The sequence below is a fragment of the Nitrosomonas sp. genome (assembly GCA_031316255.1).
Classification (GTDB): Bacteria; Pseudomonadota; Gammaproteobacteria; order Burkholderiales; family Nitrosomonadaceae; genus Nitrosomonas.
Genome location: JALDQW010000001.1, coordinates 1,038,089 through 1,095,759, shown reverse-complemented (window position 1 = coordinate 1,095,759; position 57,671 = coordinate 1,038,089). Strand labels below are relative to the sequence as shown.

At 44.7% G+C, this 57,671-nt stretch carries 55 protein-coding genes (2 of these 55 running past the window's edge); 44 read left to right on the top strand and 11 right to left on the bottom strand.

All coding sequences use genetic code 11. The annotated features are described in order from the left end of the window. The 11 genes from MRK00_05010 to MRK00_04960 all read left to right on the top strand — a co-directional run. A protein-coding gene (locus tag MRK00_05010; GenBank protein ID MDR4516732.1) for an ABC transporter permease crosses the window boundary here: on the top strand, window positions 1-579 show its 3' portion. Its footprint begins 1,983 nt before the window's first position; 579 of the gene's 2,562 nt are visible here — the last part of the coding sequence; its start codon lies beyond the left edge, outside the window; the stop codon is at window positions 577-579. Further along, window positions 579-1,676, top strand: coding sequence for a carotenoid 1,2-hydratase (locus MRK00_05005; protein ID MDR4516731.1), 1,098 nt, complete (start codon window positions 579-581; stop codon window positions 1,674-1,676). The genes MRK00_05010 and MRK00_05005 overlap by 1 nt, the downstream gene beginning before the upstream one ends. Window positions 1,677-1,979: 303 nt before the next feature. Next, window positions 1,980-3,242, top strand: a complete 1,263-nt coding sequence (locus MRK00_05000; GenBank protein ID MDR4516730.1) for a D-alanyl-D-alanine carboxypeptidase — start codon at window positions 1,980-1,982, stop codon at window positions 3,240-3,242. A 668-nt stretch (window positions 3,243-3,910) separates the two neighbouring features. Then, window positions 3,911-4,798: an alpha/beta hydrolase gene (locus tag MRK00_04995; protein ID MDR4516729.1), complete on the top strand. Its 888-nt coding sequence runs from the start codon at window positions 3,911-3,913 to the stop codon at window positions 4,796-4,798. 218 nt (window positions 4,799-5,016) lie between these two features. Further along, window positions 5,017-5,310, top strand: a complete 294-nt coding sequence (locus tag MRK00_04990; GenBank protein ID MDR4516728.1) for a ComEA family DNA-binding protein — start codon at window positions 5,017-5,019, stop codon at window positions 5,308-5,310. A 130-nt stretch (window positions 5,311-5,440) separates the two neighbouring features. Beyond that, window positions 5,441-6,328: a cysteine synthase CysM gene (cysM, locus tag MRK00_04985; protein ID MDR4516727.1), complete on the top strand. Its 888-nt coding sequence runs from the start codon at window positions 5,441-5,443 to the stop codon at window positions 6,326-6,328. Window positions 6,329-6,357: 29 nt separating this feature from the next. Further along, a complete protein-coding gene (locus MRK00_04980) occupies window positions 6,358-8,382 on the top strand; it encodes a hypothetical protein (GenBank protein MDR4516726.1) in 2,025 nt (674 codons plus the stop codon). Between the two features lie 23 nt (window positions 8,383-8,405). Further along, complete coding sequence (locus MRK00_04975; protein MDR4516725.1) at window positions 8,406-8,576, top strand: hypothetical protein; 171 nt, start codon at window positions 8,406-8,408, stop codon at window positions 8,574-8,576. Window positions 8,577-8,637: 61 nt separating this feature from the next. Further along, window positions 8,638-9,069 carry a YdbL family protein gene (locus MRK00_04970; protein MDR4516724.1) on the top strand — a complete coding sequence of 144 codons (432 nt, stop codon included), beginning with the start codon at window positions 8,638-8,640 and terminating at the stop codon, window positions 9,067-9,069. Window positions 9,070-9,281: 212 nt separating this feature from the next. Continuing rightward, a complete protein-coding gene (locus tag MRK00_04965; GenBank protein ID MDR4516723.1) occupies window positions 9,282-9,959 on the top strand; it encodes a Bax inhibitor-1/YccA family protein in 678 nt (225 codons plus the stop codon). 94 nt (window positions 9,960-10,053) lie between these two features. Continuing rightward, a complete protein-coding gene (locus MRK00_04960; GenBank protein ID MDR4516722.1) occupies window positions 10,054-10,233 on the top strand; it encodes a hypothetical protein in 180 nt (59 codons plus the stop codon). 11 nt (window positions 10,234-10,244) lie between these two features. On the opposite strand, the gene MRK00_04955 is transcribed toward MRK00_04960, so the two are convergent. Beyond that, window positions 10,245-11,963 carry a glutamine--tRNA ligase/YqeY domain fusion protein gene (locus tag MRK00_04955; GenBank protein ID MDR4516721.1) on the bottom strand — a complete coding sequence of 573 codons (1,719 nt, stop codon included), beginning with the start codon at window positions 11,961-11,963 and terminating at the stop codon, window positions 10,245-10,247. A 193-nt stretch (window positions 11,964-12,156) separates the two neighbouring features. Here MRK00_04955 and rplM point away from each other — a divergent pair, with 193 nt between their 5' ends. The 6 genes from rplM (at window position 12,157) to erpA (ending at window position 15,821) form a co-directional block, all read left to right on the top strand. After that, window positions 12,157-12,591, top strand: coding sequence for a 50S ribosomal protein L13 (gene rplM / locus MRK00_04950; GenBank protein ID MDR4516720.1), 435 nt, complete (start codon window positions 12,157-12,159; stop codon window positions 12,589-12,591). A gap of 3 nt (window positions 12,592-12,594) precedes the next feature. Beyond that, window positions 12,595-12,987, top strand: coding sequence for a 30S ribosomal protein S9 (gene rpsI / locus MRK00_04945; protein MDR4516719.1), 393 nt, complete (start codon window positions 12,595-12,597; stop codon window positions 12,985-12,987). 106 nt (window positions 12,988-13,093) lie between these two features. Further along, window positions 13,094-14,128 (top strand): N-acetyl-gamma-glutamyl-phosphate reductase, encoded by a 1,035-nt coding sequence (gene argC, locus MRK00_04940; GenBank protein MDR4516718.1) that lies wholly within the window; start codon window positions 13,094-13,096, stop codon window positions 14,126-14,128. 63 nt (window positions 14,129-14,191) lie between these two features. Further along, a complete protein-coding gene (locus tag MRK00_04935) occupies window positions 14,192-14,932 on the top strand; it encodes a hypothetical protein (protein ID MDR4516717.1) in 741 nt (246 codons plus the stop codon). Between the two features lie 12 nt (window positions 14,933-14,944). Next, the gene (locus MRK00_04930) at window positions 14,945-15,355 is read left to right on the top strand and encodes a polymer-forming cytoskeletal protein (GenBank protein ID MDR4516716.1); all 411 of its coding nucleotides are present in this window, start codon (window positions 14,945-14,947) and stop codon (window positions 15,353-15,355) included. A gap of 103 nt (window positions 15,356-15,458) precedes the next feature. Further along, window positions 15,459-15,821, top strand: a complete 363-nt coding sequence (gene erpA / locus MRK00_04925; GenBank protein MDR4516715.1) for an iron-sulfur cluster insertion protein ErpA — start codon at window positions 15,459-15,461, stop codon at window positions 15,819-15,821. A gap of 75 nt (window positions 15,822-15,896) precedes the next feature. On the opposite strand, the gene MRK00_04920 is transcribed toward erpA, so the two are convergent. Then, on the bottom strand, window positions 15,897-16,970 hold the full coding sequence (locus tag MRK00_04920; protein MDR4516714.1) for an anhydro-N-acetylmuramic acid kinase: 1,074 nt from the start codon (window positions 16,968-16,970) through the stop codon (window positions 15,897-15,899). 59 nt (window positions 16,971-17,029) lie between these two features. Further along, the gene (locus MRK00_04915; GenBank protein ID MDR4516713.1) at window positions 17,030-18,370 is read right to left on the bottom strand and encodes a M23 family metallopeptidase; all 1,341 of its coding nucleotides are present in this window, start codon (window positions 18,368-18,370) and stop codon (window positions 17,030-17,032) included. Window positions 18,371-18,544: 174 nt separating this feature from the next. On the opposite strand from MRK00_04915, the gene tyrS reads away from it, so the two are divergent. From tyrS to MRK00_04900, 3 genes are all read left to right on the top strand, one after another. After that, complete coding sequence (tyrS, locus tag MRK00_04910) at window positions 18,545-19,747, top strand: tyrosine--tRNA ligase (GenBank protein ID MDR4516712.1); 1,203 nt, start codon at window positions 18,545-18,547, stop codon at window positions 19,745-19,747. Between the two features lie 83 nt (window positions 19,748-19,830). After that, window positions 19,831-20,331 carry a hypothetical protein gene (locus MRK00_04905; GenBank protein ID MDR4516711.1) on the top strand — a complete coding sequence of 167 codons (501 nt, stop codon included), beginning with the start codon at window positions 19,831-19,833 and terminating at the stop codon, window positions 20,329-20,331. Between the two features lie 133 nt (window positions 20,332-20,464). Further along, the gene (locus tag MRK00_04900) at window positions 20,465-20,914 is read left to right on the top strand and encodes a hypothetical protein (GenBank protein MDR4516710.1); all 450 of its coding nucleotides are present in this window, start codon (window positions 20,465-20,467) and stop codon (window positions 20,912-20,914) included. Between the two features lie 113 nt (window positions 20,915-21,027). Here MRK00_04900 and MRK00_04895 read toward each other — a convergent pair whose 3' ends face one another. The 6 genes from MRK00_04895 to MRK00_04870 all read right to left on the bottom strand — a co-directional run bounded on the left by MRK00_04895 (window position 21,028) and on the right by MRK00_04870 (window position 29,476). Then, complete coding sequence (locus MRK00_04895; protein MDR4516709.1) at window positions 21,028-23,802, bottom strand: multicopper oxidase domain-containing protein; 2,775 nt, start codon at window positions 23,800-23,802, stop codon at window positions 21,028-21,030. 28 nt (window positions 23,803-23,830) lie between these two features. After that, window positions 23,831-24,880 carry a multicopper oxidase domain-containing protein gene (locus tag MRK00_04890; protein MDR4516708.1) on the bottom strand — a complete coding sequence of 350 codons (1,050 nt, stop codon included), beginning with the start codon at window positions 24,878-24,880 and terminating at the stop codon, window positions 23,831-23,833. A gap of 641 nt (window positions 24,881-25,521) precedes the next feature. After that, on the bottom strand, window positions 25,522-26,181 hold the full coding sequence (locus MRK00_04885; GenBank protein MDR4516707.1) for an exopolysaccharide biosynthesis protein: 660 nt from the start codon (window positions 26,179-26,181) through the stop codon (window positions 25,522-25,524). Between the two features lie 81 nt (window positions 26,182-26,262). Continuing rightward, on the bottom strand, window positions 26,263-27,486 hold the full coding sequence (locus tag MRK00_04880; GenBank protein ID MDR4516706.1) for an ABC transporter permease: 1,224 nt from the start codon (window positions 27,484-27,486) through the stop codon (window positions 26,263-26,265). An 86-nt stretch (window positions 27,487-27,572) separates the two neighbouring features. Then, the gene (locus MRK00_04875) at window positions 27,573-28,331 is read right to left on the bottom strand and encodes an ABC transporter ATP-binding protein (protein MDR4516705.1); all 759 of its coding nucleotides are present in this window, start codon (window positions 28,329-28,331) and stop codon (window positions 27,573-27,575) included. Beyond that, entirely contained in the window at window positions 28,331-29,476 is a 1,146-nt protein-coding gene (locus MRK00_04870; GenBank protein MDR4516704.1) for an efflux RND transporter periplasmic adaptor subunit, read from the bottom strand. The genes MRK00_04875 and MRK00_04870 overlap by 1 nt, the downstream gene beginning before the upstream one ends. 334 nt (window positions 29,477-29,810) lie before the next feature. On the opposite strand from MRK00_04870, the gene MRK00_04865 reads away from it, so the two are divergent. The 3 genes from MRK00_04865 (at window position 29,811) to MRK00_04855 (ending at window position 34,037) form a co-directional block, all read left to right on the top strand. Next, window positions 29,811-31,028: an alanine--glyoxylate aminotransferase family protein gene (locus MRK00_04865; GenBank protein ID MDR4516703.1), complete on the top strand. Its 1,218-nt coding sequence runs from the start codon at window positions 29,811-29,813 to the stop codon at window positions 31,026-31,028. A gap of 146 nt (window positions 31,029-31,174) precedes the next feature. After that, window positions 31,175-32,167, top strand: a complete 993-nt coding sequence (locus tag MRK00_04860; protein MDR4516702.1) for a glycosyltransferase family 4 protein — start codon at window positions 31,175-31,177, stop codon at window positions 32,165-32,167. Window position 32,168: 1 nt separating this feature from the next. Continuing rightward, a complete protein-coding gene (locus tag MRK00_04855) occupies window positions 32,169-34,037 on the top strand; it encodes a polysaccharide biosynthesis protein (GenBank protein MDR4516701.1) in 1,869 nt (622 codons plus the stop codon). Here the strand turns inward: MRK00_04855 and MRK00_04850 are convergent, their stop codons facing one another. Continuing rightward, window positions 34,038-35,696 (bottom strand): ABC transporter ATP-binding protein/permease, encoded by a 1,659-nt coding sequence (locus MRK00_04850; protein MDR4516700.1) that lies wholly within the window; start codon window positions 35,694-35,696, stop codon window positions 34,038-34,040. A gap of 322 nt (window positions 35,697-36,018) precedes the next feature. On the opposite strand from MRK00_04850, the gene rfbA reads away from it, so the two are divergent. The 5 genes from rfbA to MRK00_04825 all read left to right on the top strand — a co-directional run bounded on the left by rfbA (window position 36,019) and on the right by MRK00_04825 (window position 40,020). Beyond that, window positions 36,019-36,900: a glucose-1-phosphate thymidylyltransferase RfbA gene (gene rfbA, locus MRK00_04845; protein ID MDR4516699.1), complete on the top strand. Its 882-nt coding sequence runs from the start codon at window positions 36,019-36,021 to the stop codon at window positions 36,898-36,900. A 10-nt stretch (window positions 36,901-36,910) separates the two neighbouring features. Further along, window positions 36,911-37,462 (top strand): dTDP-4-dehydrorhamnose 3,5-epimerase, encoded by a 552-nt coding sequence (gene rfbC / locus MRK00_04840; GenBank protein MDR4516698.1) that lies wholly within the window; start codon window positions 36,911-36,913, stop codon window positions 37,460-37,462. An 18-nt stretch (window positions 37,463-37,480) separates the two neighbouring features. Further along, window positions 37,481-38,833, top strand: a complete 1,353-nt coding sequence (radA, locus tag MRK00_04835) for a DNA repair protein RadA (GenBank protein ID MDR4516697.1) — start codon at window positions 37,481-37,483, stop codon at window positions 38,831-38,833. A 14-nt stretch (window positions 38,834-38,847) separates the two neighbouring features. Beyond that, window positions 38,848-39,678, top strand: a complete 831-nt coding sequence (locus MRK00_04830) for an alkaline phytoceramidase (protein MDR4516696.1) — start codon at window positions 38,848-38,850, stop codon at window positions 39,676-39,678. A 159-nt stretch (window positions 39,679-39,837) separates the two neighbouring features. Beyond that, the gene (locus tag MRK00_04825) at window positions 39,838-40,020 is read left to right on the top strand and encodes a hypothetical protein (GenBank protein MDR4516695.1); all 183 of its coding nucleotides are present in this window, start codon (window positions 39,838-39,840) and stop codon (window positions 40,018-40,020) included. A 90-nt stretch (window positions 40,021-40,110) separates the two neighbouring features. On the opposite strand, the gene MRK00_04820 is transcribed toward MRK00_04825, so the two are convergent. Continuing rightward, on the bottom strand, window positions 40,111-40,515 hold the full coding sequence (locus tag MRK00_04820) for a VOC family protein (protein ID MDR4516694.1): 405 nt from the start codon (window positions 40,513-40,515) through the stop codon (window positions 40,111-40,113). A 174-nt stretch (window positions 40,516-40,689) separates the two neighbouring features. Here MRK00_04820 and MRK00_04815 point away from each other — a divergent pair, with 174 nt between their 5' ends. The 16 genes from MRK00_04815 to MRK00_04740 all read left to right on the top strand — a co-directional run. After that, window positions 40,690-41,502, top strand: a complete 813-nt coding sequence (locus MRK00_04815; protein MDR4516693.1) for a hypothetical protein — start codon at window positions 40,690-40,692, stop codon at window positions 41,500-41,502. Window positions 41,503-41,862: 360 nt separating this feature from the next. Beyond that, the gene (locus MRK00_04810; protein MDR4516692.1) at window positions 41,863-42,027 is read left to right on the top strand and encodes a hypothetical protein; all 165 of its coding nucleotides are present in this window, start codon (window positions 41,863-41,865) and stop codon (window positions 42,025-42,027) included. Between the two features lie 415 nt (window positions 42,028-42,442). Then, on the top strand, window positions 42,443-42,616 hold the full coding sequence (locus MRK00_04805; GenBank protein ID MDR4516691.1) for a hypothetical protein: 174 nt from the start codon (window positions 42,443-42,445) through the stop codon (window positions 42,614-42,616). A gap of 622 nt (window positions 42,617-43,238) precedes the next feature. Continuing rightward, the gene (locus MRK00_04800) at window positions 43,239-44,960 is read left to right on the top strand and encodes a flagellinolysin (GenBank protein ID MDR4516690.1); all 1,722 of its coding nucleotides are present in this window, start codon (window positions 43,239-43,241) and stop codon (window positions 44,958-44,960) included. A gap of 682 nt (window positions 44,961-45,642) precedes the next feature. Further along, a complete protein-coding gene (locus tag MRK00_04795; GenBank protein MDR4516689.1) occupies window positions 45,643-46,347 on the top strand; it encodes a hypothetical protein in 705 nt (234 codons plus the stop codon). 684 nt (window positions 46,348-47,031) lie between these two features. Then, complete coding sequence (locus MRK00_04790; protein ID MDR4516688.1) at window positions 47,032-48,132, top strand: glycosyltransferase family 4 protein; 1,101 nt, start codon at window positions 47,032-47,034, stop codon at window positions 48,130-48,132. Window positions 48,133-48,141: 9 nt separating this feature from the next. Then, on the top strand, window positions 48,142-49,545 hold the full coding sequence (locus MRK00_04785) for an AMP-binding protein (GenBank protein ID MDR4516687.1): 1,404 nt from the start codon (window positions 48,142-48,144) through the stop codon (window positions 49,543-49,545). A gap of 60 nt (window positions 49,546-49,605) precedes the next feature. Next, complete coding sequence (locus tag MRK00_04780) at window positions 49,606-50,385, top strand: DUF5995 family protein (protein MDR4516686.1); 780 nt, start codon at window positions 49,606-49,608, stop codon at window positions 50,383-50,385. 49 nt (window positions 50,386-50,434) lie between these two features. Next, complete coding sequence (locus tag MRK00_04775) at window positions 50,435-50,731, top strand: DUF3144 domain-containing protein (protein MDR4516685.1); 297 nt, start codon at window positions 50,435-50,437, stop codon at window positions 50,729-50,731. Between the two features lie 255 nt (window positions 50,732-50,986). Continuing rightward, window positions 50,987-51,169, top strand: a complete 183-nt coding sequence (locus tag MRK00_04770) for a hypothetical protein (GenBank protein MDR4516684.1) — start codon at window positions 50,987-50,989, stop codon at window positions 51,167-51,169. 299 nt (window positions 51,170-51,468) lie between these two features. Beyond that, entirely contained in the window at window positions 51,469-52,929 is a 1,461-nt protein-coding gene (locus MRK00_04765) for a YdiU family protein (protein ID MDR4516683.1), read from the top strand. A 254-nt stretch (window positions 52,930-53,183) separates the two neighbouring features. Beyond that, a complete protein-coding gene (locus MRK00_04760; GenBank protein ID MDR4516682.1) occupies window positions 53,184-54,251 on the top strand; it encodes an aminopeptidase in 1,068 nt (355 codons plus the stop codon). A gap of 171 nt (window positions 54,252-54,422) precedes the next feature. After that, the gene (locus tag MRK00_04755) at window positions 54,423-55,160 is read left to right on the top strand and encodes an ABC transporter permease (protein MDR4516681.1); all 738 of its coding nucleotides are present in this window, start codon (window positions 54,423-54,425) and stop codon (window positions 55,158-55,160) included. Beyond that, window positions 55,150-56,379 (top strand): ABC transporter ATP-binding protein, encoded by a 1,230-nt coding sequence (locus MRK00_04750; protein ID MDR4516680.1) that lies wholly within the window; start codon window positions 55,150-55,152, stop codon window positions 56,377-56,379. The genes MRK00_04755 and MRK00_04750 overlap by 11 nt, the downstream gene beginning before the upstream one ends. Further along, entirely contained in the window at window positions 56,379-57,428 is a 1,050-nt protein-coding gene (locus MRK00_04745) for a glycosyltransferase family 4 protein (protein MDR4516679.1), read from the top strand. The genes MRK00_04750 and MRK00_04745 overlap by 1 nt, the downstream gene beginning before the upstream one ends. After that, window positions 57,404-57,671 carry the start of a lysophospholipid acyltransferase family protein gene (locus tag MRK00_04740; GenBank protein MDR4516678.1) on the top strand. Its footprint extends 659 nt past the window's final position, so the window shows 268 of its 927 coding nt (coding positions 1-268); its start codon is at window positions 57,404-57,406; the stop codon falls past the right edge of the window. The genes MRK00_04745 and MRK00_04740 overlap by 25 nt, the downstream gene beginning before the upstream one ends.

The following is a 57,671-nucleotide window of genomic DNA, read 5'->3' as shown; positions in this document are numbered from 1 at the left end:
TACCAGGGTTTATCCGCTGATTTGAGCATCAATACAGCCGCCTTGTGGTTGCAGGAACATACGAGCATGGCAGATGCGCATGCCGCATTGCAACAATTACCGTTTGGGGATGTACTGGAAATAACGCAATCGCAATCGATACGAGATAAAAGCCTGGAGATTTTCGATCGCAGTTTTGCGATTACATATCTCTTGGAAGTTGTTGCAGTGATTATCGGACTGTTGGGCGTGGCTGCCAGTTTTTCGGCACAAATGCTTGCGCGGGTGAACGAGTTTGGTATGTTGCGGCATATTGGTGTTACCCGTCGCCAAATATTGCGCATACTGGCCGCTGAAGGCAGTTTTCTAACCACGCTGGGTGTTATGTTGGGATTTGTTCTGGGTTGGGGGATCAGTCTGATATTGATTTTCATTGTTAACCCGCAATCCTTTCACTGGACCATGCAACTTAATATGCCATGGATCTGGTTAATATTGCTTGCTGGCATTATGCTGGTTTCGGCATCGATTACCGCTTTGATTGCAGGGCGCGGTGCTGTTTCGGGTAGAGCCATACGCGCGGTTAGGGAGGACTGGTAATGCAAATTAATAGATACAGGACCCATGCTTTTATAGCCGTATTGATGGCTTGGCTGGCGATTTCTCATTCATTATTATTCGCGGATGATCAACGTTTTACACCGGTTGTTCCTGATTATGAGATTGTATTTCCGCAAGATTATGGTGCTCATCCTGATTTTCGTATCGAGTGGTGGTATGTTACGGGTTGGTTAGAAACACCTGACAACAAGACACTTGGTTTTCAGGTGACTTTTTTTCGTTCCGCAACTGATCATAATCCTGATAACCCCAGTCGTTTTGCGCCTAAGCAATTGATTATTGCGCACGCGGCTTTATCAGATCCAGCTAGGGAGCAGCTCATTTATGATGAAAAAGCAGCGCGCGAAGGATTTGATTTGGCTTATGCTCGAGAGGGAGAAACAGATGTAAAACTGGATGATTGGTACTTTGCGAGAGACAAGAAAGGGCGTTATGTAACAGAAATACATGCAGATAAGTTTGGTTTTCAATTATCGCTTATTCCGACACAGAAAATCATGCTTCAGGGGGAACGAGGTTTTTCCCGTAAGGGGCCAAATTTAGCGCAAGCCAGTTATTACTATAGCGAGCCGCATTTGAGTGTATCCGGCAGGGTTGCGTATCAGGGGGAGTCTCTTGCAGTGAGCGGTCATGCCTGGCTTGATCACGAATGGTCATCTGAGATTCTGGATCCCCGCGCAGACGGATGGGACTGGTTAAGTGTGAATCTGGACGATGGATCCGCGTTAATGGCTTTTCAAATACGTGGGAAGAATGGTGAAAAGCTTTGGGCTTACGGTACATTTCGTGATGCAACAGCATCTGTCATACAGTTTAATCCGGATCAAGTCGAATTTATACCGGAACGTACTTGGGAATCTCCGCATACAAAAGCCACTTACCCCGTAGAAATGCATGTGCGTACGGGTGATTTTGAATGGCAATTGAAACCATTATTTGATGATCAGGAGCTGGATTCGCGCAGCTCTACAGGTGCCGTGTACTGGGAGGGTGCCGTAACCGTTTTCCGGGGTGAGCAAAAAGCTGGACAGGGCTATCTTGAGTTGACAGGTTATTTGCAATCTTTAGATTTGTAAAAATATTTGTTTAGTTTATAATCATTGTTTTATAGTGCAAACTTAAAAAAAATTTTAATATTGTATTCTGTTTTTAAATCAGAAAAAGCATTATTTATTATGGTTTTTCTGGCAAATGCGGAGTAATCCGGAAAATTAAAATATTAAATGGGTTGATAAAAGTGTTTAACAGGTTGTTAGGAACATTTATTTGACTGATATACATTCGTGTAAGCGGAGTGTGATGGCTGTTTTGCACAAATGTACACTATAAACGCTGCGAGTAATATGTAGTATTGCTGCATTTAAGAGAGGATTAAGCCCATGTTTGAGTTTAAACTTAAAGGTCATACAGAAAAAAAGGGATTGCTTTTTGTTTTGATTGTCGTGTCTTTAATTGTTTCGGCAAGTCAGGCCCTTGCAAATCCTCGCTATGCTTCGATTGTAATTAATGCGGATACAGGTAAGGTGCTACATGAATCAAGTGCAGATGCTAGTCGCTATCCTGCTTCTCTAACCAAAATGATGACACTTTACATGTTGTTTGAGGCAATCGAGCAAGGCAGATTGTCGATGGATTCTTTGCTGCCGGTATCAGCGCATGCGGCATCCATGCCGCAGACTAATATCGGGTTGCGAGCGGGTGACAGGGTTAGTGTCCGAGATGCGATTCCTGCATTAATCGTACGTTCAGCGAATGATGTGGCTGCAGTGGTCGCTGAAGCCCTGGGCCAAACTGAAACCAATTTTGGCCGAATAATGACTGATAAGGCGCGCTCACTGGGTATGCGTTCAACGTCATTTCGCAATGCTTCAGGGTTGCCAAATAGAGAGCAAAAAACCACAGCGCGGGATATGGTGATACTGTCCACTCGACTCATGGAAGATTTTCCCAAATATTATCATTATTTCTCAACACAATCGTTCCGTTATAAGGGTGTTACATACAACAGCCACAATCGCATGATTCGTAACACTATTGGGGTGGACGGATTAAAAACCGGCTTTATTCGTGCTTCAGGGTTTAATGTGGCAACTTCTGCAAAACGGGGCGATCAAAGAGTGATCGCAGTAGTGATGGGTGGAAATACCGCCGCTTCACGTGATCAGCATATGGTGCAGTTATTGGATCAAAGTTTTAGAAAAGCCGCGACAACTCAGTTGGTTGAATCGAGAAAAAATAAAAGAGCGATTGAAAATGCAAGCAAGCGAATGTTAGTGATGAAAGCACCCATTCCGGTCGTAAAACCGGCCCTGTTTGAAGAAAACAAACCGGACCCGGCAGCCATACTCCGGGGTGAGTTAGCGGTTGGCGGTCATGCTGCGCAGACGAAACCGGTATTGACGGGAAATGAAAATTGGGCAGTGCAAATAGGTTCATATTACGAACATGATCGCGCGCAGGCGCAAGCGAAAGCGGCTACGCGCTGGGTATCGGGTGAGGTTGCCGTTGTTGAAGTGGAAATCAGCAATCGCACATTGTATCGAGCCCGGTTGGTTGGCTTGCAAAAAAATCAAGCTCATACTGCGTGTCAAAGCTTATCGCGCCAAGGAATGGATTGTATGGTTATTCGGTCGCATGGCTAAAATCCCTGATTGGAATTGCTATTTTCCAGCACAATATTTCCCTGCATACGCATAAACAGTATTATCATTCGAGCATATGTGGTTTCTTGAAAATATTAATCACTATTTAAGATCAGCAGGTTATGCTGGTCTGCTGTCTGTGTTAAATGGATGGCATTCTCGTTTCTGACAAAGAAAGTTAAAGCGTTTTTGAATGAAATTGACGTATCACAAATCAAAATTTGATTTGCGTTCCCGAGAAAACATACTTTGCAAAAGCGCTTTCATCAATAATCAAAACAGTGACAACAACGGATCTGTTTTACGAGCGACCTAATCTTCAAATCCATTCTGATCAATTTCCGAGATGTTGGCTTATGTTGCATCGCAAGATGATCCACTCGGTTGGTCTCTCCCTTGTGTAGTGTCTTTGCACGTTTTGGCTGAATCAATCTAAGCAATAGTCATCGAAAGTCGTTGCCGAATTGCGTGTCGGGGATAAAAAAATGATCAATATGAAGATAAATGTACGCCGACAGTTTTGCATGCTTTAAAGAGCCGATATGGAGCGCTCGGGGTATTTTCACAGCATAGTTGTGATTTGTGATTATAAAACAGGGTATTGTTTCATGTTTAATCAAGGCCTTGGTGGAGTCATTTTAATCTGACAGAATAGAATTAGATCGACTATGAAAGAATTTTTTAAAAAACTACTCGTGCCAACAGTTTCTTCTGATGGTGAGTTTAAAAAACCACATCATATTGCATACACGGATTGGGGCGATCCAGGTAATCCACATGTGGTTATTTGTGTGCATGGGTTGACACGTAATTGCCGGGATTTTGATTATTTGGCGGAAGTTTTATCATCGCAGTGTCGCGTCATTTGCCCGGATGTTGTTGGGCGTGGACAAAGTGATTGGCTGGAGAATGAGCGCGATTATGATTACTATCCTGTTTACCTTTCAGATGCGACTCAGTTAATCAAACATATCCGGGATCAATATAGTGTTCCAGTAAAAATTGATTGGGTTGGTATTTCGTTGGGTGGGTTGATCGGCATGATGATTGCCATAAATCCGGAAAATAAGATTCATAAGTTGGTAATCAGCGATATAGGACCATTAATTCCGGTGGCTGCGTTAAAAAGAATGTCTGAATATGTCGGTAAAGATGTTCGTTTCAACAATATCGCAGCGTTTGAAGCATATATCAGACAGATCTCAGTGCCTTTCGGTCGGTTGACCGACGATCAATGGCGACATCTTACGATTCATAGTGCACGTTTACTGAATGACGGTACATACTGCTTTTATTACGATCCCAAAATTTCTGCTAGCTTTAAAGCGCATGCGTTGATGGATGATATTAATTTATGGGAATACTGGGACAGACTGGAAACGCCAACTTTAGTCATCAGAGGTGCTGAATCAGATGTGTTGCTTGATAAGACTGCGGTTGAAATGCAGCAACGGGGTCCTCGTGCAAAAATAGTTGAATTGTCTGGCATAGGGCATGCACCAATTTTGGTTGATGATCAGCAGATTTTGATTGTAGAAAAATTTTTGATGGGTTGATGCAATCTTTTGTTTGTTATTGATAAAAAAATTTCTTAATTAATTTCTGTACGAAATGTTACAAAATTATCTCAATAAGTACACTGTAGCATCCGATTAATATGGTGTCTAAATGCAAGAAGGGATGACATTTTGCATGAGGGCATATTTTTGATCATTAACTAAACTGGGTTGGTAGAAGATGCCTAATTCAGTTTATGTATTTAAGGAGATGTATCATGAAGAAAATAATTATGTTGGTAGTTCTTTTGTTTGCATTTACTGGATCTGCATTTGCTGTAGTTAATGTAAACACAGCAACACAGGCCGAACTTGAAGTGCTACAGGGTATTGGACCAGCCAAGGCTAAGGCGATTATCGAATATCGGGAAAAGCATGGATTATTTACTTCTATAGAGGGTTTGATCGAAGTTGATGGTATTGGTCCAGGCACGATGAAACAACTTCGAGAGAGTATTACGGTAGGAAATGCACTGAATTCTGAAACAACTGCGGCTATGGCGACCCAGTAGGCTAAAACCAGAAGTTTTTCGAGTAGACCTTCCGGGTTCTTGCCGGAGGGTTTTTTTATTTTTGGCGTCGGGGTTTCTAATTGAATGGTTGTGAGATAATCTATGAATGTAATTCAAGATTGCTTACTTTATGTTCAAAACAATAGAAAATTTTATCGGTAATACGCCACTTGTAAGATTGGAGCATTTGCCCGGGAAAACCAGTAATACCATTCTTGCCAAACTTGAAGGCAACAACCCGGCGGGCTCTGTTAAGGATCGCCCGGCATTATCAATGATTAAACAAGCGCAGCAACGTGGTGATATCAAGCCGGGCGATACCTTGATTGAAGCTACTAGCGGAAATACAGGAATTGCACTGGCGATGGCTGCCGCAATCATGGGCTATCGCATGATTCTGATTATGCCCGAGAATCTGAGCATAGAACGGCGCCAGTCAATGCGCGCCTATGGCGCTGAAATCATTTTGACTTCGAAAGAAGGCAGTATGGAACAGGCAAGAGATTTAGCAGAGAAAATGTGTAATGAGGGTAAGGGCATTATTCTTGATCAATTTGCTAACCCGGACAATCCACTTGCGCATTATCAAGGTACGGCACCTGAAATATGGCGCGATACAGAGGGGAAAATTACGCACTTTGTTAGTAGCATGGGGACTACCGGTACGATCATGGGGTGTTCCCGTTTTTTTAGAGAGCAGCAACCGGCAGTAAAAATAATTGGGGTTCAACCGGAAGCGGGTGCACAGATACCAGGTATTCGAAAATGGCCGGAAGCTTATCTTCCAAAGATCTACGATGCGCGTCGAGTCGATGACATGATTTATGTTTCTCAACCGGAAGCGGAAGAAATGACACGGCGATTGGCTCAGGAAGAAGGTATCTTTGCCGGTATATCATCCGGGGGTGCATTGGCGGCAACGCTAAGGCTTTCAGCGCAGGTCGAGCATGCTGTGATTGTGTTTATCGTTTGCGATCGCGGGGATCGCTACTTGTCTACAGGCGTCTTCCCTGCTTAAAGTAAAGCGTTTGTAAAAACTGTATCGCTATGTGCAATCGGTGGATCGCGATTTTATTGCTTGTTTCAATGGTTTGCCTGCTGATATTTTCAGCATCTGCTGCCTATTCCCGATTTACGCTGGTGCTGGATGATATTAAAAATCCTGTTTTTGAAGCGAAATCCATTCGGATTCAATTCAATAATGGTTTTTTAGGAGTCGGACGGTTAGAAATCGATATTGCAGAAATTAATGTACAGAATTATGTATTGAAAAATATAAGTCTGTTATGTAATACATTTCAATACAATCAAAAAGAAATTTTATGTAAGGGCGGAAGAGTCAATATTCCCGGGCTGTTTTCATCCCCGGTTTCATTGCAATTCCTTTTTGATTCCTCGTTTCTGAGAATTGGTTTAAGTCCAGCAAAGAATGAAAGCTGGCAATTCACATTGCAACAGGACAAAACGGCGTGGAAGGGATTGTTGACCATAAATAATGGAAAATTGAAAGCGATTGCCGGCTTGTTGTCAGATAATGAGCAATTGCCCAAACCCAATGGTGGAGAAATCAACGGAACAATTCAATTTGAGGGTGTTGAGTCGAATTTAAAAGCTGCGTCGATTGATTTGTCAATTGCTGCTTTTGCATTTGCCGATCATGCGGGCCTCCACGCGGGTGAAGGCATTGAATTAATGCTGAAGTCTGATTTAGAGTATTCGTCACTGCATGATCATTGGCGATGGCAGAGTGATTTGTACTGGTCTGCGGGTGAGGTTTTTTGGCAACCTGTCTATTTAACCGGTAATGGCCATCATTTACGTGTGCATGGGATTGTCGATAATGAGACTGTACGTCTGTTGGATAGTAGTTTGATGTTAACCGGTGTGGGAGGCTTTGATTTCTCAGGTATTCTGAATAAGTCCGATAATCAATTAAGCACATTTCAACTTAAATCGGAACACATTGAACTATCAGCGTTATTTGATCATATTCTAAAACCTTTTTTGAGAAACACCTCCTTTGCAGAAATGGAAGTTGACGGGTCTGCTGATTTTACTTTCAAGCTGAAGAAAGGTGTATTCAGTTCGTTACAGATTGATCTGAATGATGTAAGCATAATCGATTCACGTGACCGGTTTGCGTTTCATCGCATTGATGCCCATATCCCGTGGCGGTTCGACAGAACTACAGTCGCCGATATCAATATGATGAATGGCCATTTGTTACATATCCCTTTGGGTGCTGTCCGTGTGCCTCTTGAGATTAACAAGTTTAATTTGTTTTTGCCGCAATTGGCTTTGCCAGTGTTGGACGGCGTTTTAAGTTTGGAGGACTTCAGTGCCGCTTATACCGATAAAGGATGGCAATGGAAATTTAATAGTAAGCTTGCGCCAGTTACTATGGCTGCTTTAACTGAAGCACTACAAATACCACAAATGCATGGCACATTGTCTGCGTTTATACCGGAAGTGCGCTATGACGGCAGCAATGTTCTGGTTAATGGGGTTTTGCAACTCAATGTTTTTGGTGGTAGTGTTGTTATTCACAATCTTAAACTCATTGAACCAATGGGATTGGCGCCACATCTAAAAGCTGATATTGCCATGCGTGATTTGGAACTTGAATTGCTAACTAGGACCTTCTCATTCGGGAAAATGGAGGGACGGGTAGATGTCGATGTGGGTCAACTTGAGTTGACCAATTGGAAGCCCATTCATTTTAATGCGCGCTTGTTTAGTAGTCCGGGTGACTATTCCCGGCGCATCAGTCAGGCGGCAATAGAAAATATATCTGCCTTGGGTGGAGAAGGCGCAGTTGTGGCCATACAACGCAGTTTTTTACGTTTTTTTGAGGAATTCCGTTATTCGGAAATTGGTTGGCAGTGTGCATTGCGTTTTAACATATGTTATATGGGAGGTATAGAATCCGAACCGCAATCTCGTTATACCTTGGTCAAGGGTGGAGGAATACCAGCAATTACGGTGAGAGGCTATAATCGAGAAGTTGGATGGCAGGAATTAATCGACCGTTTGCGCCGGATTACCCAGGAAAATGATCCAGTTATTCAATAGTAAAATGGAGAAAGTAGGTAAAAATGAAAAAATGCTCATCTTATGCAAGTCTTATACTGATCTTGGCGATGTTTTTATCTGCATGTGTCACGATCAATATCTACTTTCCAGCGGCTGCGGCGGAAAAAGCGGCAGATAAAATTATTGAAGAAGTGTGGCAACTGGATCAAGAGAAAAATGAAGAAGAACAGTGAGATCGAATAGTTAATTCAAACCAGCTAAATGAGTCAATTAACCTTTGAATATGAGGCAATCATGATCAATCGCCCAAAATATTATTTTTTGTTATTGTTTTTTCTGATATTTGTTTTGATTCCATTAACAGGCTTGGCGCAGGCTAATCTTGAGGTCAATACACCAGCCATAACGAGCATAAAACAGAGTATGCAAAATAGACATGGCCAACTTGCTGAATACTATAATAGTGGCGCAGTGGGTTTAACCAAAGATGGCCTGATTACGATTCGAGATGCGAATGCTGTGCCACTGGCAAAACGGCAGTTAGTCAATACGCTTGTATCCGCTGAGAATCAGGATAGGAACGCGCTTTATCGTGAGATAGCGCGTGCAAACAATCATCCTGAATGGGAACCCAAGATACGATCAACGTTTGGGCAGCGCTGGACTAATATGGCCAGACCGGGTTGGTGGTATCAAAAGAATGGCAATGCATGGGCGCAAAAATAACACTGCATGACAACCTTTGGCCTAATGGTTAAGGTGGAATAGGATATTTTATTTGGTTAAAATTTGGTTTTCTTATTTCGCTAAATGGATATAATAAACATACTGTCGCAATGGTTTTTCATGATATGCTTGAACTAAAGAAGATGGTAATTAGTCTCATTTAATTGATAGAATAGTTTGGCATTTAATTATAAATAGGAGGTTGTTTAATAATGAATCAGAACTATCAAACAATTGGCAGAAGATCACGGGCACGAACAGGCATTGAAATCAACAAAGTATTACGTAACACGTATTTGCTGCTTTCAATGACATTACTCTTCAGTGGTTTTACTGCTGCAATTTCAATGGCGATGAATATGCCACCGATGACTTATTTGATTTCAGTTATCGGCGGTATGGTAATTGCGATGTTTGTTTTGCCGCGTTTCGCGCACTCTACAGCAGGTATTGGCATTGTTTTCCTGGTTACAGGCCTATTAGGGTTTGGGCTTGGGCCGATATTAAGTATGTATGCGTCTCTCCCTAATGGCGGTAACATCATCATGTTGTCGCTTGGCGGTACGGGTGTCATTTTTATGGGGCTGTCAGCATATGTACTGGCAACACGTAAGGATTTCAGTTTTCTCGGTGGTTTTTTAATGGTCGGCTTCTTGCTGGTATTGGTCGCTGCGGTTGCTAATATCTTTTTGGCAATTCCGGCTATGTCACTGATGATTTCTGCTGTCGTAATCATGTTGATGAGTGGCTTTATTCTGCATGATACCAGTCGCATTATTCATGGCGGCGAGACCAATTATATTCTGGCAACAATCGGCTTGTATATGACAATTTTTAATATCTTCATCAGTCTGTTACAAATTCTGGGTATTATGGGTGGTGATGATTGAATTTTGTATGATTTGATTAGCGAACAAAGCCCCGGCGAGTCCGGGGTTTTGTTTATGACAATCAATTCAAATGAATGCTATAAAGGTATAAGCTATGGATTGGATGAAAATAGTCGCCGCATTGGCGTTAATCATGTTCATCATCTATCTCTTTCCAAGAGCGCGTTATATGATGGAAAATAGCCCAAAGGGGTCTTCGTCTGACTGGGTGGGCTTTGTGGTTCCTATTCTGGTAATTGTTTTATTCATTATGTTTTTGATCTCGTTGGTTTAGCTGTGAACGCTTCAAGTATTGGCAATCTTTCCCCAGGAATCGCGTAACGTGACTGCCCGGTTAAATACAGGCTTTCCCGGTTTGCTGTCAATACTGTCCGCGATAAAGTATCCATTTCGTTCAAATTGAAAAGACTGCTCTGGGGCGACATCGCATAGCGCCGGTTCGATATAGGCATTAATGATTGTTTTTGAATTCGAGTTGAGCAATTTTTTGTAATCCTTGTCGCCACTGTCCGGATTGGGATCGGTAAACAGGCGGTCGAATAGACGGGTTTCAGCTTGCTGCGCGTGTCTGGCCGATAACCAATGAATATTTCCTTTTACTTTGCGTAAGGTTGCGCCATCTGTCCCGCTTTTGGTATCAGGGTCATACACGCAGTGTATGGTTTCAATTTCACCTTGTTTGTTTTTGTCGATTTGCACACATTTCACAATATATGCATAGCGCAGACGCACCTCCGTTCCGGGGGAGAGGCGATAGAATCCCTTGACAGGCTCTTCCATAAAGTCGTCCCGTTCGATATACACGGTTTTTGAGAACGGTATGGTGCGTTTTCCCCAATCCGGTTTATTGGGATGATTGGGTGCAAAACATTCTTCTTCCCGATCATCAGGATAATTATCGATAATCAGCTTTAATGGTTTCAATATGGCGATGCGGCGCGGTGCGCATTCGTTAAGATCTTCTCGCAGACAATCTTCCAGTACGCCCATATCAATCCAGGAATCAGCTTTGCTGACACCGATACGTTCGGAAAACAGGTGTATTGAACGGGGCGTGTATCCGCGTCTGCGTATCCCAGACAAGGTGCTAAGGCGCGGATCATCCCAGCCATCCACAAGTTTGTTTTCTACCAATTCGATGAGTTTGCGCTTGCTCATGACAGTATAGGTCAGATTCAAACGGGCAAATTCTATCTGTTGCGGGTGACAGGGCACTTTGCCCTCCAGTTGATTCAATACCCAGTCGTAAAGCGGACGGTGGTCTTCAAATTCGAGTGTACATAAAGAATGGGTGATGTTTTCGATTGCATCTGAAATACAATGGGTGTAATCATACATGGGATAAATACACCATTTGTTGCCTGTGCGCTGGTGATGGACATGTCTGATGCGGTAGATAACCGGGTCGCGCATATTGATATTCGGTGATGTCATGTCAATTCTGGCACGTAATACATGTGAGCCATCGGCGAATTCGCCGGCTTTCATGCGCCGAAACAAATCAAGGCTCTCAGCAACAGGTCGTTCACGGCATGGACTGTTTTCGCCAGGGCTTGTCAGTGTGCCCCGTTGTTCGCGAATTTCCTCGGCTGATTGGCTGTCAACATACGCCTTGCCTTGATTAATCAGATATTCTGCAAATGAATAGAGTTGATCGAAATAATCCGAGGAATAATAAAGGTGTTCTCTCCAGTCAAAGCCAAGCCAGCGGACATTTTCACAAATGGCATCGACATATTCCTGCGCTTCTTTTTCAGGATTGGTATCATCAAAACGTAAATGGCATACGCCATTGTATTCCTGTGCGATGCCAAAATTCAGGCAAATACTTTTGGCATGACCAATATGTAGATAACCATTGGGTTCCGGTGGAAAACGTGTTTCTACACGTCCCTGCCATTTGCCGGCACGGTTATCTTCATTAATAATGCTGCGAATAAAATTTGAAACGGCGGGTTCTGATGCATTAACTTTCTGAGATTTTTTTTTTGATTCGTCTTTCAAGTTTTTTCCTCGGCTAAAAATATCAATAATCAACAAATACACTATAATCCGAAAATCATAAATCTAATAATAGCGATGATTATCCCAGATTCCATTATTAACCGGGTATATAAGTGTGAGTAGTTTGTTTGACTTTTTATCGTGTCTGGAATAAAATTCCCGGCTCTTTTAGAATACGCAGGATAGGTTCTTTGTGAAAACATTCTCAGCCAAACCACACGAAGTACAGCATGATTGGTTTGTAATTGATGCAACAGATAAAGTGCTTGGGCGTCTTGCCTCAGCAATTGCGCATCGCTTGCGTGGCAAGCATAAAGCCATATATACACCACATGTTGATACCGGTGATTACATTATCGTGATTAATGTTGACAAACTCCGTGTTACCGGTAACAAAGCGGAAGACAAGAAATATTATAGGCATACCGGATACCCTGGTGGTATATATGAAACCAATTTCAAGAAAATGCATGCGCGATTTCCTGGCAGGCCGCTAGAAAAAGCAGTCAAAGGCATGTTGCCTAAAGGGCCGCTCGGATATGCCATGATTAAGAAACTCAAGCTGTATGCGGGTGATATGCATCCTCATGCAGCACAGCAACCACAACCCCTTGAAATAAGGGCTTAATATATGAGCAACCAATATAATTATGGAACCGGTCGACGCAAAAATGCGGTAGCCCGTGTTTTTATCAAGCCTGGAACAGGTTCAATTATTGTTAATAACAAGCCTGTTGATGAATATTTCTCACGTGAAACGGGCCGTATGATTGTTCGTCAGCCGCTTGAGCTTACAGAGCATTTGACAACGTTTGATATTATGGTAAATATTCATGGTGGCGGTGAATCAGGACAGGCAGGCGCTGTACGTCATGGTATTACACGTGCTTTAATCAATTATGATGCCGAGCTAAAACCAGCTTTGAGCAAAGCTGGCCTTGTGACACGTGATGCGCGTGAAGTCGAAAGAAAAAAAGTTGGTCTGCGAAAAGCAAGGCGGCGCAAACAATTCTCCAAACGTTAATGCTCTATATTATTTGAAAACAAAAAAGCCGCCAGATAACAGGCGGCTTTTTTGTTTTGTTTGTCTTGAGATAAAGAAAATAAAGACCATATCACTGGGAATAAATATGATCAATGTAGGTATCGTTGGTGGAACTGGCTACACTGGTGTAGAACTGCTTCGTTTTCTGGCTCAGCACCCTGAAGTCAATATTACAGCTATAACATCACGTGGTGAGGCAGGTATGGAAGTTGCCGAACTTTTTACCAGTTTGAGAGGCTATGTCGATCTCAAGTTCAGCGATCCTGCCAAGTCAAAGCTTGACAAGTGCGATCTGGTATTCTTTGCAACGCCGAACGGTATTGCCATGAAACAGGCAAATGCTTTGATAAATGCCGGTGTGAAAATAATAGATCTGGCTGCAGATTTCCGGATTAAAGATGTGAATGAATGGGAGAAATGGTATGGCATGCAGCACGATTGTCCGGATCTGGTTGCAGAGGCCATTTACGGATTACCCGAAATAAATCGTCGTCAGGTAAAGAATGCGCGATTGGTTGCCAACCCGGGATGCTACCCGACAGCTGTGCAACTGGGCTTCTTGCCATTGCTCGAATCAGAAATTGTTGATCTCAATCACCTCATTGCAGATGTAAAATCAGGTGTTTCCGGTGCCGGTAGAAAGGCTGAAGTGCATACGCTGCTTGCAGAAGCATCTGATAATTTCAAGGCTTATGGTGTTCCGGGTCATCGCCATCTCCCTGAGATCAAGCAAGGTTTATCTGCGATTGCGCGCAAACCGGTTGACCTTACGTTTGTCCCGCATTTGGTGCCCATGATTCGTGGAATTCATGCGACACTTTATGCCCGTTTAACCAAAAAAAGAAAAGTTGATTTGCAGGCTTTGTACGAGAAACGTTATGCAAAAGAACCCTTTGTGGATGTTTTGCCTGAGGGAAAACATCCTGAAACACGGTCAGTACGTGGTTCGAATATTTGTCGCATCGCGGTTCACCGGCCGCAAAACAGTGATACAGTAGTGATTCTTTCTGTAACCGATAATCTGGTTAAAGGTGCTGCCGGACAGGCGGTTCAGAATATGAATATTATGTGGGGTTTTCCTGAGACGCTTGGCATCAATCAAGTTCCTTTGGTGCCTTAGAAGCTGCTCGATTAACAGTAATACGTTATTAAACGACCATATATACATCGGGAACTGTTTGTGATGAAACTGTTCAAGAAAAAATCTGGAATATTGTCTGAACGTGTTGTGGTGCGTCCACATGTTTCCTGGCGATCTCGATTGCTGACTATTTTGGTTGTAAGTTTATTGTTATTGTTACTTTCCTGGGGAATGTATGAAACGGGTAGAAGAGCAGCGGGTGCAATGGATGTATCGTCTCAGTCAAAATCGGATGAGTTTTATTATAATATGGGTAGTTGTTTGCAGAAGAAACGGGATGATTTGTGCGCGCAACTGGCTGAATTGACAAGGCAGCTCCAGATCGTACAAACAACCAATGAAGGTTTAACTCAACAAACGCGGTTGCTAGGCAGAGAGAATCACCAGCTGAAAGAAGAGCTTGATTTCTTTGAACATGTCATGGCTGGTAACACGAAGATTGACAGCGGGATTTCGATTCATCAGTTCAGTCTGAAAAAAGATATTAACCCAGGTGTATACCGATATACGATATCACTTGTGCAAGGCGGGCAGAGACCTAAGGATTTTAATGGCCGTCTAAAATTTTTGGTCAATCTCAGGCAGAACGATCAAAGAAAAACAGTTTTGTTGACCAATAAAGAAACAGAGCAAAATTTTTCTATCAGTTTCAAGTTTTATCATAGAATAGAAGAATCTTTTAGGGTTTCGCCTGATACCGTTGTGGAAAGTTTGAAAGTGAATGTCTTTGAAGAAAATGACGATCAAGTTAAATTGACTCAGGTTGTTGAGCTGTCCCAATAAAGGAGAAAAATAGTGTTTGGAAAAAATAAAAAAACCAAACTACACAATCATATTGATACATTGATAGGGGCGAATACCCAAATTAAGGGTGATATTTGCTTTAGCGGTGGTTTGCGGGTTGATGGACATATTATGGGTAATGTTACTGCAGAAGAGCTTGAGCAAAGTACATTGGTACTCAGTGATGCGGGGGAAATTGAAGGAAAAATTCAGGTAGCCAATGTTATCATCAATGGAACGGTAACCGGACCTATTCATGCGTTTAAATATCTTGAGCTTCAGGGAAATGCTCAGATACATGGAGATGTATATTATGGTTCGATAGAAGTAAAATTGGGTGCGTCTGTGGACGGAAAAATGATTCATCAAGATAAACTTCAGCCAGAAAAAATGGTCACATTAATACCTGCAGCTTCCGAGTAACGGGTATTAAATACAGGTGTTATGGAACAGGATTTATAATTGTATATCCGGGTTAACCATGATTGTATGAGATAATCTGGCTTATAATTTTGTGCAAAAGAAAATGTCGACTGAAACTGGTATCCCTGCAAAAGAAAGTATTCCCATTTTATTTACCGAGAATGCTGCAAACAAAGTCAAGCAGTTGATCGTTGAAGAGGGTAATCAAGCGCTAAAGCTGAGAGTCTTTGTCAGCGGTGGGGGGTGCTCTGGTTTTCAGTATGGATTTATTTTTGATGAACTAATCAACGAGGATGATATGGTCATGGAGAAAAATGGTGTCCAATTGCTTGTTGATGCGATGAGCTTTCAATATCTGATTGGCGCTGAAATCGACTATCGTGAAGATATACAAGGCGCGCAGTTTGTAATCAAAAATCCAGGTGCTTCGAGTACGTGTGGCTGTGGTTCCTCGTTCTCGGTTTGAGGCTTATCTTATCTAAAAGTTTAATAAACTATTAAACGCTCCATTGCCATATCCAAACAAAATATCAATTGATTATTATGCTGGATAGATGGCACCCAGTATCCGGTCACCGCGAGCACCGGTAACCGATGTTATATTTCCAGGCTGTCTGAGTATTGTTTGCCGTGCGAGCCAGGCGAAAGCGAAGGCCTCGACCCAGTCTACAGCTACGCCGAGCTCGTCGGTTATTGAAACTTTTTTGTTAGAAAGCACGCTTTTTAAATGTTGTACTATTTGTAAATTATGTGCACCGCCGCCACATAAATATACTTCAGTAGACGTCGGGTAATATTCCTGTATTGAATTTGCTATTGATAAAACAGTAAGTTGCATTAAAGTCGCTTGAACATCTTCAGGGGATTCATTTCCCTGTAAATGGCTTCTCAGCCATTCTGAACTAAACAGATCTCTTCCGGTACTTTTCGGCGGTGGACAGGAAAAAAAATCGTTCGAAAGAAATTTATCAAGCAAGGCAGGGATTATTTGACCTGTTGCTGACCATTGGCCATTGTTATCAAATGGTTGTTCTGTGTGCTGTAAGCACCATGCGTCCATTAATATATTTCCGGGACCACAGTCAAAACCGCTTACGATGTTTCCTGGATCAAGATTGGTTAAATTGGCGATACCGCCAATATTGACAATAACACGATGATGTGATGAATCCATGAACATGGCTTTGTGAAAAGCAGGTACTAGAGGCGCGCCTTGGCCGCCTGCGGCAAGGTCACGACTTCTGAAGTCCGTGACTACGGTTATTCCGGTCAGCTCGACCAATAATGCTGCATTGACGAGCTGTATGGAATAGTGTTTATCGTTTTCGGGATGATGGCGGACAGTCTGTCCGTGACACCCGATTGCAATTACATCTTTAGGGATAATGGCACAGTCAATCAGAAGGCTGTTAACGGCTTGCGCGTATAACTGCGCTAATTGAATGCTGGCCAGTGCTGCTTTATTGAGTTCGTCATGCCCGGCATCGTGCAGTGCCAATAGTTCAGATTTAAATACTGCGTCAAAGGCAAGAAAGAAAGTCTTGTGTATCGAAGGGGGTTGAGGTTTGAAATCAACCAATACCGCATCAATACCATCCAGACTCGTGCCGGACATGAGGCCAATATAATAATTACATGCCAACGATCGGGTTAATCCTGTGCAAAATAACCTTTTTAGTTTAACGATGCGAGATGAAGGTTGCGCATGATATCCAGTCTTGCAACTAGAGATTGTGTCTCGTTTTCGAAAGCCGGTATATCCTTTTTGGCAATCGGCGGTGCTGTTGGCAGAATGATTTTTGACGGATCCCGCTGTACGCCGTCAACGCGCAATTCATAATGCAGGTGCGGACCGGTCGCCATGCCCGTCATGCCGACATATCCAATAATATCGCCTTGTTTGATACGCGCTCCATTGGCCAGTCCTTTTGCAAAACCGGATAAATGTCCGTAGGCTGTTTCGTATGTACCGGTGTGTTTAAGGACGATGAGTTTGCCATATCCTCTTTGCGTGCCGGCAAAAGCTACCGTGCCGTTTGCAGTCGCCTGGACCGGTGTACCTGTTGGCGCGGCATAATCAATACCTTTATGCGCTCTCCATTTCTTAAGAACAGGGTGGAAACGTGCATTGGTAAAACCGGAACTGATTCGGGAGAATTCGAGTGGTGCTTTCAGAAAAGCCTTGCGCAAGCTCTCACCTGCTGGTGTGTAATAACCAAAGTCGCCGTTTGAAGACTGAAAATATACCGCCTGATATGTTTTGTTATTATTGACGAATTCAACAGCTAAAACCTTGCCCGTTTTGGCAAATTCTCCATTGTTATCCAGCAAGGTTTCATAAACAATTGTAAAGCGATCACCTTTACGTAAATCCCGGTGGAAATCGATATCGGAAGCAAATATATCAATCATTTGGGCGGCGGCGTTGCTGGGTATGCCTGCACGATCAGTTGCGGCGAACAATGTGCTATTCACTGTTCCGGATTTCATTTGTATTTGAGATTCAAGCTCAATTCTTTGCTCGGTCATCTTGAGCGCTTGATCTGTTTTTTCCATCAAAAATAGTTCTTCTTTTCCGAAGAAATATCTCAACATCAGCAGACTGCCATCTGCGGTTGTCTGTGCGTGAATAATTTTTCCCGGATTTAATTGGCGCATTGCGCGACTATCCCGGGCTTCACGTAAAAAATCCAATTTGTCCTGTTGATTGACATTCAACCGATCAAGAATTGCTGCTATCGTATCGCCGCGCCGAATGACTTCTTGTCGCCAGTATGATTCACCTGAACCGGATTTCAGTTCTGGTCGTATTTCCGGAAGATATAAGTCACGAACAACTTCTTCAATATGAATATCCTGAAGGGAAGATGAATGAGGTGCTATACCAAATGCAGTGACAAATCCAAATAATGGAACAGTTGATAAAACGATTAACCAGCGAAGTGTTTTTTTGGTCAGACGGGATGGTTTTTGAGCTAGAATTCTTGATTTGCTGCGAATTGGCACAAATTGCATACAAATAAATCCCCCTTATAGTAGTTCAATCCATGTCATGCTACAAATATATTTTGATTTTAACATGAAAAAATAAAAACATTGCACCTAAGTACAATTCACAAATAGTAGAATTGGAAAAAAATTTAAACGGATACAATCCGGTTGACAAACTATTTACTTTTAAAATTTATTGTGAACGAAACAGTTAGTAAGCAATTAGAGATCATAAAGCATGGTAGCCATGAGCTATTAATTGAAAAAGAGCTGGAAATCAAGCTTAATTCCGGAAAACAGCTACGGGTGAAAGCAGGGTTTGACCCCACTGCGCCAGATTTGCATCTCGGGCACGCCGTTTTGCTTAACAAGCTGCGCCAGCTACAGGATTTGGGTCATCATGTTCTGTTTTTAATCGGTGACTTTACCGGTATGATCGGCGATCCAAGCGGTAAGAATGCTACACGCCCACCTTTGACACGCGAACAAGTGGCTGAAAATGCGCAGTCTTATACCAGTCAAGTATTCAAAATTCTCAACCCCGAACAGACCGAAATTGTCTTTAATTCAACCTGGATGGATAAATTTGATGCCGCAGGTATGATCAAATTGGCTGCTACATATACTGTCGCGCGTATGTTGGAGCGTGATGATTTCGAAAAGCGTTATCGTAACAATCAGTCTATTGCGATTCATGAATTTTTATATCCATTAGTGCAAGGTTACGATTCGGTGGCGCTCAAGGCAGATCTGGAATTAGGTGGTACAGACCAGAAATTCAATCTCTTGATGGGGCGCGAATTGCAAAGACATTTTGAGCAGCAGCAGCAGTGCATTCTCATGATGCCTTTGCTGGAAGGTTTGGATGGCGTCAATAAAATGTCAAAATCGCTCAATAACTATGTTGGCATAACTGAAAGCCCTAAAGAAATATTTGGAAAATTGATGTCGGTCTCGGATCAGTTAATGTGGCGTTATATTGAATTGTTGTCTTTTGAGTCCATTGAAACCCTTCGAAAATGGCAGCAGGAAGTCAAGGCGGGTCGTAATCCAAGAGATATCAAAGTCATTTTTGCACAGGAAATTGTTACCCGTTTTCATGGCCGGAAAGAAGCCGAGGCAGCTTTGGATGATTTTGAGGCGCGTTTCAAACGTGGCGTGTTGCCGGATGACCTGCCGGAAAAAGCCATACAGATTACTGATAACGACGTGCTGTTGACTCAGTTATTGAAACAAAGTGGCTTAACAGCGAGCACAAGCGAAGCGCTCCGCATGATTGATCAGGGTGCCGTTAAATTGAATGGGGAAAAAATCGATGACAAATCCCTCAAAATTAAACGTAATGAGACAATTATCGTTCAGGTCGGTAAGCGAAAATTCGCCAGGGTAACTATTTCATGACCAGTTGTGAGATTGCAGTATCGTAACGTAATTATCGTTGACAAAACCAGAGTGCTTGTCGAACTCTCTTTAAGGAAAAGACCATGATTCGCAACCCAATTGATGTTTCTACACGTGTAAGCTCCAGTCTGTCCATCCTGATTGAGAAATGTATAAATAATTCGGAGCCGGATGAGTATATAACATTAGCGATCATACGCGATTATTTAACCGGCTTGCTTTCAACAGCATATACGGAAACGGAACAAATACATCATTTTGATGTGAATAATTCGTTGCTGGACGAATTGGATGCACTCATTGAGGAATTTGGAGAAACGGCGTTAGCGCATGATTTTGTACAAAATAGTGCCAGTGAACCATTGTCCAGAGTGATTGATGCGGTGATAAACAGCAGGGATCAAGAAAGCCCGCCAACGCTGGAGACAATCAGGGAAGCTATTGCCATGGGATTGCCTGCAAGACTCGTGGGCGATGGCGTGCTTGATGAGGATGAAGACGATGCCTTGCTTGCTGAGATTGAATCGTTGATTAACCGTCATGGTGCTGACGCATTGGCGGAGGAGTTTATGCGTTATGAGTAAAAGTATATTGTTTGATGCTACAGCATAAAAATTCCCCGCAACTGAAGTTGAATTGGAGACATCAGCTCCAGGAATGAACCTTAACAATAATTGAAAATCAAATCTCTATTTAAATTAATGATCGAATTGACCCATGTCTCTCGATAAAATTTACACACTGCAAACAGGTGTCAGTCTCAAAGTTTCATCAATGATTCTGCAAGAATTGATTGCCAATCTATTGAATGGGCGTGAATGTACTGAAACTGGCCGGATACGTTGTACTACCGATTTGTATGATTACTTGTCCGTCATTGTTTACAAGGGCGCTAACGGTTTGATAAAACGGCGACAGCAGTGGATCAGTCAACAGAACGAGGCTGATCTAATAGCGGCGCGTCCAATTCCGTTCCAGGAATTTTCCAGTTTTTTCTGGCGCAACCTGGATGAAAATGATCCGGATGGTGATGAATGGATTCGTTTAATTGCAGATGACGGCTTTTATATTCAATTGAGCGTTTTTTTAAACAAGCTGCGTGCAGCAGAGCGTAGAATCCTGCTGGATAAACCTATCTCCGATGACCTGAATCTGGGGTCTGTATAAATTAATGGTTTGAGGTTTAAACACTTAAAAAAACCGTGCACCAAAATCAATTTTGGTGCACGGTTTTTTCGTTCAGAAGTGCTTCCGCATCTCTGAAGTTAAGTTAATTGAATCTATGGAACCGGATTCATTTGTGCCTCTGTCAGACCATTTTTCCAATTGTCTGGCAAATTCTGCACCCAACCGTTATACACATTGGGAATTGGCAGCACACCTTGTCCGCCCATACCCGCTAGACTGACTACTGCATCATCTGTTGTTGCGCTGTTGTCAGCCATGGATATGGTGCCGGCAATGATTGCATCCGAAAAATTGCCGTCGTTATTTGGATCTGGATCGACCACAATCAATCGATTCGAGAACTTGCTGGAAACATAGGCGTAATAACCGCCACCTGCTTTGGCGCCAAAATTAACACCATGGCAACCCGGGTCGCATGGCAGCATGGCGACCACTTGATCGATGCTGGTATCAATCAAGGTAATCGTGCCGCCAGTATTTGCAGTAACGACTACACGCCCGGTCGGGTCAACCGGAGTTTGAATTGGCAATACGCCTGCGGTTATCAACCCATCACCGTCCTTATCTGTCAGAGTAGTTGGCCCCGTCGGACTGACTGGATCATAGTCTGCTATCAAATTAATGGTTTTTATGCGATTGCCATCAAAATCATAGACATCCATAGAGTGCTGCAGCAGATTGGAAGTGTAAACTTTATTAACGCCGATACCGATTGCGATTGGATGTGGGCCGTGGAGTCCATCTGCTCCTGCTGCAGGTCGCGCAAGAATATTGCCGGTACTGCCGTCATAAAAGCCTGTATCCGACGTGTTGATATTTGGTGTGATAATCTTGCCGTCCGGTGTAATCCAATGTCCATGAGGATTCGCCGGGATTTGTCCAGGCAATTGTGTGGGGATACTGGAATCCGGTGTTGTTGTTCCCGCCGGGATGTTAACAACCCTGTTTTCGCCATTGATCGCCACGGTAATATCATCGTTGTTTGGCATGGTCATGACATGTGATGGCGAATCACCGATTCGAATATTTTCGATCATCTGACCATTGGTCTGATCGATAAACGTCAGTTTGTCGTCAAACCATTGTGTCTGGAAAACAATAGATTGATCGCGATTGCTCCACATGTTATGCGGATGATTCATGTTAATCGCGGGCAATGCTATTTTACGCTTGATTGTCCAGTTTGTTGTGTCCAGTACGGTAATAGTCCCGGGCTTGGTTTTGTTAGCTGTTTTTTCAAACTGGGTATTAATCCATACTTCACCGATACCCGGTGTTGCGGGATTAGATAATGGAGCCAGTTCAATATCCTGACCATATCGTGCTTCAAGCACAGCTTTTAGCGGTACGTTATCGACAAGATTGCCGTCCAAATCACCAATCGCTACGGAGACATCGGGATAGTTGACCGTCCATGGTGCGGCCGATGTGTAGTCTTTCCAGTTTTCCTGTGTGGTTGCCACAAAGAAAGTTCTCAGCAGCCGGGTAGCCAAATCACTAATTGTTGGTAGACCATTAATACCCGTTACCAGATCGATTTTGGTGCCCAAATCAAATCCCGTTGTACTGGGATCATCTACGATAACCGCACCAAACATGTACGGATGAATTTTACAGGTAAACACATACAGTCCCGGTGTGTCCAGTTTTACGATACCGCCGCCACGGTATGCTTTGGTCTGATCAAACGGAATAGCGTGTTGCTCACCACTATTGGCGTCGCTAGGCCAGAGCAGGGTTGTTATGGTGTGCACCGCATTGGTATCGGACATAATGAAGTGTGCACTGCTTCCGGGTGACATTATTTCAAGCGAGCGCGTTTTGGTGATTGGCGCAAGTGCGTCAGAACGTGCGCTTCTGAACCAACTGCCAGGTTCATCAGAGATCTCAAAAGTGACGATTCCCGGATCATTGGTTGTACCCAGTAGAATCGCTCCATAGGGTGTTGCACCTGCCATACTGACGCCGGAAGTTGCACTGGGTTCATCCACCCGGAACCGTGCAGCCATACCTGATTCCATATGCGACACCACATGACAGTGCAAATGCCACATGCCTGCGCCCACACCGGTACCGGCCTTGACTGTAAACGCATGACTATCCGCTTTTCCAGTCAAAATTTTAACGTCAATAATACTTGGAATAGCGCCCTGATTGGCGGGTGCAATTTCGTCTAGCCAGCGATGTGCATGCAAATGGAACGTGTGATCATGGCCAATAGACAGCACATGGAAACGCACGACATCGTCCAGTGTCGCGCCCAGTACAGGGTTGGTCCACAGCGGCGTTTGCGTGCCATTGGCGATTTCGGCGCCCCAGAATGTGGAGCCGACCATGAACATGATATATTCCTTGTCCAGATCAGCGGCGTCAGTCGGTATAATGGTGCCGTCGCTGTCTATATAGCTTTGTACTGAACCGTCGGCAGCATTAACTACCAGTGCGCCAAAAAGCCCCAGTAATGCTGAACCTTCGTCGTGATAGGGATAGGTTCCCGCCTGGCTGGCGACAAACGAATAATTCTGTGAACCGCCGCTCGCGGCAGCTTCGGCTGCGCCCATCAGTATCCCCGGTATATTGATTCCTACGGGAGCGTTTGTGTTATTGGTGAGTGAGATATTAACGGTGTCACCCTGCTGCACAAACAGCGATGGGCCGGGAATAACGGCATCCGCCGGATAATTATGGCTTGAACCGTCATGGCTGACCATTTTGTAGCCGAGCTGACCGTTCGGTAATGTTTCTGCAGTGAGATTAATGGTATGCGTGGTCGTTGCCAATGCAATGCTTGAGAAAAACAATGTGGTCATGAACCCAATCAGAACCGCCATTGTTTTTGTATTAAATCCAAAAACAATAGATTTCATTTTAATGTCCTTTTATTGTGATCTGATTTCAGGGTAACGCCTGAAAATTACCTTTCATACCCAGTGATTGACTTGCGAAGGCCTGGTCTTTGTAGACGGAACTATGGTTTGCTTTGATTGCAAAAACATGTTTTTCAAGCGGCCCTATTATTTTCTCCTGGATAATCACATTGGTTCCTGGATCAATCCATCGATAACCGGGGAATTTAAATTGATGCGTGTTGGTTCCCAGTGCTATCAGATGAATACGGACATTGCTGTTCTGCTGTGCAGAAAGTGTTGGGTTATGCCAGAGCGGTGTTTGCTGACCTGTCAGGTTATTGATTTCAGTGCCCCAGAATGCATCATCGCCGATGAACAAGACGTATTCTTTTTCTATGCTGGAAAAAGGAGCGCTGGTGGTTTTATTGCCGTTACCTGCTATCTGAACGGCGGACTGATTGTTAACAATTAGTGCACCAAAAAGACCCCTGTCTTCGGCGCCATTCAGCGTGATCATGTTATGATCGTGATACGCCCATGTGCCAGCGGTTCCGGGCGCTGCAACCCAGTGGTAGGTATAACTCATGGTGGGTGTGGCGCTTTCGTCGGCGACCATATTGATATATTCAATAGTGCCGTCGCTGTGAATGTCGTAGTGCACGCCATGCACATGAACACTGACCTGTTCCAGTGTGGCTGAATTACCCGGATCAAATACATGTTTCAAGGTAAGCGCAACTTCATCACCCTCGTCGATAATAATCGTTGGTCCCGGAATTATGGGCTCTAGGACATATCTGGATGTGACGTCAGTTTCCGTCTCGCCTTCCTTGATGATATGCCCGGCCATGCGATACGCATAAAGGGCATTGCCACCTTGAGCGCCCGCCGGTATTTTCTCGGCCCATAATTCAATTTCATGTATTTTCCCTGTTCCGTTCGCAAAGACCGCCTGGATTCCAAGCAAGAAAATGGAACAGAACAGGATGCAAGCCGACAGTCGCCATCTTTGCCTCGTATTAAGAACGGGTTTAACCGTCCGTGGTACTGGTTGCGGACAATACAAATCCGCTGAAACAAAAGTATTGTGTTTCATAATAGTTAGCCCTCTGTATATTAGTCTTTTTGGTTTTCAAAAAGAAAATGGTGTAAAAAAAGATTTACCCACGAATATTTACTAGCAAGATTTATGCCCAAAAATTTTCTTGACATAAAAGCAGTGGGTTATTAAGAGAAAGAATAAATAAATTTTTTGAACTGTTCATAAATCCGAAAAATAATTTTGTACTGTAAAGAATATCGACGCTTTTTTTGTGTGAAAAGACCTTTCTAAACATAGGGATAAGTGATCTGCAATATTTGTGAAGTCGGTTCAGAAAACTGATTTGAAAAGGTTTTTTTTTAATTGGACGTGCTGAGTTTTCTTGTTTTGGAACAAAAAGGTACTGTAAATTTTCTCGACATTTTGTCAATATATTGAAATTCCAGATCGGTGAATTATGATCATAACACCTAGATTTTATTGTATTAATTTGTGAAATAAGCGAGTGGAATGGAAGCTGAAAACCAAAAAACAAAAGGTTATGGCGTGTTATACGTTGCGAGTCCGCTGTAAAAAAGGACTGAGAATGTTTATTCAGGGTGTTTCAGAAAATTCAGCGTTCAAACAAGATGAGACGAGAAAAAATGTTGACGCTGCATTTGATTGATATGAAGGGGCGATTATTAGTGGTGCCTTCAGTAAAATGATGGCAGCGACATCCCCATCCATAGCAATACCAGAATGATCATGGTAATGCCAACGCCTATGGTGCCAACAATCATGCCGATCAATATGGTGATGCCGTCTTTACTGAGCAAGCCGAGCGACATGATAAGAATTCCCCAGCCCGGCGGGAAATTTGTCAAGGGTATTGGTAGAGAAATCGACAGGGCAAAAACAAATGCAAAAATACCGATGATTCTTTCCCATGTATGTACGCTGATATACGTCAGGCGTGGCTGCAGCCGTTTTTCTATTTTCCTGAGCAAAGGGCTCGCCTTGGCAATCAGTTTTTCCAGGCTGGTGCGTTTGATTTCCTTCTTTTCAATCCAGAGCGGCAGCCAGGGCGCCTGCATTCCAATAATCATTTGTATCGAAAATATAAACAATGGGATGGAAAAAAAGGTGGTATAGCCCGGCGGTACGGGAACAGGAAGACAAAGTGGCAGCGCGGCGATTGCCAATAAGACACCAAAACCACGTTCATGCAGGGAGTTCTTGATTTCTCCTACTGTCAAAATTTCGCTTCGGTAAACAACAACGACATTTTCCAGTAACTCAGAAGTGGAACGTTCCTTGTTGTTACCGTTTTGAGTGGTTTGCTCCTTGTTATTGTCGTTAAAATTAGTGCTCATCGATTGTTTCCTATTTTATACACGTATCTTTCCAGATAAACGGCTTTTGGTAAAGTAACAATAAGCGATTTGCTACCATTATTACTCATAACGGAGCGCGTCCACCGGTTTGAGCGATGCCGCCTTTCGAGCCGGATAAAAACCGAAAAAAATGCCTACAACAGATGCAAACATAAAAGCCAGTAAAATCATACTCGATGTTATGACAACTAACATATCGATAAGCTGGCTGATTATCCATGCGCCGCCGATGCCGAGGACTACGCCAATCAAACCGCCCATAAAGCAGATCATCATGGCCTCCAGCAGAAATTGAATAAGAATAGCGCGGCGATTAGCGCCGATGGCCATGCGTATGCCAATTTCTCGAGTGCGCTCGGTTACGGATACCAGCATAATATTCATGATGCCGATACCGCCTACCAGTAATGAGATGGATGCAATTGCACCGAGTACAATGGACAGGATTTTTGCGGTGCCGGTGGCGACATCGGCGATTGCGGTTAAGTTGCGTACAGTAAAGTCATTCTCCATTCCGTCAGAGATGCGATGACGTTGCCGCAGCAATTGCGTGATTTCAATTTCGGCTTCTTCCATCAAGTCGGATGATTTTGCCTGAACCAGCATATAACGGATGGATCCGGGGAACTGGTTGCCGGTAATCTGGCGCTCGCTGGTGGTAATCGGTATGAAAACATTATCGTCTTGATCGCGCCCGCTCAGGCTTTGTCCTTTGGCGGCCAGGACGCCAACGACCAGGAATGGGCGGTTGGTAATGCGAATGCTTTTGCCAACAGGATTGACTTCGCCAAACAGGTTGTTGGCGGTTACGGCGCCGAGTACGGCAACGCGTGTTGCCGATCTGACGTCAGATTCCTGGAATATTGTGCCGTCCTCTATTTCCCAGTTGCCCACTGTAAAATAGTCCACTGTGGTGCCGGTAATCATCGTGCTCCAGTTTTTTGCACCAAAATTCAGTTGCGCGTTTCCACTGATGACCGGGCCTGTTGCGTTTATAACAGGTAATTCAGCAATTGCTTTTGAATCATTGATGGTTAAGGTTCTTACGCTGCCGCTGCCAAAACTAAAGCCGCCAGAAGATGTTGCGCCCGGTACAATAATAAAGAGATTGCTGCCCATTGTTTCAATGGACTGGTTGATTTTGGTTTGTGCGCCTTGTCCGATGGAGAGCATTAAAACAACCGCGGCTACTCCGATAATCATGCCGAGCATGGTCAACCCGGTGCGCAAACGGTTCATACGCAAAGCACGCAACGCTTCTCCCATAATGGTGGCGAAGTTCATTTTATTTCGGTTGCCTGTGATGAATTAAATACTGTTTCATTACTATGCTGTTTAGGCTGGGTTTACTGAAAAATACCGTGTGCGAATCATGCAATCGGGACCGGTTTGTTCTCAAGTACCTGATTGCCGTCATAGACGATGTTTCCGTCTTGGATGCGTATCAGTCTGTCAGCGTAAGCGGCGATTTCATTTTCGTGAGTGACCAGCACAATGGTGATGCCTTGCTCTTGATTAAGCTGTTCAAAAAGCGTCATAATTTCTTTACTTGTCTGCGTGTCAAGATTGCCTGTGGGTTCGTCGGCTAGTATCAACGGGGGCTGGTTGACAAGTGCGCGGCTGATTGCAACGCGCTGCTGTTGGCCGCCAGATAGCTGGTTTGGGTGGTGCATGGCAAATTTCTCCAGTCCGGTGCGGCGTAGTTGTTCCAGTGCTCTGTTACGGCTTGCAGCACGATTTTCCCCTGCATAGAGCAGTGGTGTCGCAACATTATCGAGGGCAGTCATGCGTTTTAACAGATTAAATCCCTGGAAAACAAAGCCAATGTAACGATTCCTGATGCGTGCAAGCGCATCGTTGGATAGCGTGGCAATGTTCTGGTTTTCCAGCCAGTAATCGCCGCTTGTGGGTGTGTCCAGGCAACCCAGAATGTTCATCAGGGTCGATTTCCCCGAGCCGGAATGGCCCATGATGGCGACAAATTCACCTTTTTCGATGCACAGGTTAATATTGTTCAGAACCGGGTTCTCTATATTTTTTCCTGCGGCATCGATGAGCGTGTAGCTTTTGTTTAGTTGCGTTATTCGGATTAAAGCGGGTGATGTGGAATTTGAGTGGCTTGTTGACATCAGAACATTCTTAATCTGAATTGGGGTTCGGAATCTTTTTTATCGCTTTTTTCCCGAATAATTACGGTGTCTCCCGCCTTGACGTCGCCGGCAACAATTTCAGTATGATTTCCATCGGTGATGCCGGTTGTAACATGGGTTGCGACTGGTTTGTCATCGATTAGGCGATAGACTAAGGACTGACCATTCTGTCGATTATGACGTTGCTCTGCACTTGAATCGGAATCTTTGGGTTGATAACGCAGCGCTGCATTAGAAATTCGCAGCACATTTTGCCGTTGATCGACGACAAAATGGATGTTGGCGGTCATGCCCGGCAGGAGCGAGCCGTCAACGTTGTTAACCATGGCCACGACATTATAGGTGACTACGTTTTCCTGGATGGTCGGGTTGAGACGCACCTGTTTGACAGTGCCGGTAAAAATACTGTTTGGGTATGCGTCAACGGTAAAATTGATCGGCTGGTCTATACGTAACAGACCGATATCTGCTTCTGCAACGCTGATATTGATCTGCATTTCACGTAAGTCTTTTGCAATCTGAAACAGGATGGGCGTCTGAAAATTTGCGGCAACGGTTTGGCCGATATCAACATCACGGGCAATAACCACACCGGAGATTGGTGATTTGATAATACTATAATTCAGATTGGCGCGGTCTCTTTCGACCTGTGCCTGACTGACCGCCAGTTGCGCGCGTGCTGCGTCCAGTTCCTGTTTAACGATATCCAAAGCTTCGAACGAGATGAACCCTTGCTCGTGCAGCTTGTGGTGGCGTTTTAATTTGCTGTCGGTGATGTTGTATTGTGTTTGCGCACTGAGGAGGCTGGCTCTGGATTGTTGCAACTGTGCTTGCAGTAACGCAGGGTCCAGTTCCGCTAAAATCTGACCAATTTCGACCTGATCGTTGAAATCGACATGCAGTTTGGCGACTGTACCTGAAACCTGTGTGCCAACATTGACGAGAACGACCGGCGTCAGTGTGCCGTTAGCGGATATGGTTTGTATAATGTCGCCTTGATCAAGTGTGCGTGCAAGATAAGAATTGGTTTTGGATTCGCCGCTGTCTCGCGTATACCAGTAGATCGAAACCGGAATAATTAGGATAAGTGCTATGACAATTGATGGAGTGTTGCGAATAGACATGGATAAAAGTTGGAACGCATTTGAGAAATTGATGAACAGGCAAAATGATTAATGTTACATGACAGCGTCACTTGTGCGTCAAAATCTGCGTCTTTTTATGAAATGGTTTCATTTTATGAATGATCGGTTTACTCGATGGAATTACACTGAGACAAGCCATGGTGAGACGGGTTCAATGAACTGAATGGTATTGTTCGGTTCTGTTTCATGTTATTTTGATAAATTAAATTGACTGAATACAGCTGTGTTTATAGTAAATTTTCCAATCACTTGTTAAAATTGCGAACTTAACTTTTATAAAAAACTTTACTTTACAATAATACTAGGATTGTTCATGACTATCGAAGATTTTCGTCCCGAAAAAAAATTAACGACATTTTATCCACCCCAGCGTGTTTTAATGGGGCCAGGCCCATCCGATACGCATCATCGCGTTTTAACGGCCATGGCGCGCCCTACACTTGGCCATCTTGATCCGGTTTTTGCGGATATGATGGAAGAAATCAAAGATTTGTTACGCTATGCTTTTTTGACCAAGAACAAGATGACATTTTCAGTCTCCGGGCCCGGTTCTGTGGGTATGGAAATGTGCTTCGTCAATATGATTGAACCGGGTGATAAAGTAATTGTCTGCCGTAATGGTGTGTTTGGTGGGCGGATGATTGAAAACGTCGAGCGTCACGGTGGTGTTGCCGTTGTTGTCGACGACAAGTGGGGCGAGCCGGTCGATCCACAGAAAGTTGAAGATGCATTCAAGCAAAACCCCGATGCCAAAGTTCTGGCGTTTGTTCATGCCGAAACATCAACCGGTGTGCTTTCCGATGCCAAAACGCTGTGCGGCATTGCGCGCAGTAATAATGCCATGACCATAGTCGATACTGTAACGTCATTGGGTGGGTCGCCCATCAGAGTTGATGAATGGGGTATTGATGGTATTTATTCCGGCAGTCAGAAATGTTTGTCCTGTCCGCCAGGATTGTCACCGGTCAGCTTTTCAGAGCGTGCAACTGATTTTGTGAAAAATCGTAAAACCAAAGTTCACAGCTGGTTTATGGATATTAATCTGCTATTGGGTTACTGGGGCACTTCTGCGCGTACTTATCATCACACTGCACCGACCAATTCACTCTATGGGCTGCACGAATCACTCATCATGTTGTATGAAGAAGGCCTGGAGCATTCATGGGCAAGGCATCAACGCAATCATGAAGCGTTTAAGGCGGGTCTGGAAACCATGGGTATTAGTTATGTCGTTGACGAAAAATACCGTTTGCCGCAACTTAATTCGGTTTATATCCCAGAAGGGATCAATGATAAAGCCGTGCGCGACAGATTACTCGGTGAATACAGTCTGGAAATTGGCGCGGGACTTGGAGATTTTGCCGGAAAAGTCTGGCGTTTTGGCTTAATGGGTACGTCAAGCAGGGTTGAGAATGTACTGATGTGTCTAAATGCATTGGAAGCAGTTCTGTCTGATATGGGTATGAACCTGAAACGGGGTGCTGCAGAATCGGCGGCACATCAGAATTACGCTGCAAATCCGATGCCTTAGATCTAGAAAAGGAATTCAGTTTTTTCGGAGTGTGTGTCCGAAAATTCAGTGTGTCTTATTACGTCTTAAACCGTTCTTTTACAGCTTATGTTTTTCACTGGAAAAGAACGGTGCTAGAAAAATGAAATTGGGATAATCCGATCGCTATGTTGCTGGGTTCTCCGTTGTTCATTATTGCTGCTTCACTGTTAGCAATTTTTTTTTCTTACTATTCAATTTTATGGCTCATCAGGCAGAAAACTATTGCGATCCTGGATTATCCTAATTCAAGATCATTGCATTCTGTTCCGGTGCCGCGAATTGGTGGTGTAGGATTGTTATTCGGTGCCTTGTCGGCTTGGTTGGTTTTTTCAGCAATGCTTCCTGTCTTCGTTTGGCTGGGGATATGTGTACTCGCAGGTATATCCATTATGGATGATCTTTGGAAAGTACCCGTTTGGTGCCGGTTACTGATGCATACGCTGGTTGCGTTTGGATTCTGTATTACGATTCAGTTTGATGCGCAAGACTGGCTGTTTGTTTTGATAGGTATGCTGACCGTGATATGGATGTCTAATCTGTTTAACTTTATGGATGGTTCTGATGGGTTGGCTGGTGGCATGGCTTTAATCGGGTTTGGATACTACGGACTGGCGGCTTATCTGTCCGGAGATATCAATTTTGCTCTAGTCAATTTTACGGTTGCAGCAGCGTCATTGGGTTTTTTGTTTCATAATTTTTATCCGGCGCGCATTTTTCTCGGTGATGTCGGTGCTATACCGTTGGGTTATCTGGCAGCGGTTCTGGGGATACTTGGATGGATAAATGATTTGTGGTCTTTATGGCTGCCGTTATTGATTTTTTCGCCGTTTATTGCCGATGCGACGGTAACACTCGTAAAACGGTTTTTGTCCGGTGAAAAGATCTGGCTGGCGCATCGTGAGCATTATTATCAACGAATGGTGCAAAGTGGCTTGGGTCATCAAAATACGGCGCTGCTGAGTTACGGTCTGATGCTGACGGTAGGCGCAAGTGCAGTATGGGCGAATGGCCAGACTATGACTATTCAGCTTGTTGTTGCAATAATTTGGGGGTTTATTTATCTGGGATTAATGCTGATGGCTGATCTGGGTCAGATGCTTTATGCAGACAAACGATAACATGCTTAAAAACAAATACGAAATACGTTCAGTTATTGCATTCTCCCATGACCTGATTGCGGTTATTGTGGCTTGGTTGCTTGCGTTTCTGTTTTATTTTGATTTTAAGATTTCAGTCATACCTTTTACGTTATTTTTTGATCTTTTGCCCTGGATACTGCCGGTTCAGGCAGTTATTTTTTTATGGCTTGGGTTGTACAGGGGGTTGTGGCGTTATGCCAGTCTTCCGGATCTAAAGCGGATTACAGTTGTAGTGTTGCTGAGTGCAACCTTGATTAATATTATTTTCTGGCCACTTGGGTTCCTTGGTGTTGTGCCGCTTTCGGTTAATATTCTTGCGCCAATCTTGTTATTGATGATCATGAGCAGCAGCCGCCTGATTTATCGTGCATGGAAAGAGCGTCGTTTATATAGCCTAGAGAATTATGAAGGTAAATTGGCGCTGATATTGGGTGCTGGGAATACCGCAGTTAATCTTGTCAAAGATCTGGCGAGCAGTCGTGACTGGCACGTGGTGGGCATGTTGGATGATGATCCGAGAAAACTTGGAACACGTTTGCGCGGTGTGCGTGTATTAGGTGTTATTGATAATTTGCCGCATTGGGTGCAGAAATTAAATGTGGGTCATGTCATTATTGCCATGCCTTCCCTTTCTCATCGAATGCATCGCCATATTCTGGAAATGTGCTCGGGTATGGGCGTTAAAGCAATGATTGTTCCTTCTTACCAGGATCTTATCAATGGTAAAACAACCGTGTCACAAATTCGTGAGATCCAACTGGATGATTTATTGGGCAGAGCGCCGGTTGTACTCGATGATGAAGGCTTGCATGGTTTTTTGACGGGCAAGACGATATTGATTACGGGTGTCGGCGGTTCAATTGGTGCGGAATTATGCCGTCAGATTATCGCGTTCCAACCGACGCATCTTGTGTTGCTGGAACTCAATGAATATGCGCTTTATTGTGTACAGGAGGAATTTCTGGCAAATTTTCCTGAGACTTCAATGTCGTTTGTCATCGGGGATATTAAAGACGGTGCACGTTTGGAACAGCTTTTTAAGCAATTTAAGCCAACCGTTGTTTTTCATGCAGCAGCCTATAAACATGTTCCGCTGATGGAAGATGAAAATGCCTGGCAGGCGGTTTTGAATAATGTCATGGGCACGTATATTTTAGCCAGCATGGCGATTCGCTACAAGGTGGAGAAATTTGTACTTGTTTCAACCGACAAGGCGGTTAATCCCGTTAACATCATGGGAGCGAGTAAACGCCTGGCGGAAATGGTTTGTCAGGCAATGCAGCAATCAAACAGCAATCGTGAACAGATTACCTGTTTTGTAATGGTGCGCTTTGGTAATGTGTTGGGCAGTGCAGGCAGTGTTATTCCAAAATTTCGCAAACAAATTGCTGAGGGTGGTCCGATTACGGTCACACATCCCGATATGACCCGTTACTTTATGTCGATTCCGGAGGCTGCGCAACTCGTTTTGCAGGCGGGACTGATGGGCGGATTGAAAGGTGGGGGTGAAATCTTTGTTATGGATATGGGCGACCCCGTGAAAATTACGGAGCTTGCCAGTGATTTGATACGATTGTCGGGCCTGGGTGAAGATGATATTCGTATTGTTTATACGGGGTTGCGTCCAGGAGAGAAATTACACGAAGAATTGTTATTGGCCGATGAAAATACGGTGCCGACACCACACACTAAATTGCGTATCGCGCAGGCTCCCGAAGTTAATGAGCAATGGCTTGTTGCATTGGTGGCGCGTTTTGAAAAAATCAAAACGTTAAATGATGAAGAGGCGCGAAAAGAATTGGCACAGTGGGTGCCGGAATATATACCCAATGGCGAGAGCGTTCATTGATTATTTTTCGTTGATCATGCCTTGTTCCAGTAAATAAACATGATCAATATTTTTTCTGGTTGCTGGCATCGCCTGCATGACCAGGATTGTGGTGCGGTTTTGTATCAGTTTAGTAAGCGCTTTATTGAATGACGTGTGTGCAGATGATTGAAACCATACGTTGTCCATAATCAGGATGGGTGCGTTTTTAAGCAGTGCGCGTGCTATTTCAATTTTCTGCCATTGCTCGTTGGTCATGCTGGCGCCGTTCTCATCAACACGCGTTTGCAGGCCATTGGGCATTTCTCGTATAAATTCTGAAGCCAGGGCGGCTTGAGCGGCCGCAGTGATGCTTGCCTCATGGGCGCATCGGGTAACGCCATAAGCGATATTGCCGGCAACTTTCTCATTCAAGATTACTGAATCATGCGAGACCAAGGCGAACTGGGCAAGCAAGTCAGCCTGTTTGATTTCGGTAAATGGCACATTCTCCAGCAACATTTTTCCCGTTTCCGGTTGATAAAAACCAAGCAGCAAATCAATGAGCCGGGAACAAATCTGTTTGTCTTTGCAAACGATGGCAACCGTCTTTTTCGGAGTGATTTCCAGATTAATCCGGTTGAGTACGGCTTTTTCCGGCTTATGATCAAAAAAACAAACATGTTCAAATGTTAACTTGCCTGCAACTTCGGCAATTGTCTTGTGATTGTGATCTGAATCTGCATTCAGATCGAGTAAAGAGAAAATCCGTTCCAGATGATTTTGCTCATTGTGTAATGTCCGAGAAATTCCCGCCAAACGTCTGACAGGGGTAATCAGTAACAGTGAGGCCATAACAAATGCACCGATTTGATCAAGTGTGAAATGGCCTCGTAAGGATTGTTGGGTCATGAGATAAACGATTGCCACAGCAATAAATAACATGACGAGTTGACACAACAAAGCAATAAATGTTTTGTAGTTGACTTGTTGCGACTCATTATCCTGTAATGATAAGGCTTCTTTTTTTAAACGCTGGTATTCCTGATGCTGGCCGCCATAAAGTCTGATCTGCCGGAAATTTTTCATGGACCGTTGCAGATGATTGGCAAGTTTGTTCAATGTTGGGGTGTCCGATCGAAGATTTGCAGAGTGTTGCCCCTGTATGACTTGTAATATGATTGTTGCAAACGGAATCAACAGAAGAACAAGTAGTGCAAAATCCCGCTCAATCCAGAACAGGCAGAATATCAGACTGATGATAATCAACGAATCACGTACTAGTGTGGTAATTATTCGCATTGCTGACTGGGAAATCTGTTTTATACTGCTCAAAGCTGAATGGGTTGTCTGTTGTTTATCCAGGTATTGATAATGTTGAACAGGCAGGTTAAGCAGCGTATTAAATAAATCGGTGTTCAGTTGCATGCAGAGGTGATTGCCTGCTTTTCTCATCAAATAATGGCCAACAAAATTGGAGAGACCGAAAATAAACAGTAGTATCGCAATGGCCAGCAAGTTTGATTGTATCGTCGCAGAATTTTGCTGAATAAAAGTGGCATGCAGAATGTGTTGAACAAGAATGGGAAAAATTGACAGGGCTACAGCCATGATCAAGAGCGCCCAAAATGCCCAGAAAAAAAATTTCCAGCAGGAAGTCATGTTACCTGCAAGCCGTTTATAGTGATGTATGTGAAGCATATGTCGATATGAGGCTGTTTTGACAGTAGTCTATTGCGTGTTAGGCATAATTTAATTGATCGGCGTATTTTTCAATCATTATTTTAAGTCAGAAGTGCTTACTTGGGTTTTGTGTCTTCTTTAGCGAATAGAGTACAATAATTATTTTTTAAACTGATTATAGAGAAGTCTGTCTTGATAAAAGACAGACCCGTAGCCTTGTCCACATGCATCTAATTGAATTGCTTCAAGTAACTTTGATCAGGACGGGCTGATTTATTAAATGGCGCAACAAGTGACCCTACCAGCAGTAGATTCGGAAAAAGATAATACGCATCATTGTATGTGTCAAAGAAAAGGTATTATCCTGGCGGGCGGATCGGGTACCCGGTTGTATCCCGTAACCCAGGTCATCTCCAAGCAGCTATTGCCTGTTTTTGATAAGCCGATGGTGTACTATCCGCTGAGCGTTTTGATGCTGGCGGGTATTCGTGATCTGCTGATAATATCGACACCGATGGATTTATCGCATTATGAACGGCTGCTGGGTGATGGACATCAGTGGGGACTTGATATTTCTTATGCCGTACAGCCGTCGCCGGGTGGGTTGGCGCAGGCTTTTCTTATCGGTGAATCTTTTATCGACAATAATTGTTCAGCACTCGTTCTGGGCGATAATATTTTTTATGGCCATGACCTAAATCATTTGCTGTCAAGTGCCATGGAGCGTTCTTCAGGTGCGAGCATTTTTGCCTATCATGTGCAGGATCCTGAACGCTATGGTGTGGTTGAGTTTGATGTTGCTGGGCGGGCCGTTAATCTGGAAGAAAAACCCTCGCAACCTAAATCTAATTATGCAGTGACCGGTTTGTATTTTTATGACCGGCAAGTAGTTGATTATGCCAAAAGTATTAAACCCTCACATCGAAATGAACTGGAAATTACCGATATTAACCGGATTTATTTGGAGCAGACGGCGCTTCATGTCGAAATAATGGGGCGTGGTTATACCTGGTTGGATACCGGTACGCATGAATCGCTGCTGGAGGCGAGTCACTTTGTGGCAATGATCGAGCACCGGCAAGGACTCAAGGTTGCTTGTCCGGAGGAAATCGCATTCAGGCAAGGCTGGATTGATGCCGCGCAGCTTGAAGCGTTGGCGGTGCCTTTGGCTAGGAACGGTTATGGGCAATACTTGTTACAGGTATTGAAACACAAAAAATGAATCTTGATCGATGAAAGCGACACAACTGTCAATACCCGACGTTTTCTTATTGCAACCACAGGTTTTTGGCGATACACGCGGGTTTTTTTTTGAGAGTTTCAATCAACGCCAGTTTGACCAGTCAATTGGCGCGCATGTGACATTTGTTCAGGGAAACCATTCGCGATCAGCCAAAAATGTACTGCGTGGACTGCACTACCAGATCAGGCAACCACAGGGAAAACTGGTGCGTGTTGTCGTTGGTGAAGTGTATGATGTGGCTGTTGATTTACGCCGGTCGTCGCCAACGTTCGGTCAATGGATTGGGGAAATTCTCAACGCCGAGAATAAAGCCCAACTCTGGGTGCCGGCAGGCTTTGCGCATGGGTTTATAGTGTTATCGGATTATGCAGAGTTCCTGTATCAGACAACGGATTACTGGGCGCCGCAACATGAACGCAGTATTATCTGGAATGACCCAACGTTGGCCATTGATTGGCCCATTGGCTGCACGCCAATGCTTTCAGACAAGGATGCACAAGGCGAGCTGTTCAAATTAGCCGAGGTCTATGAGGATATGTAACCACCTGACTAACAATTCATGGCAAAACAGAAATCGGTATATGTTTGTACGGAATGTGGCGGCCAGATATTAAAATGGCAGGGACAGTGTCCGCACTGCCAATCCTGGAATACGCTTATTGAAACGGTAGCCGAGAAACAGGTTGCGCGGTTTAGCCCGATATCCGAAACAGGGCAGGTGCAGAACCTGAGTGATGTCGAAGCACAGGAAGAACAACGTTATTCGACTGGCATTGCAGAGCTTAACAGGGTGCTTGGCGGCGGCCTGGTGCGCGGTGGGGTTGTGCTGCTGGGTGGCGATCCGGGAATTGGCAAATCTACTTTATTGCTGCAAGCTTTAGCGCATATGTCGGGGCAGCACCGGGTGCTTTATATCAGTGGTGAAGAGTCGGCGCAACAGGTGGCGCTGCGTGCACGGCGTCTTGCGTTGAATGTACAGGCTGTGCAGCTTTTTGCGGAAATACAGCTGGAAAAAATCCAGACAGTATTGAATGAATATAAACCTAATGTGGCGGTTATCGATTCCATCCAGACGATTTATTCAGATGTGCTGCAATCTGCGCCGGGTTCGGTGGCGCAGGTGCGCGAGTGTGCTGCCCAGTTGACAAGACTGGCTAAAGCCAGCGGCACTTCAGTTATTCTGGTTGGTCATGTCACCAAGGAAGGTGCATTGGCCGGGCCACGTGTATTGGAGCATATGGTCGATACGGTTTTGTATTTTGAAGGCGACATGCATTCGAGTTTCCGTTTGGTCCGGGCTTTCAAGAATCGTTTTGGTGCGGTTAATGAACTCGGTGTATTTGCCATGAGTGACAAAGGATTACGTGAAGTCAAGAATCCTTCGGCTTTGTTCTTGTCGCATCATGACAGTCAGGTGGCCGGTTCCTGTATTATGGTGACGCAGGAAGGTACACGTCCGTTACTCGTTGAAATTCAGGCGTTGGTGGATGAAGCGCGTGCGCCGCATCCAAGACGGCTGTGCGTCGGTCTGGAACAAAATCGGTTGGCTATGTTGCTGGCCGTCTTGCATCGTCATGCCGGTATTCCCTGTTTCGATCAGGATGTTTTTGTGAATGCAGTCGGCGGGGTGAAAATCACCGAACCCGGCGCGGATCTCGCAATCCTGCTCGCGGTTGTTTCATCCCTTAAAAACAAGCCGCTGGCGGAGAAAATGGTGGTGATCGGCGAAGTGGGTCTGGCCGGTGAAGTGCGTCCTGTGCAACGTGGGCAGGAACGCTTGAAAGAAGCGGCCAAGCTCGGTTTTACCCGTGCGATTATTCCGTTGGCTAACCAGCCCAGACAGCCTGTTTCAGGTATGGATATTACTGCCGTCGGTAGAATCGCTGATGCGGTGGCGCATATGTATGGATAACGGTTGAACTGTTAATGATGCCAGCAAAAACCACTGATCAGAAAGTGCGCACGCGATTAACAGCGTTGTTGCTGTTTTCTGTGGTCGTTTTGCTGCTGGCCGCGGCCATGCCGCCCATTTCCCAGCCGCAAACCTATCATCAGTTTGCGGATCAACGCACCCTGTTTGGTATTCCGAATTTTATGAACGTGGCTTCCAATCTGGCGATTGTGTTGAGCGGGCTTGCTGGACTGGTGTTTCTCTGGCACTCATACCAGTTGTCAAATCAGCGCCAGACACAGCAGAAATTTGTTACATCAGCAGAATACTGGCCATACCTCGTTTTATTTACGAGTGTCATTATGACTGCGCCGGGTTCTGCCTACTATCACTGGGCGCCTGACAATATCAGCCTGCTCTGGGATCGATTGCCCATTGCGGTAGGTGTGACGGCTTTGCTTGCAGCCGCGCTTTCAGAACGTATTCATCCAAAATTAGGCGTGCGTGCGTTACCGATACTTGTCCTGATGGGGGCCGGTAGCGTGATTTACTGGTATATGGGTGAACAGCGCGGCATTGGTAATCTGAATTATTATATTGTGATTCAATTCTATTCGTTGCTGCTGGTTGTGCTGCTCAGCCTGCTCCTGCCTTCCCGTTACACGCATGGACACGATATTTACAAGATAATTGGACTCTACGCATTAGCAAAACTGGCTGAAACACTGGATCAGCAGATTTTTGATGCCGGTCAGGTAATCAGCGGACATACTGTAAAACACCTACTTGCTGCTTTGGCAATCTGGTGGATCGTAAAGATGTTGCAAAAAAGATCATTAGCTGTTCATAAGGAAATATCCGGATAAATTCCTCTTGATCGGTGCTGATTTAACTATTCAGGCATTGGATGGTTCGAACGGGTAGTGCAAAGTAACGCCGGTATGAATAAAATCACGCATATCGCGTGACCAGGATGAGGCCAAAGCTCAATACGGTCGCGGCAATCTGTTTAAACAAATTTTGTCATGCAATATGGAGCGGATCATTTATGGTTCCTATTGTATGGCCTATCAATTTATGGCAATTATAACGTCTATACGAAAGGACGGGGAAATATCAGGGTGGTGTGCCAGGAAGAACTGCACGGTTTGCAATTGATGCGCCTCCTGGCGTCGGCACATCCTGCTGCACTATGGAATGGCTATTGAGGCACCGACAGACGAGAGAGACGGAAACAGATAGGCCGTTTATAAAGGTAACGGGACGGCATTAATTCTTTATTCATAATTTCCAGGATGTTACATGGAATGAAAGCCAATCATATTGCCCTCAGTATCATAGGCAAGAGCAATAAACCCGTGTTCACCAATCGAGAATTTTTCTTTGAAAATACTACCGCCATTCTGGGCAGCACGGGCGGCTTGCACTGCGCAGTCCTCACACGCAAAATAAATTAACGTTCCACCACACCCAGAAGATTTTCCGATCATTTTTACCAGCATTCCGCATGCTCCATAAGTGGTTTGAGCAGTACTTTTGTCTGAGGGGAAGCTCCACATCTCCATATCTACGCTCTCAGGAGTAGGAGCAGGCATTTTTTCCAGTTTAACTGCAAGTACTGTTTCATAGAACGCTTTGGCGCGTTCCATATCCTGGACATAAATTTCAAACCAGACGACGGGGTTGCTTTGATTACTTTTCATGGGATTTCTCCTTTGAGTTTGGTTACAACAAAACCCGATGCCATGCTCACACGTAGAGAAACTTGCGCACAGGCTAGGGTCTTGCATTATTACATATCAATCGGTAACTTCACCAAATCGATGTAATATGCGATGATCAATCAGTCCGTGAATCATCAAGAAAGGAAGTTTGGCATGCACATGTTTGCAGAAAAACCAAAGGTCGCTCAGCAAAATGCGCCGGGGAAACCCAAGATCCCCCGTCGAACACATAGTGAGCAAAGCGACAATGTGCGCGCCATCCTTCACACGCAGCGTATGGTCGACAGCCAAGCCGAACAGGGAACAATTGCTGTGAATTCAACACGTGGACTGCAGTCAGATGTGGAAGATGACGAAATCATACGCGGCCCCACAACCGAAGAGATTGTCGGCGATGTCGCGCGGCCTATTGGCACGGTTTTGGGAAATGTTATTACTTCTGCCGCTGGCATGTTGACGGGAATCAGCATCTCCACAAAAACCAATAAGGGGCCGACCTGGAACAACCACGGCGCTTTTGTGTGGCATGTCGGTTTCAATACCACCGGCCGAAGTGGCTGGATTATTCAGGATGTCGTCAATACCTGGCGCGCAAAAGATGCGCGGGGTAACGCTGTTGCCAGTCCGCTTACACCGCATTTTCTGGAAGCCTGGACTGTGGATAGCGCAGGCAAAGTGACGCCAAACATTGGTAAAGACAATGATTACTGGGATAACCCGAATCTTAATACCAGCTACGGTGCAGTCGAGGGACATTTGGCGACCCGGGCGAAGCTTTATTTCACCAAGACCAACCCTGCGACACAGGGTTTTATTAGAAACAATCCGGCAACCAACGCTTCCGGCCTGTTGTCTTCAACTCAAACACCCACAGGCCTTGGAATTGTCCGATTATATCGTTACGCACAAAGCACCTGGGATTCAACAGGAACTGTGCCAATCCACTTTGGATCAGCAGGGCCGTGAAGAATCTTGCGGGATGTTCAGGTCGATAATCAAGAAATCATGTGAATGAAACGGCGTTTACGCTCAACATAAGCCGATCAATATCATAAATGATCATTTACACATCACGCAAAAATTATGCACAAAATTTATCCAGGAAAATTAACTGATTGTATTATTTTCATGGTATTGCTTTCCTGCTTGTTTCCAGGTCTGTCCTTTTCCAGGGATAAGCCCACACAGAAAGCAGTAACAATGGAATCATCCGTCAAAGCAGCAATCGAGCAATGCGAAAATGACAGTTTTAAAGTTAGTGTGGAGTGCCGAGAGATTGAGTATAATAAATTTTGTACCAAGCATAATATTTAAGCGAATGAATTTTTGGCAATTATAGAAACCGTTCCAAAAGGCGGCTGGGTCATCTGCTCTGAAATTCCAGACGTTAATGGGGAAGATGAAGCCGTTGAAGGAGAAAAAAACAATTCAAATGACTACTATATAGAACTGATTTTGTATAATCGGAGAGACAACATCATGCGCGGGTAATCTGACGAAATTCTACAGGAGGAAGCTGTATTAGAATGAAGCGCAGAGATCTGGAGCAGTAGAATTGTAGCTTGTTTTTATATCATGCTAACTTGCTCATCTATCGAGCAATTCAGCAGCTTCATATAAATTTTAAAAATCACTAACTTAATGAACCATTTTTTGCATCAACAGAATAAACAAAATCATTACGGCCAAAAAATATAAAATAAACATGAATAATAAAGTAATAAGTGGTTTGCGATGAAAATATAAGCTTGAAAAAATGCACTTCTTAGAAAGGCAAGTGCTGGAACTGTCAATATGAGGGCTATAACCGCACGTGGAGAACACATGATAAACGGGCAGATCAATGTTGTTGATACATATGGGTTAGCCATTCACAGGACTACTATTTACGTAACAGAGATATCTCATGACAGCACGCCAGATGACCGGGCATCAATACTATTTGGCGATGGCAAAAACAAAAACGGTGGAATTGGCGGCAGCGGCATCCTATTTTAGATGGCGGATGCAGTCATCGAATATGCTGGTCGCCACTCGCTTACGCTTATACAGGGATAGCTTGAGTTTTGTTACATTATAAGACTTGCGAAATCAATCCGTTTATCTTGAGCTTCAATAAAGCTGGAAAACATTTGCCAGATGAAAGTAGAATTATTCAAGGGCACCTCTAAAAATTAAGAGTTTTAAACAAAACGAGGCGAGAACAAAAAATATTGACGCAGCATATGATTGATATGTAAGGAGATATTTTTTGTGAACAACAAAGTATTGTGACAAAATATGGATTTTTAGAGATGCCCTCAATATATTCATTTTCGCTCTCATGGCGGTAGATATCAGTACGAAACAACATCGAAAACGAATGGAATATTCTGGTGCCGTTCGAGAAAATCACTGAAAGAATGATATTAAAATCAAAGCTGGCAACATAGGTTCCCTGGATATCGCCATGTTGAGTTGTAAACACAGTATTTACCGCATCGGCTTCTCACCTCAAATAAACCCGAAACCAAGTTTTCCAGGGTTTTTCACAAACGCCCCCTTTAATCAACCGAACGCAAATATTATCGTATGATACGCAAATGGTTGGCGGAATTTGATAGTGGGTTGACGGCCGTTTCAAAGCATAAAACTTGGTCTAAATAAATATGCTTGTTATCCGTAAATAACAACATATTACTTTTATAAACCCAACTGAATCAATGAGTCTTTCAATCAACACGAATATTGGCGCATTAAACAGCACTCGCCATTTATCAGTGACAGAGACGCACTTAAGCCGCTCTTTGGAGCGGCTATCGTCTGGGTTGCGTATAAATAGCGCCCGCGATGATGCAGCCGGTCTTGCCATATCCGAGCGCATGACCAGTCAGATTCGTGGATTAAATCAGGCTACGCGAAACGCCAACGATGGTGTTTCGATGTTGCAGACTGCAGATGGCGCACTGGGTTCGATATCGGGTTCCTTACAGCGTATCAGGGAGCTTTCAATTCAGGCTGCAAATGCTACCAATAGCCTTAGTGACAAAAAAGCACTCCAGGAAGAAGCCAACCAACTGATTCAAGAAATAGAGCGCGTTTCTTCGACAACCGCTTTCAATAACGAAAATATTTTCGACTTCACGAGTGGCAGCGTCCTCGGAGATTCCGACCAGCTTGCGGTGATTTATGGCCTACAAAATGGCTGGCTGGAACAAGCCGAAAGCCTAATTCAGCAATATTACGGTATTTCAGCTGATGGCGCCGATATCGACATTGAATTGACTACTTTCACGGATGGTGCAGGTGGCGTTGCAGCGCAGGTTGTGGGTCTAATACCCGGCAGTTTTATCGGAAAAGCTACCGATGTTAAACTGCAAATCGATATGAGCGACTTTACACCGCCAAATTTGCCAAACGGAGGTACAGCGCCATTCTACAACGATAGAATAATAGCCCATGAAATGGTACATGCGGTAATGTACCGCAGCATGAACGTCGCTTCAATGTTTAACCCTGCAGTGGACCAGAAATGGTTTCTTGAAGGCGCAGCTGAATTCATCCATGGGGCAGACGAACGCCTACAGTCTTCAATTAACAGTATCGGCATAGGTGGCGTCATGGCGCAAGCAGGAAATTTTGGGACGGCAGGCGGAGCCTGGGGTGGAAGTTCAGACGAATATTCTGCTGCTTATGCGGCTGTCGGTTACATGCATCAACAAATTAAGGCAAATGGCGGATCGGGCATCAAAGATGTCATGACCTATCTCAATCAGAATCAAAGTGCCACGCTGAATGATGCGATTAATGCAGCTTCCGGTGGAATATGGGCCAATGCAGATGCCTTTAATGCCGATTTTGTCGCTAATGGCGCCGCATATATTGCCGGATTAAACCTAACTGATGACGATACGGGCGCAATTGGTGGCGCGAATGTGGACGGTGGTTCTGTCAAAACGGCAGAAAGCGTCATTGCGAATAACAGCTCCAGAGGCGGAACGAATCCGCTTAGCGGATTTAACGAAGTATGGGAAAATATTGCCCTAAACGTAGCGGGAAACCAGAAATCTTTACAGGTAGGTGCTTATAAAAACGAGACGCTGGACGTTTCATTTGGCGCCGTTAACACTGCAGCAATGAGTATCGGTGATGTAGATCTCGTCAATAATGCCGGATTTGCGACTTTTAAAATGGATTTGGCATTAGATCATGTAAACAAAGAGAGGGCCAAAATCGGCGCACAGCTCAATCGGCTGGAATCAACCATCAATAACAATCTAATCAGCGCAGAATCCATGACAGCGAGCCGTTCTCGAATTCAGGACGCTGATTTTGCATCAGAAACCGCAACGATGACCAAAACTCAAATTCTTCAACAGGCAGCAACTGCCATTCTAGTCCAAGCCAACTCAAATCCTCAAATGTTACTGTCCCTACTCAGGTAAATCGATCCATTTTAAAAGCTACAAACGGCATCAAAGAAATCACCCATCAAGTTTCCAATGGGTTATTCAAAACACACTCAATTATTGAATGTGACACAGCCAATGACGGCACCCGGCATGTCTTTGTAAAAAGCAGCTAATTCAACTTTCATCCCAGATTTCCCAATAGAGCTTTTTTAAGGTGTAAAAATAGGGGTAAATTTCACGGGCCAGGTAAAATTGGCGCTATGGCTGTTTCCAAAGCGTAGCCAAAGATCGGCTATCACGCGTGCATTCGCACAAAAGCCATTAACGGATGGTGAGAATTACGTTCCGGCTGCGCGGATTGTAACCGCGTGCCGCACCTTCCTGTTGTCCATAACGCGTCATCACTGTCGAATCCAAATCGAGCGTTCAATGATCTATATTAAGGTTGCCAAAAAATCAGCGATACAAACGGCTAAATATCCGCATCGTCGTTGCCTCATCAACCTTCCGGAACAGCCGCATGATCGCTTTAAAGTTCGCCATACGTTTGAAACCAAACCCTTACATATATGCTGCCGGTGAATGAATAAATACGCTCAACAATCTGTTTAATAAGGAATATATGTTAATGGCATGGATTTGCTTAAATATCAATTAGTTTCATGTTTTTTTATTGTTGCCGTATATAGAGTAATTAAATTGAGTGAGAAAGAATATGAACAATAAAGTTAAAACAGCCATCGCATTGTTATGCTTTGGGTTTGTCGGCGCATTATCTGCAGATCCTGTTACATGGGATACGTATGCAGGTGCGGGTATATGTACCAGTGGGGTTGGAAACAACTGTAAATTTACGGATTCCAGCCATACGCTCACGGCTTATGCCTATTCGACAACCGACAACAGCGGTACAACTGAATTCGAAAAAGCCACATTAACCGTCTGGAGTGGCGGACTGGGCGTTAAAAACCCGGATCAAAGTAATGAAAATTCAAGCCCTAACCATGCATTAGATGACAATGGCAGGGATGAATTGATTGTGTTTGAAAATGGCGATCCAGGGAATTACTTTACCGGTTTTAAAATAGGCTGGCGGTATAGTGATTCTGATATCAGCGCATGGGTGGGATCGCTTTCAACCAATTATGACTTTACAGGCACAAGGTTTTCTGATCTGGCAGGAATGGGTTTTACAAAAGTTGACTTCAGCAATGTGCCCACGAACACACAGCGTTCTTTGGGATCGCTTGCCGGGAATTATCTGATTCTCGCACCAAGCGCAGATTCTAATTCGGAATATGTCAAGATCAGCCAAGTCAGCGGAGAGATACCGAACAAAGTATCTGAACCAGGCATTATGGCATTGTTCGCAGTCACCTTGATGGGTCTCTGGGCAAATAGAAGACGAAATGCTTCTTAAAGTAAACCGTCATTGTTGATTATGTGTTTATTTGGTATGGTGATAACCGTCGATAAATCAGACGATCAGAAAAAAAGCCGAGATTGATATCTCGGCTTTTTTTGTCCTAAAAAAACCTCGGTTGATTGTGTTTAGAATGCGTAGTTTTTACCTTTGGCAAGGTAAAATGAGACTTCATAGCAGGCTATCATCACGAATACCAAGGCTGCAAGAATTAAAAAACAGCATGTTATAAACATCATAGTGTCGTCTGTCTACTATTCGGATGAAGACATTATCTGGCTACTCAAGAAATTCATTCAAGTATTTGATATTAATCATATATTAATGATTTTGGTTGTTTGAATCGACCAGAAAACGCTAAAATGAACTCCTGTTTCTGGTCGTTAATGGTGTTATCTTTGCTCACAACCAGCAATATATCGATATTTTGGAACAAAAGTGATGTGATACTGGCAATACCGCAACACATGTGATAATTTCTGGAGGCTGTTCAGTTGTCTTTTCCTTTTTGATTTGCGGAAACAACGCAATCGGGAAATACTGCTGAACAGATCTTTATGCAAAGCATTTATCGATCTCGCCCACAGGCGTGGCTACCTGGACTCTAGTTAAGTTATTTGTTCATCATGAAATACGATAATATCGATTATGTTTTCGAGTATTTAATCCAGGAGGTATGGATTGGATAAGCCGTTGCTGCATATAGGTCTGGTTGGACCGCTACCGCCACCGTATGGCGGTATGGCCAATCAAACCAGGCAATTGGCGGCGCTTTTACAGCATGAAAACATACAGGTTGAACTGGTTCAGGTGAATGCGCCTTATCGTTCCGACTGGATTGGAAGAATTAGAGGACTTAGAGCAGTCTTCAGATTGATACCCTATCTTTTGCAGCTTTGGCATGCCGCAGGCAAAGTGCAGTTGTTTCATGTCATGGCAAATTCCGGATGGTCGTGGCATTTATTCGCGGCGCCTGCGATCTGGATTGCGCGGCTGCGAAAAATTCCTGTTGTTGTGAATTACCGGGGCGGAGAAGCCGAAGCTTTTTTTCAGAAATCGTTTTTCTGGGTGAAACCCAGCTTGGACAAAGTCAGTGCGATTACCGTGCCATCCAGTTTTCTCAAAACGGTTTTTGGCCAAATAGGTTATCCCACAACAATCGTACCCAATATCATTGATTTGAGCCGGTTTACCGTCAAGTCGACAGAAAACAAAATAAACCAGAAAGGTTTTCCACATATTGTGGCCACTCGCAACCTTGAAGCGATTTATGACAATGCTACAGCGATACACGCTTTTCAGAATGTTAAACGCGCTTATCCTGAAGCGCTGCTGACCATTGCCGGAGCCGGGCCTCAGCGGGACATGCTGGAAAATCTGGTGAATGAACTGAATTTGCAGGAAGCAGTTGAATTTACCGGACGGATCGATAACAATGCCGTAGCAAAGCTTTATCAACGTGCGGATGTGATGGTTAACGCAAGCCTTGTCGACAACATGCCGATCTCGATACTGGAAGCATTAGCCAGCGGCGTACCTGTTGTCAGCACTGATGCGGGCGGCATTCCGTACCTTGTTGAACATGGCAAAACAGCGTTGCTGGTTGCGAAAAAAGATCCGGCCGCAATGGCTGAAGCCATAATGCAAGTTCTGCGCAATACCGAATTAGCGGATAATTTGCGTAAAAATGGTTTGGCGTCTCTGGAAAAATATACCTGGAATTCTGTCAAAAAGCACCTGCTCATGGTTTATCATCAGGTGCTGGAAAACAATCAATCGTAAGAGATAATGATGCTGAAAAAGCCGCCCGCCAAATCAAAATCACCACAAAAACCTAAAAGCCTGTATACAACCTGGGCATCGGGGTTTTTCTTTCCACTACACGAAAAACTGAAAAAACATAACAGTGTTGCTTTGCTCAGGCAAATGGAACAGTCGCAATGGTGGGACAAGCAACGGCTACAGGATTTTCAGCTGGTTCGATTACGTGATCTGCTTGCATATGCTCGTGCACATGTGCCTTATTACCGTCAGTTATTTGAAAAAAAGGGATTGAATGCGGATGATGTGAAGTCACTAACCGACCTTCAGCAATTTCCGCTTTTAACCAAGCCGATTATCAGAACCAATACCGATGCACTGAAGTCGGATATCGCACAGCATCTCGCGCGTTACAATACCGGCGGATCCAGCGGGGAGCCGCTGGTTTTTTTTATCGGCAAAAAGCGCAAAAGTCACGATATTGCCGCAAAGTGGCGCGCAACACGGTGGTGGGGCGTGGATATCGGCGATTCTGAAATTGTTATCTGGGGTTCACCGATAGAACTTGGCGCACAGGACTATTTGCGCAATTTGCGCGACCGGATACTGCGCACGAAACTGTTGCCCGCTTTTGAAATGTCAAAACAAAAGCTCGATGGATTTCTCGCAGAAATTCGCGCCGCACGCCCAAAAATGTTGTTCGGTTACCCTTCCGCGTTATCGCATATCGCGCGATATGCCAGTGAAAACGGTATTGGCATGGACGATCTGGGCATACAGGTGGCGTTTGTGACTTCGGAAAGACTATATGACGATCAGCGTCAACAAATCAGCGAAGTATTTAATTGTCCCGTAGCCAACGGTTATGGCGGTCGCGACGCTGGTTTTATCGCGCATGAATGTCCGGAAGGCGGCATGCACATTACCGCTGAAGATATTATTGTTGAGATTATTGATGCGCAGGGCAATCCATTGCCACCTGGTGAATCCGGTGAAATCGTTGTCACCCATCTGGCGACGCATGATTTTCCGTTTATCCGTTACCGTACCGGCGATATGGCCATTTTGCACGACCAGTCTTGCAGTTGCGGACGTGGTTTGCCATTGATCCGTGAAATTCAGGGGCGCAGCACCGATTTTGTCGTGGCCCAGGACGGCACCGTCATGCACGGCCTTGCACTGATTTATATTTTGCGTGACCTGCCGCAAATTGAAGCCTTTAAAATCGTTCAGGAAAGTCTGGATAAAACCCGTATTTTTCTGGTGAGCAAAACAGCTCTGGAGCCATCGCTGTTGCAGCATATCGAAGAGGCTTTCAAATCCAGACTGGGCAAAACGGTGAATATCATCCTCGAACAGGTTTCGCAGATTCACGCAGAACAATCGGGAAAATTTCGTTATGTTGTCAGTAAAGTTATAAGTACAGGAGTGTAATTTTTTATAACCAGCTTCAATATCTCGAACAGGTTCTTAGAACAGGAGAAAATGAAAGATATGTCCGATACAGATTTCCCGGCTTCAATTGCAACGCCAGCAAAAACAATTAATGATGTGATCAATCAACTCACCGTCATTGTTGAATGGTCCAAACAAAATAACTCGCGCATGGGCTACTTTGCCGCGCTTTACCGCAAAGTGACGATTCAGGTCAAGAAAGGCATAGAGGATGGTTTTTTTGACGACGGCCAGCGCATGGAACGCCTCGATGTCATTTTCGCCAATCGTTATATTCATGCGTGTTACCAAAACCAGACTGATCAAACGCCGACACAATCCTGGGTGTGCGCGTTCGACGCTACCGAACGCTGGTGGCCGATCGTGCTGCAACATTTGCTCATGGGCATGAACGCACATATCAACCTCGACCTCGGCATCGCTGCCGCTGAAACCGTACCGCCTGAAGAATTGCCGAATCTCAAAGGCGATTTCGACAAAATCAACGCCGTGCTGGCCAGTCTCGTTGGCAGCATACAGAATGAACTTGCCGAGATCTGGCCGATCCTCGGCATCATGAATCGCTACCTCGGCAGCGTGGAAAAAACCATTATTAACTTCAGCATGGAAAAAGCCCGCGATGGGGCATGGTCATTCGCCGAAGAACTATCGCCGTTGACCGGCGAGTCCCGTAGCAAGGCGATTGCGGATAAGGATGAAATGTTCGCTGCATTTTCCAATGTCATTATGCATCCGGGATTTACCCTGTCGGCAGTACTTAAAATTGTGCGTCTGGGTGAACGGGGGACGGTACGGGAGCGGATTGGAATATTGGAATAAACCAATTTGTTTAAACGCGATTGTTGGACGAAATGTCTAAGGAAATAGAATGAGCGATAATGAAATCCCTCCAGAATTCTGGGAAAGAGCAGACGAAATTATTTCGCTTGCAAATGTACAGGTAAAGGGTTCAACAGTAGGCAAAGTAAGCGCTTCTCTGCTATACGCCGCGGCGAGATTTAACGCATTCAGTGTGGCTTCTTCAGCACTTGATGCTGATGAAATGAAAAAAGATAAAAAAGAAGCAATAAATTACTTCGTTGAACAGTATAAAGAAATGCTGATTGAGAATCTTGATAATTACATCGAGAATTTCGATGAATTCACGAAAAACGTAAACAAATAATAAACACTTAACAAGATATTGGAAACCTAAATCTTGTATCCTATGGTTGTTATGAATCGTTTTACTCATTGTTACCGTCTGATTACCAAAGAGTTTGTTTTTTAGACATCATCAACAAACATTCCATTCCATAACTTGATCATGTATTTACTGCATACAGCCCAAAATTATAGGTGTGAGCGTATAATAACTTAAGATGTCCTAAAACCAGAAAGTGGTGGTTTGATTCTTGCCACTAAACTAGGAGACGAAAAGATGAAAATAAGCTATATATTGTTGGCTACAATTTTAGGTGTGGCGCTCACCGCGTGTAATGAGCCAAAACGGACACCTGACGGGCATTTGATGGAGCGGCCAAAAATGTCGGCTTATGGTCCGGATGATGTGACGCGGCATAATACGGCAGCCAACGCCGATGATGGAACTGTTGAAGAATGATTTAAAAATCAGAAGAGGCGAGACATTCGATTGCTTCTCAAGACGCTATTTCGTTCGTGAGGCAGCAAAGTTCTTTATCTCAGATACTTAAACAGTCAATGGCGTTCTACGCCAAGTCATTTTTATAGGAGTCCCGGTTGGACTAAGTTACTCCGGTGGTGCGCTGCCGTTTGGCAAGGCAGGCCGAATCGATATTGCAATGAAAACATTGTCGCGTAAAACACCCCCGTACGCGAAGCTAATAAACTGCTTCCTAATATTTGACCCATATCACCCATATGAAACCGGTTGAAAAATTCATGAATAACCATGTCGGCTGGCAATTTGATAACAGTTATGTTTGCCTGCCCGAATCGTTTTATGAGCGGCTTCGGCCCGAGCCGGTGCGTGCGCCACGTGTTGTGATTCTGAACCACATGCTCGCCGAATCGATGGGACTCAATTTACGCACCCTGTCCGAAAATGATGCAGCCTTATTGTTTTCAGGGAATGTATTGCCCCAAACAGCACAGCCTATTGCACAGGCCTACGCGGGGCATCAGTTCGGCAGTTTTACCATGCTTGGCGATGGGCGGGCAATTTTAATCGGAGAGCATACAACACCGGCAGGTAATCGGTTTGATATCCAGTTTAAAGGTTCCGGGCGCACACCCTTTTCACGCCAGGGCGACGGACGCGCCGCGCTTGCCCCGATGCTGCGCGAATATATCATCAGCGAAGCAATCAATGCGTTAGGCATACCGTCTACACGCAGTCTAGCCGTGGTGACTACTGGCGAAACAGTAATGCGCGAAACGCCGCTGCCTGGGGCAATTCTGACGCGTGTGGCGGCAAGCCATATTCGAGTAGGCACGTTCGAGTATGTCGTGAGAAAGGCGGGCGTGGAAGGCGTGAAAACGCTGGCCGACTACACTATAAACCGCCATTTTCCGCAGCTTGCCAGATCAGATAACCCTTATCTTGCGCTGTTAAATTGCGTAATATCGCGCCAGGCATTACTGGTGGCACAGTGGTTGCAGGTGGGTTTTATTCATGGCGTAATGAATACGGATAATATGGTAATCAGTGGCGAAACAATTGACTACGGTCCATGCGCGTTTATGGATGCGTTCGACCCGAAAACCGTATTCAGTTCAATCGACCATCACGGCCGTTACTGTTACAGCAACCAGTCGCATATCGCACAGTGGAATCTTGCACGTTTCGCTGAAACACTGTTGCCGCTGTTGCACACGGAGCAGAAAGCGGCATTAGCGCTGGCGGAAGAATCTATTCGTGCTTTTCCCGATATTTTCCAGAATCACTGGCTGGCCGGAATGCGAAAAAAGCTTGGATTGTTCACCGACGAGGCGGAGGACATGCAGCTTATTGAGGCGTTGCTGACCCTAATGCATATGCACCGGGCAGACTATACCAATACTTTTCGCGCGCTGGCATCAGATGATCTGCCGAAGCTGGATCTGTATATGGATGCCGCGTTTATCCAATGGCGCGCGCAATGGCAGGCACGGTTATCACGTCAGTCTCAATCGCTTAAATCGTCATTTGATATGATGTGCGCGAATAATCCAGCGGTGATACCACGTAACCACCGTGTTGAAGAAGCATTGAGCGCAGCTTCGGAGCAAGGCGATTACACGGTGATGCAGCGGTTGCTGGCGGCAATAGCCAGTCCATACGTTGATGCACCGGAATACGCGGATTACCGTATCCCGCCGTCACCCCAGGAACGTGTGTATCGGACTTTTTGTGGCACTTAGGTAAAGGACAGGGCCAGAGAATGGATCAGAAATAAGGTAAGCTACTGATTTTGGCAGGATAAAAAAGATGCTGGAATGCGATTCGATTGTTTTGCGCGCTTCAGTCCGTTATGTGTGCCTGACCGTTTTGTTTCTACTGCCGATAGCAATCATAATTTTCTAGTATATCAAGCAGAGTAGATGTTATGAGCAATCAGAATGACAAACGGAAAAACGTGAAAAATATTTCTTTTCTTAATAAGAACAGGTATTACATGAAAATTTTAGTTTTTTCTGTCTTATTAATGCTGTTGAGTGGCTGCGCCAACCTGGCTTATTATGCGCAGGCTGTCGATGGGCATATGGACGTTATGCGTCGTTCCCAATCGATTAATGCGTTGGTTGCCGACCCTGAAGTAGATCCGGATTTGAGGCATACGCTTAACCAAGTCAGAATATTACGCAAATTTGCCAGTCAGGAGTTGAAGCTACCTGACAATCGAAGTTACACAACATATGCCGATCTTGAACGGCCTTATGCCGTCTGGAATGTGGTTGCCGCGCCGGAATTTTCAGTCAGACTCAAAGAGTGGTGCTTCATAAAGGCCGGTTGTGTGAGTTATCGCGGTTTTTTCTCGAAAACGAGTGCTGAACATTACGCCAACAAGCTCAGGGCCGAAGGTTATGACGTGCATGTCGGCGGCGTGCCTGCTTATTCAACCCTGGGGTGGTTCAATGATCCGGTGCTGAACACATTTATCAATTCTGAACTGGAACTTGCACGCCTGATTTTCCATGAGCTTGCGCACCAGGTTGTTTATGTGCCTGGCGATACCGTTTTCAATGAGTCGTTCGCCACACTGGTGGAGCAAGAAGGAATCAGACGCTGGCTAGTGCATACCGGTGCGTCGGATGAATATGAGGAATATCGTTCGCGGCGGGAAAGACAAACGATTTTCAACATGCTCGTGCTAAACCATCGCACGCGCCTGGAAACACTGTTTAGCACTGATTTCAGCGATGCAAAGAAACGTGCGGGAAAAGCGCAGATTTTTGATGACTTGCGTGCGCAATTTACATTGCTGAAAAACAGCCGGATGGAATTTGGCGGTTACGAGCGCTGGTTTTCAAAACCCCTCAACAATGCCCGGCTGGCGACGGTCTCTGTTTATACACAATGGTTGCCGGCATTTCAGGCGCTGCTTTCTTTACAGGATGGAGATATGGCGCGTTTCTTTGATGCTGTCAGGAAAATCAGCATGTTGACCAAAGAAGCTCGCGATCATGAACTGCAAATGGCTATTCAAGAAAATCAGGCACGTAATCTTGCCGGAATGTATTAATTCCTTTGCCACATTCAATTTACATTGCACAGTTGATCTACTATCCAATTGCAATTTCTGTAATAATTCCATCTTTTAATACGGTCACTGATTTTCTTGTATCGATTTAATATTTTTCTCAGTCTGTGGCAGAACCGCCCGCTCGTTGTACAAATGATCAAACGTGAGGTGATGAGCCGCTACAAAGGTTCTTTTCTGGGCCTGCTCTGGTCACTCGTCAATCCGATCCTCATGCTTGCAATATACACTTTTGTATTCGGTGTTGTGTTCAAGGCGCGTCTGGACCAGAATAATTCCCTTTACGACGACAAAGCGGCTTTTGCGCTGGTGTTGTTTGCCGGATTGATTGTTTACAATCTGTTCAATGAATGCATTGGACGCGCACCCAGGTTAATTCTTACCCATGTCAACTACGTCAAAAAAATTATTTTCCCACTGGAAATTCTGCCGTGGGTCACCCTGGGCGCCGCGCTTTTTCAAGCCTGCATCAGTTATCTGGTATTGCTGACTTTTTTACTGGTTCTCGGCCATACATTACACTGGACACTTATATTTATGCCGATTGTGATATTGCCGCTGCTGCTGTTTATCATGGGCTTTTCCTGGTTACTCGCGTCTATCGGTGTATTTGTTCGGGATATCGGACAGTTTATCGGCCTGCTTTTGACCATGATGTTATTTCTGAGTCCCATTTTTTACCCTGCATCCGCACTACCGGAATCTGTCCGCGATTACCTGTTTCTTAACCCGCTCACTTTTATCATAGAGCAGACGCGCGGTATCATTCTGGCAGGCAGCCTGCCAAGCTGGAGCGGACTGATAATTTATTATTTGATTGCAGTATTGGTTGCCTGGATTGGGCTGATATGGTTTCAGAAAACACGCAAAGGGTTCGCGGATGTCCTCTAAACCGGCCTGCCCCGAACCTGTTATCCGGGCCAACAAGCTGTCCAAATGCTATCAGCTTTACAATCAACCCAAAGACCGTTTGAAACAGTTTCTCTGGCGCGGTAAACGCAAATTTTACCGGGAACTGTGGGCGCTGCAGGATATTGATTTCAGCGTATCAGAGGGCGAAGTCGTCGGCATTGTTGGTAATAACGGATCCGGAAAATCAACCCTGCTTCAGATGGTCAGCGGCACACTCACGCCAACCAGCGGCGAAATTCTGGTCAACGGCAGAATCGCTGCCTTGCTGGAGCTTGGCGCAGGATTCAATCCGGAATTCACGGGACGGGAAAATGTACTGATGAACGCAGCAATTATGGGTCTCAGTCAGGAAGAAATCTCCGAGCGTTTTGAGTCGATTGTCGATTTCTCCGGAATACGGGACTTCATTGACCAACCCGTCAAAACCTATTCGAGCGGCATGTATGTTCGCCTGGCATTTTCTGTGGCCATCAATGTTGACCCGGATATCCTGGTTATCGATGAAGCATTATCGGTCGGCGACGGGGCATTTGCCCGAAAATCCTTTGACCGGATTATGCAGTTTAGGAACGCAGGCAAAACCATATTATTCTGCTCGCACTCGATTTATCAGGTCACCGCACTCTGCGACCGCGCGATCTGGCTGGACAAGGGGAAAATCGCCATGATCGGCCCAAGCAGCGATGTAACAAACCAGTACGGACAAACATTATTAGATGCGGACAGTCACATCAAGAAAAACGAACAATCCCTAACCGAATCGACACAACATTTTGCAAATAACGGTTCGGCGCGAATTACAGACGTACAAGCCAATGTAGATGGCAAAAGCGGCTCGCGTTTAAGCGCTACAAGCCAGAAAAGCACGTTGACGATTGCCGTACAATTTGAATTCGATCCGGAATTGCCCACACCAAGCGTGGCCATTACTTTTTCCACTGTAGACGGACTTGGCATCAGCAGCACTTCTTCGTATCATGACAATATCGATTTGGCGCACTATTTCAGTCGAAACAAAAAAATTGAAGTGGTTTTTCCATCAATCCCGCTGCTAAAAGGCGACTACACATTAAGCGTTTATCTGGGTTGTGAGAATGCCATCCATTGTTATGACTCCGCCTTGAATATCGTCGAATTAAAAATTGAACAGGAAGGCACCGAACAAGGTTTTGTAATGTTGCCGCATTACTGGAAATAATGATTATTTGCTACCTTCTCGAATCGACCAATCTGGCTGGCGGCGTACGGGTTGTTTTTGATCAGGCGCGATTATTATCCAACAAGGGACACCGCGTCATTATTCGCGCCAAATTCGGCAGTCATCACTGGTATCATCATCCGATAGTTGTCGACTACGTTGATGACCTGTCATCCCCTTTCCAGGCAAACTCCGCCATACCGGACATCGTAATCGCGACGTTTTGGACTACAGTTCAAGCCGCTACTCAATTGCAATGCCGCAAGGCATTCCATTTTTGTCAGGGTTATGAAGGCGACCTACCCGAATACGCCGATATCCGTCAACAGATTGAACAGGCCTACCGCCTTCCCATCGCCAAACTCACCGTAGGGGACTGGCTTACCAGGCGCTTGCAGCAGATTTACGGCAGCCATGATTTCCCAGTGCACACGATTGGCCAAATTGTCGACATGGCGCTCTTTTCGCCGCCAAAATTCATGTTTAACCGCTTGTTACGAAAACTGTCGCGCCGCCCGGTTAAAATTTTATTGATGGGATTATTTGAAAGCAGCGTTAAAGGCATCCCCGATGCGTTAAATGCCATCGAAACGATCAGAAAACAAAACGTTAAGCTACACGTCACCCATGTTTCAAGCCACCCGCTATCTGAAAGGGAAAAAAAGATTACGCCAATTGACAATTATTTAATCCAGTTACCGCCACCAGCAATCGCACAACTATACCGCACACACGATCTGATGATTGCCCCATCGCTTGCCGCCGAAGGATTTGGACTTCCATTTGCTGAAGCATTAGCAAGCGGGTTGCCCTGTGTGGCGACGGCAATTCCTTCGCACACAAGTTTTGACCCCGTGCATGATTATGCCGTATTTGTCCCGCCATCAAATCCATCCGTCATGGCGCAAGCCATCCAAAAACTGCTCAACAATCCGCAAAAACAAGCATTTCTTCGTCAACGCGGACCGCAACTCATGCAAAAACTATTTTCTCAAAACAAGACTATCGAGCGACTTGAGTCACTATGCCTGGAATCGCTCAATCATTAAAACAGGAACTTCCCTTGTGGCGCTATTTTTTTTGGGACATTCCATGCTGGGCCGCCGGTTGGCGCTCGCAACACAGATGGCAGCGCATACAATCCGCACTTCAAAAAGACGCGTTTACGCTTAAAAACAGTCTGCAAAGATTTTATGCCGATAAAGCAAATACGGTTGATATTGAGAATGCTGTCAATAAGGCGCTTCTGATTCGGGTAATCAGAAACAGCGAAGCTTATTCATGTCTGGGGA

Excerpts from the sequence above, each read along its gene's own strand:
- erpA (MDR4516715.1), top strand. The coding sequence starts at position 15,459 with ATGTCGACTGAAACTGGTATCCCTGCAAAAGAAAGTATTCCCATTTTA.
- MRK00_04770 (MDR4516684.1), top strand. The coding sequence starts at position 50,987 with ATGAAAATAAGCTATATATTGTTGGCTACAATTTTAGGTGTGGCGCTC.
- MRK00_04915 (MDR4516713.1), bottom strand. The coding sequence starts at position 18,370 with ATGCAATTTGTGCCAATTCGCAGCAAATCAAGAATTCTAGCTCAAAAA.
- MRK00_04855 (MDR4516701.1), top strand. The coding sequence starts at position 32,169 with ATGCTTAAAAACAAATACGAAATACGTTCAGTTATTGCATTCTCCCAT.
- MRK00_05005 (MDR4516731.1), top strand. The coding sequence starts at position 579 with ATGCAAATTAATAGATACAGGACCCATGCTTTTATAGCCGTATTGATG.
- MRK00_04830 (MDR4516696.1), top strand. The coding sequence starts at position 38,848 with ATGATGCCAGCAAAAACCACTGATCAGAAAGTGCGCACGCGATTAACA.
- MRK00_04900 (MDR4516710.1), top strand. The coding sequence starts at position 20,465 with ATGTCTCTCGATAAAATTTACACACTGCAAACAGGTGTCAGTCTCAAA.
- MRK00_04765 (MDR4516683.1), top strand. The coding sequence starts at position 51,469 with ATGAATAACCATGTCGGCTGGCAATTTGATAACAGTTATGTTTGCCTG.
- MRK00_04935 (MDR4516717.1), top strand. The coding sequence starts at position 14,192 with ATGAAACTGTTCAAGAAAAAATCTGGAATATTGTCTGAACGTGTTGTG.
- MRK00_04885 (MDR4516707.1), bottom strand. The coding sequence starts at position 26,181 with ATGAGCACTAATTTTAACGACAATAACAAGGAGCAAACCACTCAAAAC.
- MRK00_04875 (MDR4516705.1), bottom strand. The coding sequence starts at position 28,331 with ATGTCAACAAGCCACTCAAATTCCACATCACCCGCTTTAATCCGAATA.
- MRK00_04990 (MDR4516728.1), top strand. The coding sequence starts at position 5,017 with ATGAAGAAAATAATTATGTTGGTAGTTCTTTTGTTTGCATTTACTGGA.
- MRK00_04995 (MDR4516729.1), top strand. The coding sequence starts at position 3,911 with ATGAAAGAATTTTTTAAAAAACTACTCGTGCCAACAGTTTCTTCTGAT.
- rfbA (MDR4516699.1), top strand. The coding sequence starts at position 36,019 with ATGTGTCAAAGAAAAGGTATTATCCTGGCGGGCGGATCGGGTACCCGG.
- MRK00_04825 (MDR4516695.1), top strand. The coding sequence starts at position 39,838 with ATGCAATATGGAGCGGATCATTTATGGTTCCTATTGTATGGCCTATCA.
- cysM (MDR4516727.1), top strand. The coding sequence starts at position 5,441 with ATGTTCAAAACAATAGAAAATTTTATCGGTAATACGCCACTTGTAAGA.
- radA (MDR4516697.1), top strand. The coding sequence starts at position 37,481 with ATGGCAAAACAGAAATCGGTATATGTTTGTACGGAATGTGGCGGCCAG.
- MRK00_04905 (MDR4516711.1), top strand. The coding sequence starts at position 19,831 with ATGATTCGCAACCCAATTGATGTTTCTACACGTGTAAGCTCCAGTCTG.
- MRK00_04965 (MDR4516723.1), top strand. The coding sequence starts at position 9,282 with ATGAATCAGAACTATCAAACAATTGGCAGAAGATCACGGGCACGAACA.
- MRK00_04755 (MDR4516681.1), top strand. The coding sequence starts at position 54,423 with ATGAGCCGCTACAAAGGTTCTTTTCTGGGCCTGCTCTGGTCACTCGTC.
- MRK00_04775 (MDR4516685.1), top strand. The coding sequence starts at position 50,435 with ATGAGCGATAATGAAATCCCTCCAGAATTCTGGGAAAGAGCAGACGAA.
- MRK00_04890 (MDR4516708.1), bottom strand. The coding sequence starts at position 24,880 with ATGAAACACAATACTTTTGTTTCAGCGGATTTGTATTGTCCGCAACCA.
- MRK00_04920 (MDR4516714.1), bottom strand. The coding sequence starts at position 16,970 with ATGTCCGGCACGAGTCTGGATGGTATTGATGCGGTATTGGTTGATTTC.
- MRK00_05000 (MDR4516730.1), top strand. The coding sequence starts at position 1,980 with ATGTTTGAGTTTAAACTTAAAGGTCATACAGAAAAAAAGGGATTGCTT.
- MRK00_04800 (MDR4516690.1), top strand. The coding sequence starts at position 43,239 with ATGAGTCTTTCAATCAACACGAATATTGGCGCATTAAACAGCACTCGC.
- MRK00_04960 (MDR4516722.1), top strand. The coding sequence starts at position 10,054 with ATGGATTGGATGAAAATAGTCGCCGCATTGGCGTTAATCATGTTCATC.
- MRK00_04815 (MDR4516693.1), top strand. The coding sequence starts at position 40,690 with ATGCACATGTTTGCAGAAAAACCAAAGGTCGCTCAGCAAAATGCGCCG.
- MRK00_04805 (MDR4516691.1), top strand. The coding sequence starts at position 42,443 with ATGACAGCACGCCAGATGACCGGGCATCAATACTATTTGGCGATGGCA.
- MRK00_04860 (MDR4516702.1), top strand. The coding sequence starts at position 31,175 with ATGTTGCTGGGTTCTCCGTTGTTCATTATTGCTGCTTCACTGTTAGCA.
- MRK00_04865 (MDR4516703.1), top strand. The coding sequence starts at position 29,811 with ATGACTATCGAAGATTTTCGTCCCGAAAAAAAATTAACGACATTTTAT.
- MRK00_04870 (MDR4516704.1), bottom strand. The coding sequence starts at position 29,476 with ATGTCTATTCGCAACACTCCATCAATTGTCATAGCACTTATCCTAATT.
- MRK00_04745 (MDR4516679.1), top strand. The coding sequence starts at position 56,379 with ATGATTATTTGCTACCTTCTCGAATCGACCAATCTGGCTGGCGGCGTA.
- MRK00_04980 (MDR4516726.1), top strand. The coding sequence starts at position 6,358 with ATGTGCAATCGGTGGATCGCGATTTTATTGCTTGTTTCAATGGTTTGC.
- argC (MDR4516718.1), top strand. The coding sequence starts at position 13,094 with ATGATCAATGTAGGTATCGTTGGTGGAACTGGCTACACTGGTGTAGAA.
- MRK00_04785 (MDR4516687.1), top strand. The coding sequence starts at position 48,142 with ATGCTGAAAAAGCCGCCCGCCAAATCAAAATCACCACAAAAACCTAAA.
- MRK00_04895 (MDR4516709.1), bottom strand. The coding sequence starts at position 23,802 with ATGAAATCTATTGTTTTTGGATTTAATACAAAAACAATGGCGGTTCTG.
- rfbC (MDR4516698.1), top strand. The coding sequence starts at position 36,911 with ATGAAAGCGACACAACTGTCAATACCCGACGTTTTCTTATTGCAACCA.
- MRK00_04820 (MDR4516694.1), bottom strand. The coding sequence starts at position 40,515 with ATGAAAAGTAATCAAAGCAACCCCGTCGTCTGGTTTGAAATTTATGTC.
- MRK00_04780 (MDR4516686.1), top strand. The coding sequence starts at position 49,606 with ATGTCCGATACAGATTTCCCGGCTTCAATTGCAACGCCAGCAAAAACA.
- MRK00_04760 (MDR4516682.1), top strand. The coding sequence starts at position 53,184 with ATGAAAATTTTAGTTTTTTCTGTCTTATTAATGCTGTTGAGTGGCTGC.
- MRK00_04795 (MDR4516689.1), top strand. The coding sequence starts at position 45,643 with ATGAACAATAAAGTTAAAACAGCCATCGCATTGTTATGCTTTGGGTTT.
- rpsI (MDR4516719.1), top strand. The coding sequence starts at position 12,595 with ATGAGCAACCAATATAATTATGGAACCGGTCGACGCAAAAATGCGGTA.
- MRK00_04970 (MDR4516724.1), top strand. The coding sequence starts at position 8,638 with ATGATCAATCGCCCAAAATATTATTTTTTGTTATTGTTTTTTCTGATA.
- MRK00_04850 (MDR4516700.1), bottom strand. The coding sequence starts at position 35,696 with ATGCTTCACATACATCACTATAAACGGCTTGCAGGTAACATGACTTCC.
- MRK00_04750 (MDR4516680.1), top strand. The coding sequence starts at position 55,150 with ATGTCCTCTAAACCGGCCTGCCCCGAACCTGTTATCCGGGCCAACAAG.
- MRK00_04880 (MDR4516706.1), bottom strand. The coding sequence starts at position 27,486 with ATGAACTTCGCCACCATTATGGGAGAAGCGTTGCGTGCTTTGCGTATG.
- MRK00_04975 (MDR4516725.1), top strand. The coding sequence starts at position 8,406 with ATGAAAAAATGCTCATCTTATGCAAGTCTTATACTGATCTTGGCGATG.